This is a genomic window from Paenibacillus medicaginis (assembly GCF_042138635.1).
GTDB lineage: Bacteria > Bacillota > Bacilli > Paenibacillales > Paenibacillaceae > Paenibacillus > Paenibacillus medicaginis.
In genome coordinates this window covers 57,672-115,342 of sequence record NZ_JBHIRY010000003.1, presented here as the reverse complement: position 1 = coordinate 115,342, position 57,671 = coordinate 57,672, and the positions used below count along the sequence as shown (strand labels likewise).

50 protein-coding genes, 1 pseudogene, 4 CRISPR repeat arrays and 1 other annotated feature (2 of these 56 cut by a window edge) are annotated in these 57,671 nt (G+C 50.1%); of the genes and pseudogenes, 49 read left to right on the top strand and 2 right to left on the bottom strand.

Features of this window, described 5'->3' with window-relative positions:
* From dpsA to ACE5LO_RS04485, 31 genes are all read left to right on the top strand, one after another.
* Positions 1-639, top strand: partial view of a dipicolinate synthase subunit DpsA gene (gene dpsA, locus ACE5LO_RS04635; RefSeq protein ID WP_375518881.1) — the 3' portion only. The gene continues 261 nt to the left of window position 1, outside the view; the window shows 639 of its 900 coding nt (coding positions 262-900); its start codon lies beyond the left edge, outside the window; the stop codon is at positions 637-639.
* On the top strand, positions 636-1,232 hold the full coding sequence (locus tag ACE5LO_RS04630; RefSeq protein ID WP_375354443.1) for a dipicolinate synthase subunit B: 597 nt from the start codon (positions 636-638) through the stop codon (positions 1,230-1,232). Before dpsA ends, ACE5LO_RS04630 begins: the two co-directional genes overlap by 4 nt.
* Before the next feature lie 186 nt (positions 1,233-1,418).
* Positions 1,419-2,636: an aspartate kinase gene (gene dapG / locus ACE5LO_RS04625; RefSeq protein ID WP_375518880.1), complete on the top strand. Its 1,218-nt coding sequence runs from the start codon at positions 1,419-1,421 to the stop codon at positions 2,634-2,636.
* A 29-nt stretch (positions 2,637-2,665) separates the two neighbouring features.
* Entirely contained in the window at positions 2,666-3,529 is an 864-nt protein-coding gene (dapA, locus tag ACE5LO_RS04620) for a 4-hydroxy-tetrahydrodipicolinate synthase (protein WP_375518879.1), read from the top strand.
* 269 nt (positions 3,530-3,798) lie between these two features.
* Positions 3,799-5,478 (top strand): ribonuclease J, encoded by a 1,680-nt coding sequence (locus tag ACE5LO_RS04615; protein ID WP_375518878.1) that lies wholly within the window; start codon positions 3,799-3,801, stop codon positions 5,476-5,478.
* A gap of 340 nt (positions 5,479-5,818) precedes the next feature.
* The gene (locus ACE5LO_RS04610) at positions 5,819-6,640 is read left to right on the top strand and encodes a ClpP family protease (RefSeq protein WP_375518877.1); all 822 of its coding nucleotides are present in this window, start codon (positions 5,819-5,821) and stop codon (positions 6,638-6,640) included.
* Positions 6,637-6,846: a YlzJ-like family protein gene (locus ACE5LO_RS04605; protein ID WP_375518876.1), complete on the top strand. Its 210-nt coding sequence runs from the start codon at positions 6,637-6,639 to the stop codon at positions 6,844-6,846. Before ACE5LO_RS04610 ends, ACE5LO_RS04605 begins: the two co-directional genes overlap by 4 nt.
* A gap of 99 nt (positions 6,847-6,945) precedes the next feature.
* Positions 6,946-9,582: an FtsK/SpoIIIE family DNA translocase gene (locus ACE5LO_RS04600; protein ID WP_375519033.1), complete on the top strand. Its 2,637-nt coding sequence runs from the start codon at positions 6,946-6,948 to the stop codon at positions 9,580-9,582.
* A gap of 158 nt (positions 9,583-9,740) precedes the next feature.
* Positions 9,741-10,601: a spore cortex-lytic enzyme gene (gene sleB / locus ACE5LO_RS04595; RefSeq protein ID WP_375519032.1), complete on the top strand. Its 861-nt coding sequence runs from the start codon at positions 9,741-9,743 to the stop codon at positions 10,599-10,601.
* 132 nt (positions 10,602-10,733) lie between these two features.
* Positions 10,734-12,014, top strand: coding sequence for an EF-P 5-aminopentanol modification-associated protein YfmF (yfmF, locus tag ACE5LO_RS04590; RefSeq protein ID WP_375518875.1), 1,281 nt, complete (start codon positions 10,734-10,736; stop codon positions 12,012-12,014).
* A gap of 2 nt (positions 12,015-12,016) precedes the next feature.
* A complete protein-coding gene (yfmH, locus tag ACE5LO_RS04585) occupies positions 12,017-13,297 on the top strand; it encodes an EF-P 5-aminopentanol modification-associated protein YfmH (protein ID WP_375518874.1) in 1,281 nt (426 codons plus the stop codon).
* 1 nt (position 13,298) lies between these two features.
* Positions 13,299-14,069, top strand: a complete 771-nt coding sequence (gene ymfI, locus ACE5LO_RS04580) for an elongation factor P 5-aminopentanone reductase (RefSeq protein ID WP_375518873.1) — start codon at positions 13,299-13,301, stop codon at positions 14,067-14,069.
* Between the two features lie 113 nt (positions 14,070-14,182).
* A complete protein-coding gene (locus ACE5LO_RS04575) occupies positions 14,183-14,440 on the top strand; it encodes a DUF3243 domain-containing protein (protein ID WP_375354460.1) in 258 nt (85 codons plus the stop codon).
* 219 nt (positions 14,441-14,659) lie between these two features.
* A complete protein-coding gene (locus tag ACE5LO_RS04570) occupies positions 14,660-15,406 on the top strand; it encodes a DUF3388 domain-containing protein (protein WP_375519031.1) in 747 nt (248 codons plus the stop codon).
* 30 nt (positions 15,407-15,436) lie between these two features.
* Positions 15,437-16,495: a RodZ domain-containing protein gene (locus ACE5LO_RS04565; RefSeq protein ID WP_375518872.1), complete on the top strand. Its 1,059-nt coding sequence runs from the start codon at positions 15,437-15,439 to the stop codon at positions 16,493-16,495.
* 157 nt (positions 16,496-16,652) lie between these two features.
* Positions 16,653-17,144 carry a YajQ family cyclic di-GMP-binding protein gene (locus ACE5LO_RS04560; protein ID WP_375518871.1) on the top strand — a complete coding sequence of 164 codons (492 nt, stop codon included), beginning with the start codon at positions 16,653-16,655 and terminating at the stop codon, positions 17,142-17,144.
* A 186-nt stretch (positions 17,145-17,330) separates the two neighbouring features.
* A complete protein-coding gene (gene pgsA / locus ACE5LO_RS04555) occupies positions 17,331-17,918 on the top strand; it encodes a CDP-diacylglycerol--glycerol-3-phosphate 3-phosphatidyltransferase (RefSeq protein ID WP_375518870.1) in 588 nt (195 codons plus the stop codon).
* A 104-nt stretch (positions 17,919-18,022) separates the two neighbouring features.
* The gene (locus ACE5LO_RS04550; RefSeq protein ID WP_375518869.1) at positions 18,023-19,288 is read left to right on the top strand and encodes a competence/damage-inducible protein A; all 1,266 of its coding nucleotides are present in this window, start codon (positions 18,023-18,025) and stop codon (positions 19,286-19,288) included.
* A 234-nt stretch (positions 19,289-19,522) separates the two neighbouring features.
* Positions 19,523-20,584 (top strand): recombinase RecA, encoded by a 1,062-nt coding sequence (recA, locus tag ACE5LO_RS04545; RefSeq protein ID WP_375518868.1) that lies wholly within the window; start codon positions 19,523-19,525, stop codon positions 20,582-20,584.
* A gap of 98 nt (positions 20,585-20,682) precedes the next feature.
* Positions 20,683-21,420 (top strand): regulatory protein RecX, encoded by a 738-nt coding sequence (locus ACE5LO_RS04540; RefSeq protein WP_375518867.1) that lies wholly within the window; start codon positions 20,683-20,685, stop codon positions 21,418-21,420.
* 290 nt (positions 21,421-21,710) lie between these two features.
* Positions 21,711-23,252, top strand: coding sequence for a ribonuclease Y (rny, locus tag ACE5LO_RS04535; RefSeq protein WP_375354472.1), 1,542 nt, complete (start codon positions 21,711-21,713; stop codon positions 23,250-23,252).
* 89 nt (positions 23,253-23,341) lie between these two features.
* On the top strand, positions 23,342-24,136 hold the full coding sequence (locus tag ACE5LO_RS04530; RefSeq protein ID WP_375519030.1) for a TIGR00282 family metallophosphoesterase: 795 nt from the start codon (positions 23,342-23,344) through the stop codon (positions 24,134-24,136).
* Between the two features lie 120 nt (positions 24,137-24,256).
* On the top strand, positions 24,257-24,517 hold the full coding sequence (locus ACE5LO_RS04525) for a stage V sporulation protein S (protein ID WP_019005392.1): 261 nt from the start codon (positions 24,257-24,259) through the stop codon (positions 24,515-24,517).
* A 101-nt stretch (positions 24,518-24,618) separates the two neighbouring features.
* The gene (locus ACE5LO_RS04520; protein ID WP_375518866.1) at positions 24,619-25,590 is read left to right on the top strand and encodes a dipeptidase; all 972 of its coding nucleotides are present in this window, start codon (positions 24,619-24,621) and stop codon (positions 25,588-25,590) included.
* Positions 25,591-25,729: 139 nt separating this feature from the next.
* Entirely contained in the window at positions 25,730-26,302 is a 573-nt protein-coding gene (pduL, locus tag ACE5LO_RS04515) for a phosphate propanoyltransferase (protein ID WP_375518865.1), read from the top strand.
* Between the two features lie 210 nt (positions 26,303-26,512).
* Positions 26,513-28,066 (top strand): tRNA (N6-isopentenyl adenosine(37)-C2)-methylthiotransferase MiaB, encoded by a 1,554-nt coding sequence (miaB, locus tag ACE5LO_RS04510; RefSeq protein WP_375518864.1) that lies wholly within the window; start codon positions 26,513-26,515, stop codon positions 28,064-28,066.
* Positions 28,067-28,092: 26 nt separating this feature from the next.
* The gene (locus tag ACE5LO_RS04505) at positions 28,093-28,545 is read left to right on the top strand and encodes a YlbF/YmcA family competence regulator (RefSeq protein ID WP_375354479.1); all 453 of its coding nucleotides are present in this window, start codon (positions 28,093-28,095) and stop codon (positions 28,543-28,545) included.
* 76 nt (positions 28,546-28,621) lie between these two features.
* A complete protein-coding gene (locus tag ACE5LO_RS04500; protein ID WP_375518863.1) occupies positions 28,622-29,041 on the top strand; it encodes a PaaI family thioesterase in 420 nt (139 codons plus the stop codon).
* A 58-nt stretch (positions 29,042-29,099) separates the two neighbouring features.
* Entirely contained in the window at positions 29,100-29,891 is a 792-nt protein-coding gene (locus ACE5LO_RS04495) for an NUDIX domain-containing protein (protein ID WP_375518862.1), read from the top strand.
* Positions 29,892-29,915: 24 nt separating this feature from the next.
* Positions 29,916-30,476 carry a cysteine hydrolase family protein gene (locus ACE5LO_RS04490; protein WP_375518861.1) on the top strand — a complete coding sequence of 187 codons (561 nt, stop codon included), beginning with the start codon at positions 29,916-29,918 and terminating at the stop codon, positions 30,474-30,476.
* Between the two features lie 64 nt (positions 30,477-30,540).
* The gene (locus tag ACE5LO_RS04485) at positions 30,541-32,001 is read left to right on the top strand and encodes a nicotinate phosphoribosyltransferase (protein WP_375518860.1); all 1,461 of its coding nucleotides are present in this window, start codon (positions 30,541-30,543) and stop codon (positions 31,999-32,001) included.
* A gap of 372 nt (positions 32,002-32,373) precedes the next feature.
* On the opposite strand, the gene ACE5LO_RS04480 is transcribed toward ACE5LO_RS04485, so the two are convergent.
* Complete coding sequence (locus tag ACE5LO_RS04480) at positions 32,374-32,889, bottom strand: MogA/MoaB family molybdenum cofactor biosynthesis protein (protein ID WP_375518859.1); 516 nt, start codon at positions 32,887-32,889, stop codon at positions 32,374-32,376.
* 194 nt (positions 32,890-33,083) lie between these two features.
* On the opposite strand from ACE5LO_RS04480, the gene ACE5LO_RS04475 reads away from it, so the two are divergent.
* The 4 genes and pseudogenes from ACE5LO_RS04475 to ACE5LO_RS04460 all read left to right on the top strand — a co-directional run bounded on the left by ACE5LO_RS04475 (position 33,084) and on the right by ACE5LO_RS04460 (position 35,720).
* Positions 33,084-34,142, top strand: coding sequence for a CobW family GTP-binding protein (locus ACE5LO_RS04475; RefSeq protein WP_375518858.1), 1,059 nt, complete (start codon positions 33,084-33,086; stop codon positions 34,140-34,142).
* Positions 34,143-34,181: 39 nt separating this feature from the next.
* Positions 34,182-34,250 (top strand): annotated as a pseudogene (locus ACE5LO_RS04470) (four-helix bundle copper-binding protein); the annotation flags it as partial.
* 701 nt (positions 34,251-34,951) lie between these two features.
* Positions 34,952-35,308, top strand: a complete 357-nt coding sequence (locus tag ACE5LO_RS04465; protein WP_375518857.1) for a nucleotidyltransferase domain-containing protein — start codon at positions 34,952-34,954, stop codon at positions 35,306-35,308.
* Positions 35,298-35,720: a HEPN domain-containing protein gene (locus ACE5LO_RS04460; protein ID WP_375518856.1), complete on the top strand. Its 423-nt coding sequence runs from the start codon at positions 35,298-35,300 to the stop codon at positions 35,718-35,720. The genes ACE5LO_RS04465 and ACE5LO_RS04460 overlap by 11 nt, the downstream gene beginning before the upstream one ends.
* Before the next feature lie 469 nt (positions 35,721-36,189).
* Positions 36,190-36,557: direct repeats of the CRISPR family, unit length 32 nt; unit sequence GTTACTCCCCGCTGGGGAGTATGGATTGAAAT.
* A gap of 875 nt (positions 36,558-37,432) precedes the next feature.
* Here the strand turns inward: ACE5LO_RS04460 and ACE5LO_RS04455 are convergent.
* Positions 37,433-38,344 (bottom strand): SDR family oxidoreductase, encoded by a 912-nt coding sequence (locus ACE5LO_RS04455; RefSeq protein ID WP_375519029.1) that lies wholly within the window; start codon positions 38,342-38,344, stop codon positions 37,433-37,435.
* A gap of 183 nt (positions 38,345-38,527) precedes the next feature.
* Between ACE5LO_RS04455 and ACE5LO_RS04450 the strand changes: the two genes are divergently transcribed.
* The 14 genes from ACE5LO_RS04450 to ACE5LO_RS04385 all read left to right on the top strand — a co-directional run.
* Positions 38,528-39,505, top strand: a complete 978-nt coding sequence (locus ACE5LO_RS04450; protein ID WP_375518855.1) for a LacI family DNA-binding transcriptional regulator — start codon at positions 38,528-38,530, stop codon at positions 39,503-39,505.
* A gap of 634 nt (positions 39,506-40,139) precedes the next feature.
* Entirely contained in the window at positions 40,140-41,438 is a 1,299-nt protein-coding gene (locus tag ACE5LO_RS04445; protein ID WP_375519028.1) for an ABC transporter substrate-binding protein, read from the top strand.
* 57 nt (positions 41,439-41,495) lie between these two features.
* On the top strand, positions 41,496-42,380 hold the full coding sequence (locus tag ACE5LO_RS04440; RefSeq protein WP_375518854.1) for a carbohydrate ABC transporter permease: 885 nt from the start codon (positions 41,496-41,498) through the stop codon (positions 42,378-42,380).
* Positions 42,380-43,207 carry a carbohydrate ABC transporter permease gene (locus ACE5LO_RS04435; RefSeq protein ID WP_375518853.1) on the top strand — a complete coding sequence of 276 codons (828 nt, stop codon included), beginning with the start codon at positions 42,380-42,382 and terminating at the stop codon, positions 43,205-43,207. The genes ACE5LO_RS04440 and ACE5LO_RS04435 overlap by 1 nt, the downstream gene beginning before the upstream one ends.
* Before the next feature lie 84 nt (positions 43,208-43,291).
* A complete protein-coding gene (locus tag ACE5LO_RS04430; RefSeq protein WP_375518852.1) occupies positions 43,292-44,707 on the top strand; it encodes a glycoside hydrolase family 32 protein in 1,416 nt (471 codons plus the stop codon).
* A 290-nt stretch (positions 44,708-44,997) separates the two neighbouring features.
* A CRISPR array of direct repeats spans positions 44,998-45,639; the repeat unit is 32 nt; unit sequence GTTACTCCCCTTGCGGGAGTATGGATTGAAAC.
* 83 nt (positions 45,640-45,722) lie between these two features.
* Positions 45,723-45,932 (top strand): hypothetical protein, encoded by a 210-nt coding sequence (locus ACE5LO_RS04425; RefSeq protein ID WP_375518851.1) that lies wholly within the window; start codon positions 45,723-45,725, stop codon positions 45,930-45,932.
* A 152-nt stretch (positions 45,933-46,084) separates the two neighbouring features.
* The gene (locus ACE5LO_RS04420; protein ID WP_375518850.1) at positions 46,085-46,684 is read left to right on the top strand and encodes a TetR/AcrR family transcriptional regulator; all 600 of its coding nucleotides are present in this window, start codon (positions 46,085-46,087) and stop codon (positions 46,682-46,684) included.
* Between the two features lie 133 nt (positions 46,685-46,817).
* A complete protein-coding gene (locus tag ACE5LO_RS04415; RefSeq protein WP_375518849.1) occupies positions 46,818-47,474 on the top strand; it encodes a hypothetical protein in 657 nt (218 codons plus the stop codon).
* A 13-nt stretch (positions 47,475-47,487) separates the two neighbouring features.
* The gene (locus tag ACE5LO_RS04410) at positions 47,488-47,718 is read left to right on the top strand and encodes a TraB/GumN family protein (RefSeq protein WP_375352378.1); all 231 of its coding nucleotides are present in this window, start codon (positions 47,488-47,490) and stop codon (positions 47,716-47,718) included.
* Positions 47,719-47,809: 91 nt separating this feature from the next.
* On the top strand, positions 47,810-48,754 hold the full coding sequence (locus ACE5LO_RS04405) for a DUF4097 family beta strand repeat-containing protein (RefSeq protein WP_375518848.1): 945 nt from the start codon (positions 47,810-47,812) through the stop codon (positions 48,752-48,754).
* Between the two features lie 467 nt (positions 48,755-49,221).
* A CRISPR array of direct repeats spans positions 49,222-49,794; the repeat unit is 32 nt; unit sequence GTTACTCCCCTTGCGGGAGTATGGATTGAAAC.
* Between the two features lie 531 nt (positions 49,795-50,325).
* Positions 50,326-51,351, top strand: coding sequence for an ABC transporter substrate-binding protein (locus ACE5LO_RS04400; RefSeq protein ID WP_375518847.1), 1,026 nt, complete (start codon positions 50,326-50,328; stop codon positions 51,349-51,351).
* A gap of 24 nt (positions 51,352-51,375) precedes the next feature.
* On the top strand, positions 51,376-53,427 hold the full coding sequence (locus ACE5LO_RS04395) for an iron ABC transporter permease (RefSeq protein WP_375519027.1): 2,052 nt from the start codon (positions 51,376-51,378) through the stop codon (positions 53,425-53,427).
* A gap of 267 nt (positions 53,428-53,694) precedes the next feature.
* Positions 53,695-54,393: a CRISPR direct-repeat array (repeat unit 32 nt; unit sequence GTTACTCCCCTTGCGGGAGTATGGATTGAAAC).
* A gap of 109 nt (positions 54,394-54,502) precedes the next feature.
* Positions 54,503-54,734 (top strand) — a binding site (T-box leader).
* Between the two features lie 180 nt (positions 54,735-54,914).
* Entirely contained in the window at positions 54,915-56,636 is a 1,722-nt protein-coding gene (gene argS / locus ACE5LO_RS04390) for an arginine--tRNA ligase (RefSeq protein WP_375518846.1), read from the top strand.
* A 114-nt stretch (positions 56,637-56,750) separates the two neighbouring features.
* On the top strand, positions 56,751-57,671 hold the 5' portion of the coding sequence (locus ACE5LO_RS04385; protein ID WP_375518845.1) for a protease complex subunit PrcB family protein. 84 nt of this gene lie beyond the right edge of the window; 921 of the gene's 1,005 nt are visible here — the first part of the coding sequence; the start codon lies at positions 56,751-56,753; its stop codon lies off the right edge, out of view.

The following is a 57,671-nucleotide window of genomic DNA, read 5'->3' as shown; positions in this document are numbered from 1 at the left end:
GAGCACGTTTCCGTGCTACCGGGGCACTGTACAATTTACACCGGAATGGCTAAGCCGTATTTGCACAATTTGAGCGAGAAATATGGTCTGAAGCTGGTTGAGCTCCTGAATCGGGACGATATTGCCATTCATAACTCGATTCCTACGGCCGAGGGGGCCGTCATGATGGCGATCCAGCATACGGAAATTACAATTCATAGGTCCAAATGCATCGTGCTCGGTATGGGACGTACCGGGTTTACATTGGCTAAAACTCTGCAGGGGCTTGGGGCTGACGTAAAGATCGGAATTCGCTGGAAGGATGAAGGGGCACGTGCTGCCGTGATGGGCTGGAAGCCTTTTGAGACAAGGGATTTGGCGGATGAGGTGAGCGATATTGACTTGCTTTTTAATACGATACCCACTATGATTATCACAGCGCAAATCCTGTCCCGAATGCCTCGGAGTGCCGTCATTATTGACCTGGCCTCCGCTCCCGGTGGATGTGATTTCTCAAGTGCGGAGAAGATTGGAATCAAGGCTGTTCTTGCCCCTTCACTTCCCGGCATCGTAGCTCCCAAAACCGCAGGTATGATTATGGCGGACGCATTGGTTCAGCAGCTTTTGCAAGATAATCCGAACCGGGAGGAAGGCATATGAACTGGAGGGGCAAGACAGTAGGTTATGCGATAACGGGCTCACATTGTACCTTTGAGGAAGTGATGCCCGTCGTTCAGCGTTTTGTAGATGAAGGCGCGCGGGTTGTTCCGATTATTTCAGGTTCGGTGTTGACGACGGATACACGTTTCGGCAGCTCGCAAAATTGGCAAAAACAGTTGAAAGATATAACAGGGAATGATATCATTTCTACAATTGTCGAGGCTGAACCGCTTGGACCATCACGTATGCTGGATGTCCTTGTTATTGCGCCATGCACGGGCAATACGACCAGCAAGCTGGCCAACGCCATGACGGACAGTCCCGTGCTGATGGCTGCCAAAGCACAGCTTCGGAACGGCCGTCCGCTGGTGCTTGCCATTTCAACCAATGACGGTCTTGGACTGAATGCGGCGAATATCGCTAAGCTGCTTGTGGCCAAATCCGTTTATTTTGTGCCATTCGGGCAGGACAATCCGGAACAGAAACCCAACTCGCTAGTGGCTCAGATGGAGCTGATTCCCGAGGCATGTTATGCAGCCCTGGAGGGCAGACAGCTCCAGCCCATGATCATTCAGCGACATCATACCATGTAATTGTCTGGCGGGCCTCCGGCTGCTGATGCAGCCGGAGGCTTTCAGAATATATGGTAATTCGCTGCAGCGGCAAAGGGAAAAAGAAGTAGATTGAGCAAGCAACGGAAAAAATACAGCATGAGATTGTTTGACAGGAACGGATATTGATAAGCCCGTTCCTGAGGTGCACATGGTGGAGGAGAAATTATGGGGATTTTAGTACAGAAATACGGGGGAACTTCGCTTTCCACACCAGAAGCCAGAAGTCTGGTCATCGGTCACATCAAGAGGGAGCTGAAGAATAACTTTCAGCTTGTAGTGGTTGTATCGGCCATGGGCCGCAAGGGTGAACCGTATGCAACGGATACGCTGCTCGATTGGGCGGCAAGTAACGGAGACGGTCTGCCTGACCGTGAGCGGGATCTGCTGATGTGTTGCGGAGAGATTATTTCTGCAGCCACGCTCTGCGGCCTGCTTGAGCGGGAAGGAATTTCCGCTACGGTATTGACTGGAGCACAGGCAGGCTTTATAACCGACAGCCAGTTCGGGAATGCAAGAATTTTGGACATCAAGCCTGCACGTATTCTGGAGGAACTCGGGCGGGACCGTGTTGTGATCGTAACCGGCTTTCAGGGCCAGACGGAAAACGGAGATTTCACGACACTTGGCAGGGGCGGGAGCGATACATCAGCTACTGCGTTAGGGGCCGCCCTCCATGCGGAAATGGTCGATATTTATACGGACGTTAACGGAATTTTAACCGCAGATCCAAGAATTGTGGAAGATGCCAAACCGCTCACTTATGTCAGCTACACGGAAATTTGCAATATGGCGCACCACGGAGCGAAAGTAATCCACCCACGAGCCGTGGAAATTGCCATGCAGGCGACCATTCCTGTGCGGGTACGTTCGACCTTTTCCGAGAATGAAGGTACATTGGTGACGCATCCGGAAGGCTTTAAGGATGTTCAGTCAGGTGTGGTCGACCGGTACGTGACAGGCATCGCCTACGTTGGAAATGTGACCCAGATAACTGTTGAGTCAGAGGAAGCGAATCATCATCCGCAGTTAAAGGTATTCAAGGCGATGGCCGCAAGCGGGATCAGCGTTGATTTTATTAATGTGACTCCAACAGGCGCGGTATACACGGTCAGTGACAGTGAAGCCCCCAAAGCGGCTAAAATATTGCGGGAAATGGGCCTGAGCCCAAAGATGATCTCTGGCTGCGCGAAGGTATCGGTGATCGGGGGCGGCATCAACGGTGTGCCCGGCATTATGGCGACGATTGTCGAGGCTTTGGCGGAGGCCAACATTCAGATTCTGCAGTCTGCCGACTCCAACACAACCATTTGGGTTTTGGTCAAAAAAGAGGATATGGTGCAGGCGCTGCGCGCGCTTCATGCCAAATTCGAACTACACCGTTAACCGGGCATGGGGCTATGAAAGGAGGCAGCATGATGGGTTTTGGAAGATTGATCACAGCAATGATTACACCATTCGACGAGCAAGGCGAGATCAATTGGGATGCGACATCTGATTTGATTGATTATTTAATCGAGGAGCAAAAATCCGACTCTCTCGTTGTATCGGGGACGACCGGCGAATCCCCGACACTTAGCGATGAGGAAAAAATCAATTTGTTTTCTTTTGTAGTGGAGAAGGTGGCGGGGCGCTGCAAAATTATCGCAGGCACGGGCAGCAACAACACGCGCCATTCCATTCATTTAACCAAGGAGGCCGAGCGTGTGGGCGCGGACGGCGTTCTGCTTGTAGTTCCTTATTACAACAAGCCGAACCAGGAGGGCATGTACAGACACTTCGAGGCGATTGCCCGCTCTTCTTCCCTGCCTGTTATGCTTTATAATGTGCCGGGAAGAACGGCAGCAAGCCTGACGGCAGAGACTACGCTGCGTTTGGCCCAAATCAGGAATATTGTGGCAACCAAGGAATGCGCTTCACTGGAGCAGGTCACACAGATAGCAGCTGCCGCACCTGGCGGCTTCAAGGTATATTCCGGTGACGATGCCTCGGGCCTTCCAGCCATGGCTGTAGGCGCTTATGGGATCGTCAGTGTAGCCAGCCATGTGGTTGGCTCGGAAATGAAGCGGATGATTGAAGCCTTTACGGGCGGGCACCCTGATCGGGCAGCAGCTCTGCATCAATCGCTTTTTCCCGTGTTTAAAGGCCTGTTCACATGCCCGAATCCAGTGGCTGTCAAATATGCATTGGAACTGAAGGGAATTGCCGCCGGTTCTGTCCGTCTTCCGCTTGTGGCGCCAACGGAACAGGAAGCAGACTTCATTCGCTCCCTGTTTTGAAAAATAATTTGATTAGGGCAAGGCAGAAGCGTTTCCGATGAGGAACGCTTTTTTTGTTTTGCTCGAACGAGCACGGTTAAAGGGAGTAAACGGCCTGCGTTCATGGTTTTTTGCAAAACGGGAAACCTAACTGCAAAGAAGAGGGTGACTTGTGTTTTCGCTTTTTGATCATGTATAATGGGGTCAAGTGACTGGGTGCGGTATTTTTTTGAAAAATAAATAACAAATTAAGGTACGACGTCCAACTACCATAGGAGGTTTAGATTCATTTGTCTAAAAAAGCCAACAACGATAAATTGATGATTTTCGCTTTGGGCGGCGTCGGAGAAATCGGGAAAAACATGTATGTCATCCAATATGCCAACGACATTGTTGTCGTGGATTCGGGACTGAAATTTCCTGAGGAAGATATGCTCGGAATCGATATCGTCATTCCTGATATTTCCTACCTTACGGAGAACCGTGACAAAGTGAGAGGCATTGTGCTGACACATGGCCATGAAGACCATATCGGCGGTCTGCCGTATGTGCTCAAGCACCTGAACGTTCCCGTTTACGGGACGAAGCTGACCTTGGGGCTTGTGGAGAACAAGCTGAAGGAGGCGAATTTGCTCGGGGAGACGAAGCGGATCATCATCAACGCCGACTCTGAGATCAAACTGGGTTCGACCCTGAAAGCATCATTTTTCAGCACAAATCACAGTATTCCGGATTCGGTTGGTGTTTGCATCGATACACCGGAAGGTGCTGTTGTTCATACGGGCGACTTCAAGTTTGACCATACTCCAGTCAATGGTCAATACGCGGATTTGCAGCGGATGGCCGAGATTGGAAGCAGGGGGGTGTTAGCGCTTTTATCAGATAGCACCAATGCCGAGAAGCCTGGCTTCACACCTTCGGAGAAAAGTGTAGGCATCGTGCTTGAGGATATTTGCCGTAAATCCCGCCAGCGGGTTGTAGTTGCAACCTTTGCTTCCAACGTGCACCGGATTCAGCAAGTGGTGAACGCCGCCGAGAAGACTGGCCGCAAGGTGGCTGTGATCGGACGCAGCATGGTGAATGTCGTTGGTATCGCCCATGATCTCGGATATTTGCAAATCCCGGACGGCATGCTGATTGAGCCTGAGGAAGTCGGCAAAATGGCCGCCGATCGGGTCGTTATACTGTGCACCGGCAGCCAAGGGGAGCCGATGTCAGCGCTGACACGCATGGCCCGCTCCACCCACCGCAAGGTGGATATTCTGCCTGGAGATACGGTTATCATTGCCGCAACTCCTGTACCGGGCAACGAGAAATATGTCGGTCGTACAATCGACGAGCTGTTCCGTTTAGGTGCGGAGGTTTATTATAGCGGAGCGAATTCAGGCGTGCACGTGTCCGGTCATGGCAGTCAGGAAGAGCTCAAGCTGATGCTCAACCTGATGAAGCCGCAATTTTTCATTCCAATTCACGGTGAATACAGAATGCAGCGCAGACATGCTCTGCTGGCTGAGTCGGTTGGCGTGGATCATGACAACATTTTTATTACGGATATCGGCGATGTTGTCGAAATTCAGAACGGTGCCGCGCGCAAAGCAGGAAAAGTGACGGCAGGCAATGTGCTGATTGACGGATTGGGAGTCGGCGACGTAGGCAATATTGTGCTGCGTGACCGGAAACTCCTGTCACAGGACGGAATTCTCGTCGTTGTCGTTACGCTCAGCAAGCAGGATGGCACCATTGTGTCCGGTCCTGATATCATCTCCCGCGGTTTCGTGTATGTCCGCGAATCTGAAGGGTTGCTGGATGAGGCCAACCGCATCGTTTCCAGTACTTTACAGAAACTGATGAGTGAGAATGTAAATGAATGGGCTTCGCTTAAAACCAATGTCAAAGATGCGCTGGGCCGTTTCCTGTATGAGCAGACCCGACGCAGACCGATGATTTTGCCGATTATTATGGAAGTGTAATTCTATAGTCGCATAAGGCACACAGTCGCCTCTCTCTGCTGAAATATTGGACGGTTTCCGCAGAGGGAGGCTTTTTTTGTTTTGATAGTATAAAATCTTCCATTTCAATACCATACTATTCGTTATAAGTGTGTGTTCAAAAAGTCAGGTTTTCAGCACCGAGAAGGTTGGATGAAGCAAGGGACTGAGGAGCGGAGCGTACTTGGGGTACGTGAGCACCGGAAGGCCCGGCTGAATTCAAGATTCGATGTCGAGTCCGCTTCCTGACTTACTTCGTGATCAAAAGATGACTTTTTGAACTACTTCTATAGCGCATTTATTAATGAAGGGATGGGTTAATATGGTATCTTATGGCGGTAATACGGAAGGGGAAGCGGAAGAGCACCCCCCCCAAACCGGAGATAAAAAAATGTCCCAGGTTGTAGAAAGTATACAGCAACTCGGACAGACTGGAGTACCTGCTGCGGAATCCAATATTTTTTGCATGACCATTATCGGACAAATTGAAGGGCATTTTATCCTGCCTCCACAAAACAAGACGACCAAGTATGAGCATATCATCCCCCAGTTGGTAGCCGCGGAGCAAAATCCCCGTATAGAAGGACTGCTGCTGGTGCTGAACACGGTTGGAGGCGATGTGGAAGCAGGCTTGGCCATAGCGGAGATGATCGCTTCCCTGACCAAACCGACCGTAACGGTAGTCATCGGCGGCGGTCACAGCATCGGTGTGCCCATCGCAGTATCGGCGTCTTACTCGCTCATTGCGGAAAGCGCCACAATGACCATCCATCCGATCCGGATGAGTGGTCTGGTGATCGGGGTACCGCAGACCTTCGAATATATGGAGAAAATGCAGGAACGGGTTGTGCGGTTTGTGACCAGTCATTCCCGCATCTCGGAGCAGCATTTCAAAGAACTGATGTTCAAGACAGGAGAGCTAAACCGTGATATCGGTACTGCTGTGGGAGGTCATGATGCTGTCAAATACGGGCTCATGGATGCGGTTGGCGGCATCGGAGATGCGTTGACCTATCTGAATAAAACCATCATCGAAAGACGGCGCAAGGCGCCGCAGGAAGTGATGCCTTCCCTGCATGGCGGCGCAGTGCAAGGGCATTCCGGAGCGGCGGCTCCTGCACAGCAAGGAGGACTGACCCAATGACGCACTATTCTATTGTGCCGATGGAAATGGTGCTTGAGGGCTTGTGGAAAGAAGCAGCCCCGCTGCAGGAAGTCAGGGCGGAGGGGTGCCTGATCCAGGTAAGAGCCGAGGGGGAGAGAAAAGGGACCATCGTAAGGCTGCTGGATTGTTCTCTCGATGCTTACTTGAACCCGAAACTGGCTCCTGGTACCGAGATTGAGTGGTAATCCATCTATCCAAGCAGGCAGGAAAGCAAGATGCTTGTCGAAAAAGAACATATGTGCGGATACGAGTGGACGTGGTATAATATTCTTCTGGGGGTGACCATGATGGCCAGAAGACGCAAGAAGAAGAAAACGACACTGGGGAGCGTCCTGAAATACGAAATATACGGCATTGTTCTGATTACACTTTCAGTTATCGCCCTGTCCGGTGAAGCGGCGGTCGGCCGCTCATTATCCAAGATGTTCGGTCTTGTGCTGGGCAAGTTTTACTTTGTCATACCCCTGATCGGCATTTTTTACGGTTTGATGGTAATGATACACCGGAAGTGGCCGAACAAATGGAATGGCCGCAAGAGCGGGTTGCTTTTATTCGTGCTTACATTAACACTAATGAGCACCATTTCCTCCATGGAACAGCGGCTTGGCCCGATCGGAGCGCTGCAGCCGGGGAATGTGATGAATCAAATACATATTGATTTGCGGGACGAGCTGTTTGCTGCGGATGAAGATCAGCATTCCATGCTGAATAAGGAGATCAGCGGCGGATATGTTGGAGCTATGGAGCTGATGATCCTGCTCTGGCTGTTCGGGCTGATGGGAGCCAAGCTCATTATGCTTGTCATGTTTGTGATCAGCTTTATGCTTGTTACGCAGCTTTCTTATGTGGATTTGGGACGTATTCTGCGCACCAAGGTGCTGAAAACAGGCAGCAGCCTGCAGCGCAAGTGGGAGGCAAGAAAGTCCCCGATCCCGGTTGCGGAAAGCGGCAGAAGCAGAAAGGGTAAGCCTGTGCCTCTTCCGGAAGACGAGGAGGAGCTGGACGACGATTATGAAGAGCTGCCATCACTGCCCAAGCGGAAGCAGCCATTGTTCTTTCAGTTATTCGGTTCCAGCAAAGCTCCGGCGGATGCTCATATGACGGAAGACAAAACGGAAGGAGAAACGGCGTTTAATTCATTGGCGTATGAAGACCGGTACGATGACGTGGAAGGAGATGGACATTCATCCCCTTTTATTGCTGCTGAACCTGCAGTGACGGAGATGAGAAGCTCGCCGATCATCAGGGATTTCCTTGAGCATGTCCGCACGGAAGAAAGCGTGGAGCCATACGACAGGGAAGAGGAGAACAGCCTCCCGCCGCTTGCGGATGCTGAAGCGGACACGTCCCTTTTTGCCGGAGTGGGAGCAGGAGAAGAGAAGGACGAAACAATAGAGGCACAGGCGAACAGTACGCCAGCAACCGAAGCCGGCGAAGGTCTGTCGGACGGCGGATCGGCCCCTCAGACATCGGCTTCGCCGCCTCTGCCGCCTCCGAAGCCTTACAAGCTGCCTCCATTCAAGCTCCTTTCCAAACCGCAAGGCGCAGGCAAGGGAGGCGGACAGAAGGACTACATGCAGACAGCGCGCAAGCTTGAGGCTACATTGGAAAGCTTCGGTGTACGGGCCAAGGTGCTTGAAGTTGTTCGTGGCCCTGCCGTAACCCGTTACGAGATCCAGCCGGACATCGGGGTTAAGGTAAGCCGCATTGTAAGCCTGACTGATGACATTGCGTTGGCCCTGGCAGCCAAGGATATTCGGATGGAGGCGCCGATTCCGGGAAAGTCCGCTATCGGCATAGAGGTTCCGAACAGTGAGGTATCGGTGGTGACCATGCGCGAGGTGATGGAAACTCCGGTGTTTCAGGAGTCGGAGGCCAAGCTGTCCATTGCGTTTGGCAGAGATATCGCGGGGCAGACCATTATCGGCAATCTGGCCAAAATGCCCCATTTGCTTGTAGCAGGGGCAACCGGTTCAGGTAAATCGGTATGCATCAACGGTATTATTACCAGTATTTTGTATAAAGCCAAACCTGATGAAGTTAAATTTTTGATGGTCGATCCCAAAATGGTGGAGCTGAATGTCTATAATGGCATTCCTCATCTGCTGGCACCTGTCGTGACCGATCCGAAGCGGGCTTCGCTGGCTTTGAAGAAAATTGTCGTGGAGATGGAGAAGCGTTATGAGCTCTTCTCCAAATCGGGAACGAGGAACGTAGAAGGCTACAACCTTCTGATGAAAGACAATCCGGCGGCTGTACTTCCGTATATTGTAGTTATTGTGGACGAGCTTGCCGACCTGATGATGGTGGCCGCCGGCGATGTGGAAGATGCCATAGCCCGTTTGGCTCAAATGGCCCGCGCCGCCGGCATCCATCTGATCATTGCCACACAGCGCCCGTCGGTTGACGTCATTACAGGTGTGATCAAGGCCAATATTCCATCGCGAATCGCGTTTGGTGTTTCGTCTCAGGTCGACTCCCGTACCATTCTGGATATGGGCGGAGCAGAGAAGCTGCTGGGACGCGGGGATATGCTGTTCATGCCGATGGGGGCTTCCAAGCCGGTTCGTGTACAGGGGGCATTTTTGAGCGACCAGGAAGTCGAGAACATCGTGACCTATGTCCGCAATCAGGCGGAAGCCCAGTATGATGACACACTAGTGCCGGAAGTCGAGGAGAACGCAGCCGAATCGGATGATACACTAGATGAGCTGTACGACCAGGCTGTGAGCATCATTCTTGAGGCGAAACAGGCGTCTGTATCCCTGCTCCAGCGCCGCATGCGCATCGGATACACCAGGGCCGCCCGCCTGATCGATTCTATGGAAGCACGCGGTGTGATCGGCCCTTATGAGGGAAGCAAGCCGCGGGAGGTTCTGATGTCCCTTGAGCAGTATCAGCAAAATAAAATCAGTTCCTGAGGGGAACGTGGCCGGCCGTTCAAGCGATTAGCTTGAACGGCTCTTTTGTCACTCAAAACCTTGCAGTGGGTCCAGGGCGGTGTGAATAGTCAGGCTTCTCCCTTGTCATAATAAGCGTAGCCATCCTGTTCATCCCACAAAGAAAGGTAGAGCGAATGATGAAAAAGACAGCCCTATGGATATGTACGGGTGTACTGGCAGTTACGGCCGTAATATATGCAGCCTTTCTTGAGTCCGGTGAAAAACGGAGCGGCAACCAGCCCCCGCAGCAAACTGAGACTCATGAAGCGGAACCTGCTGAAGCGGTCTTCAGCAGTAAGCCGATTGCCTCCGGCTCTTACGGTCAGGATGTCTATGAACTGCAAAGCCGTTTGAAATTGCTTGGCTTTTATTATGGAAAGGTAGACAGTCAATTTGGAAGTAAAACTTTAAGGTCGGTAAAATGGTTTCAAGGCGAATTCGGCATAAAACCCGACGGCGTCGTCGGCCCTAAAACAAAATTGAAGCTGGTGAATGCCACCGGGCATTGGAAGCCGACTGAAACGCCTCTGCACAAGCAAGGCACCAAACGGCAGGCGTCGAGCAATGGCGGGGCAAGGGATGGGGTAAAGGCAACCTCAACAGCCGAAGTTGTTTCTCTCAGCCCTGGCAGAGCGAACGGCCTGTCCGAAAACGAGCTGAAAATGATGGCGAACGCCGTTTACGGGGAGGCGCGCGGCGAGCCGTTTGAAGGGCAGGTTGCTGTTGCAGCGGTTATTCTGAACCGTGTGAAATCACCCAGTTTTCCTAATACACCGTCAGGTGTAATCTTTCAGCCGGGGGCGTTTACAGCAGTGGCTGACGGTCAAATCTGGCTGACGCCGAATCCGCAGGCCCGTAAGGCAGTCCAGCAGGCATTGAACGGCTGGGACCCATCAGGCGGATGCCTCTATTATTTCAATCCAAAGACGGCAACCTCCAAATGGATATGGACACGTCCACAGGTGAAGACGATTGGGGAGCACATTTTCTGTATGTAGCCTTGCCAATGAAAACCGGCAACCGGAGCTTGTCTCCGGTTGCTTCTTGCCTTTTTGATCGTTTACAATAAAAATTGGCACAGATTGCCGTTCGTGAAGGAATTAAAATGACGTCGCAAAGGAGTTTTGGACTTGATAAAAACAGGATTTGAGCGCGGCAGCCGGCGGCAGCTGCGTATTCACGTGATGCCGACCAAACGCTTTAAGACGTATGCAATATCGCTCTACGCTGGAATTCCTTTGCAGGAGACCACCGTTTCAAGTGTGGCTTTGACCCCGTTTGTACTGAGACGCGGAACGGCTTCCTATCCGGAAACCATCCAATTCAGGGAGCAGCTTGAGCAAATGTATGGAGCCGGCTTCGGGTTCGATATATATAAAAGAGGAGATTACCAAATCGTCCAGTTCCGGATGGATACCATTAATGACAGCTTCGTAAGCAGCACGGACAGCTTGCTCGACAGATCTTTTTCGTTTCTCGGGGAAGTGCTGACGCGTCCGGTCATGGAGAATGGCGCTTTCCGCGGGACTTATGTACAGCAGGAAAGGGAAAATGTGCGCAAAAAGCTGGAGGCGATCGTTAACGACAAAATCCGCTATGCAGGTGAACGCTGTGTAGAGGAAATGTTCAAAAATGAGCCTTTCCGCCTTCATCCGCTCGGACAGCGCTCCGATCTGGATGCGATCGGTCCGGACAGCCTCTACAAGGCTTACGAAGATTGGCTTGCAAACACCAGCATGGATCTGTATGTGGTAGGGGACACGTCTCTGGAAGAGGTAGAAGGGCTTGTAGACCGTTATTTCAACCTTGATCGCTCTTCTGCGGCACAGTACAGAAGGGCTGATGTCTCTGCACAGCCTCGTGATGTTCAGACCGTTGTTGAGCGCCTTGATGTAAATCAGGGGAAGCTGAATATGGGCTTCAGAACCTCGATTACCTACAGCGACGATCAATATGCCTCTGCGCTGATGTATAACGGCATCCTTGGCGGTTACCCGCATTCCAAGCTGTTTGTGAACGTAAGGGAGAAGGCGAGCCTTGCTTATTATGCTTCTTCCCGTTACGACGGACATAAAGGTCTTGCCACCATTCAGTCCGGAATTGAAATTCCCAATTACGAACAGGCCGTAAGCATTATCCGTCAGCAGCTTGACGATATGCGCAAGGGCAGCATCAGTGAGCTGGAAATGAGCCAGACGAAAGCCATGATCCGCAATCTGCTTAAAGAGATGCAGGATTCCGCGTTCGAAATGATTGCGTTTGACTTTAACAGAGAGCTTTCCGGCAAAGAAAGAACAGCTGAGCAATTGCTTGAGCAGGTAGAGGCGGTATCCATCAAGGACGTTCAGGAAGCGGCACAGACTTTTAACCTGGATACCATTTATTTCTTGAGAGATCAGAAGGAGGAGTAGTCGTGCAGAGCATAGCATATGATCATTTACAGGAGACACTGTATTTCGAGGTAATGGATAATGGCCTGCACGTATACGTGCTTCCCAAACCGGGATTTCAGAAAACGTTCGCCACGTTTGCCACGAAATATGGCTCCATTGATAACCACTTCAAGGTTGAAGGGGAGGAAGAGATTAAGGTTCCGGACGGAATCGCCCACTTTCTTGAACATAAAATGTTTGAAAAAGAGGATGGAGACGTATTTACGAAGTTCTCCTCGCACGGGGCATCTGCCAACGCGTTTACCAGCTTTGAGCAGACCGTATATCTCTTTTCGGCAACCGAGCATATTTACGACAACCTGGAGACGCTGATCGATTTTGTGCAGGCGCCATACTTTACGGATCAGAGTGTGGATAAGGAAAAAGGCATCATCGGTCAGGAAATTAATATGTACCAGGATAACCCTGATTGGAGAAGCTATTTTGGCCTTATTGAGGCTTTGTACTCCAAGCATCCTGTACATATTGATATCGCGGGTACCGTGGAGTCGATAAGCACGATTACAAAGGAAACGCTCTATACCTGTTACAATGCTTTTTATCATCCCAGCAACATGCTGCTTTTCGTGGTAGGAGGGGTGGAGCCGCAAAAGGTATTCGACCTTGTCCGTAAAAACCAAAGCGACAAGGATTATAAGCCGCAGGGCAATATTGAGAGAATCTTTGAGCAGGAGCCGGCTGGTGTAGCCCAGGAAAGACGTGAAGCAAGGCTGGCGGTATCTCTCCCCAAATTCCTCTTCGGTTTTAAGGAGAAAAAGACCGGTCTTACTGGGCCAGAATTGCTCCGTCATGATCTGGAAAGCAAGCTGATGCTTGATCTGCTGCTCGGTTCCAGCACACAGCTTTATCAAAAGCTATACGATGAGGAGCTCATTTCAGACAGCTTCGGCCATGAATACAACAGCTCGCATGGTTATGCCTTCTCGGCGATCGGCGGAGACACCAAGGACCCGGACCGTCTGTTGTCCCGCATCCGTGAGGAAATTGAGGCGGTCAAAGCAAGCGGATTTGCAGAGGAGCATTTCGAACGGGCACGCAAGAAAAAAATCGGCGGTTATTTGCGCATGCTCAACTCCCCGGAAAACATTGCCCATGAATTTACCCGCCATCGCTTCAGAGGAAGCGATTTGTTTGAGGTGCTGCCGGTCTATGAAAGCATCACGCTTGAGGATGTGAACCGCCGCCTGCGAGAGCACACAGACTGGGGGCAAATGGCCGTTTCGCTGGTGGTGAGTCCGTAACATGGAGAAAGAAACCGGAGCGGTTAACAAGGCATTAGGGGAAATGACGGTGCTGGTGACCGGCGGAAGCCGTGGCATCGGTGCGGCTATTGCGGAGCGCTTCGCTTCAGTTGGCATGAATGTAGTGATTCATTACATGAAATCCCACGAAGAGGCCAACGAAGTGGCCCGGCGTTGCATGAAGGATGCCGGCTCCGTGATGACGGTCACTGCGGATCTTCGCAGCAAGGAGCAAATTATGCGCATGCGGGAAAAGCTGGAGAACCACGGACTAAAGCCTGATATTTTGGTTAACAATGCCGGAATATCCCACTACGGACTGTTATCGGACGTGAGCGAGGAAGAATGGGATGATGTCATGGCCGTCAATGTAAAAGGCACATTTCTGTGTACACAGGCTTTTCTGCCACATATGATTTCACAGCGATACGGCCGGATTATCAACGTATCTTCCGTATGGGGGTTGTCCGGTGCATCGTGCGAGGTGCTTTATTCCTCAACCAAAGGGGCAGTAAATGCCTTCACGAAAGCATTAGCCAAAGAGGCGGCACTTTCGGGGGTAACGGTTAATGCGGTCGCCCCGGGCGCCGTGGATACGGCCATGCTGGAGCATCTTGATCCCGGCGAGCTGGCAGAGCTTCAGGAAGAAATTCCAGCCGGAAGACTGGCAAAGCCGGATGAAATCTCTTCGCTTGTGTATTTCCTGGCGCTGCCTGAATCCGGGTATATCAATGGCCAGATTATTAGCCCGAACGGCGGTTGGGTAACCTGATTGGCTGAAGAGGCAGCTTTGGCGGAAACCTCCAGCATAGCCGGGATTGGCACGGCGCATATTACATCTGTAGATTTTTTAAAATCTCAATCCTTACTGAGGAGGATGTAATCATGGCGTCGACAGTACTCAAAGATTTTGATACCTGGAAGAAATTTCTTGGCGATCGTGTAGCCAAAGCGGAAAAAATGGGTTTTAGCGAGGAAACCATTGCGAATCTGGCTTACGAAATCGGGGAATTCCTGGATGAAAAGGTCGATCCGGCAAATCATTCCAATCGCGCTCTGAAAGAGCTGTGGGATGTAGCCGATAAGGATGAGCGTCACGTCATTGCCAAATGTATGGTGAAGCTCGCCAAAACCAGTGTTTAACCTGTAAATGAACGGAAAAGCCCCCAAGAGGGGGCTTTTCTGCAATAGTTACAGACCTGTTCTTGTAATTCATAACTATTTTATATATCATAAACGTGGTTGCAAAAACGGATGTCAATTAAATGCGCTTGTACGGAAGTTTCATAGAAATATGTCGAATGTACTTGAATAATGGCTTGAAGAGGTGGCAAAGTGACGGCTGAAACCAAACAATGGTACATGGAATACAAAATACATAACAACCGTCCCGGGCTGCTCGGTGATATTGCTTCCATGCTGGGGATGCTGGGAGTTAATATCCTGACGATTAACGGGGTAGAGGGACAGCGGAGAGGCATGCTGCTTGAAACGGATGATGATGATAAAATTCGCATTCTCGGCGAGATGCTGCAAAAAGCCAGCAACATTACCATCACCGCGTTCCGTCCCCCCAAGCTGGTTGATATTCTCGCTGTCCGCCATGGTCGTTATATTGACCGTGATTCAGATGACCGCAAGACATTCCGTTTTACACGGGATGAACTTGGGTTGCTTGTTGATTTTTTGGGTGAAGTATTTAAGAGGGAAGGAAATCAAGTCATCGGTCTGAGGGGAATGCCCCGGGTCGGAAAGACGGAGTCTATTATAGCCAGCAGTGTGTGTGCTGCGAAAAGATGGACGTTTGTCTCCTCCACACTGCTGCGCCAAACGGTTCGCAGCCAGCTTTCTGAAGAGGAAATGAATCCAAACAATGTTTTTATCATTGACGGTATTGTGAGTACAATCCGCTCCAATGAGAAACACTATAATTTGCTGCAGGACATTATGAATATGCCAAGCACGAAGGTGATTGAGCATCCGGATATTTTTGTCCGCGAATCGGGGTACAGTTTTGATGATTTCCATATTATCATTGAGCTGCGCAACAATCCGAACGAGGAAATTATATATGATACATTCACTACCAGTTACACGGACGACATTTAAAACAGTGGAAAGAAATGAGGAGATGATGGCATGTCTGAACTGGGTCAGCAGTTAAGAGAGGCCCGGCTGCAAAAAGGGTTGAGCCTGGACGATGTCCAAGATATGACGAAAATTCGCAAACGTTACCTGGAGGCGATTGAAGCAGGCGACTACAAAGTGCTGCCAGGAACCTTTTACGTTAGAGCGTTTATCAAAACCTACGCCGAGACGGTAGGATTAAATGCGGACGAAATTCTTGAAGGCCATAAAAAGGATGTTCCTGCACAGGAGCAGGAAGCGACGATGGAACCGGTTATTCAGAAACGGGCAGCCCGCGCATCCGGGGAACGGAATATGAAATGGATGTCGAGCGCGTTGATGTGGCTGTTCCCGATTTTGATACTCGGTTTGATTTATGTTTATATCGCAAACAGAGGCAATGACAGCATTCCTCCAAACGATGTAGCCCAAAATAATAATCAAAGCCAGACAACACCACCCGCCACCGGCGGCGGCAAGGAAACCGGGGGCCAGGAGACAGGAAATCAAGGAGAGACTCCTCCGGCGGATGGAGCAGACAACAACGATACTTCCGCTCCACCGCAGGCTGAGACCGGCACGACGAATGGCGAGACCGGCGGGGGCGGCCTGACTGACGGGCAGGGAGAGACTCCACCGGATAATACGGGGACGGAACAATCGGGAACGGACGAAGGGACAGGAACTACTGAAGGGGTTACGGTAACCGAAGATGGCAAGGCTGGAAAAACGACCATTTTCGGTGTTTCCAGCGCAAACGGCGGTCCTGTCAAAGTGGAGATTCAAGCAACCGGAACGAGCTGGCTTGAGGTATACAGGGGAGAAAATTCAAGCGGTGAGAAGCTGCAGTACGGGATGACCGAAGCGGGACAAAATTATTCTTTCGACTTTGATGAACGGGGATTGTATATTAAATCGGGCGCTGCTTCCGCAACCTCGATTACGGTTGGCGGGCAACCCGTTTCCGACGGCAAGGCGACGACACGAATCCGGCTCGTTCCAGGCTCGACCGGCACAGCAGGTGCGAATTCAACGGCTAACGATTCGGAAACGAACTCGGCCGGGGAGTAACGCTGGCTGCGAGCTGTTTCTTAACTGTATTGTTTTATGAGGTGTTTTTTTCGGGTAGACCGTGAAAAGCACCTTTTTCCATGTGGAATATTAGACATCCGGATAGCTTTTCCATATAATTATAGTTTGAACTTTCTTCCGAAAGGAATGTGACGATATGGCTTCAGAAAATTCATTCGACATTGTTTCCAAGATGGACATGCAGGAGCTTGTGAATGCCGTGGATCAGGCGGAACGTGAAATTGAGACACGCTTTGATTTCAAGGACAGCAAGAGCAGTCTCAAGCTGGATAAGGATGCTCTGACAATTACGTCGGACGACGAATACAAGCTGAACGCGGTCATTGACATTTTGAAATCCAAAATGATCAAACGCGGGCTTGCTGTCAAAAATATCGATTATGGCAAGCTGGAGCCTGCTTCGATGGGCACGGTCCGGCAAAAGCTGAGCTTCAAGCAGGGAATTGATCAGGAAAATGCGAAAAAGATCAACATTCTGATTCGCGATTCGAAGCTGAAGGTGAAGAGTCAGATTCAAGGGGATCAAATCCGCGTAACAGGCAAAAGCAAAAACGATCTTCAGGAGATCATCCAGATACTGCGTAAAGCGGATCTTTCCATCGACCTGCAATTCACAAACTTCAAGTAAAGGTTTTCCTCTGGTGTATCGTGCAGCTGCGCCAGAGTTTTTTTGCTTTTGGCATCGGCGGATACAGGCATAGCCCTGTTTTGACACGTCTTTCAGCCGTATATTATACTTGAAGTCGATAAGCCATCGGCGATGACGCTGTTCGAATTACATAAGCATTTAAGAATGGTCAGGGGAGAGTGAACTGTGAATTTACCCAACAAAATTACACTGGCGCGGATTTGTCTTATTCCGCTTATGATGATCTGCCTGCTGGTGGAGTTTAGCTTCTATCCTGAGCCGCTGCAATGGGGAACCTTCAGTCTGCCTTTCAACCAGCTGCTTGCCGCGCTTATTTTCATCGTGGCCGCAAGCACGGACGGTATCGACGGATACCTGGCCCGCAAGCACAACCTGGTGACCAATTTGGGCAAGCTGCTTGATCCCCTGGCGGACAAGCTGCTTGTCACCGCAGTGCTCATCTCGCTTGTGGAGATGGGGAAGCTGGATTCCTGGGTGGCTGTAGTTATCGTAAGCCGGGAGTTTGCCGTGACCGGACTACGGCAGATTGCGCTGCTTGACGGCTCCGTGGTGGCTGCGAGCAATTGGGGCAAGCTGAAAACGGTCATACAGATCGTGGCGATCATAGCTTTGCTGATCAACAATTTCCCGTTTGTTTTTATGGGGATTCCGTTTGATCAAATTGCGATTTGGGCGGCCGCTGTCATTACCATTTATTCGGGGTATGATTATTTTGTAAAGAATAAGCATTTGCTCCGTTCCTCCAAAGCTTGAGCACAGGCTTTCCTGTGCTTGAAGACGAATGCAATAGGGTTGCCTATTGCTTTTTCTTTTGGGGCAGCGGAGATGCGATATTAATTGATATGGGGGACACCGATATGAAAGCAGAAATCATCGCAGTAGGCACCGAATTGTTGCTGGGACAAATTGTGAACACAAACGCCCAGTATCTATCCCAGGAGCTGGCGGCGATCGGGGTTGATGTCTACTTTCAAACCGTGGTAGGAGATAATATGGCACGCCTTGAAAGCGCGGTGACAGCGGCGCAGAGCCGGGCGGACATTATTCTGTTTTCCGGCGGGCTGGGGCCGACCCAGGATGATCTGACCAAGGATGCGATCGCCTCCGTGCTGGGACGCGAGCTGCATATCGACAGATTATCGATGGATAAAATCGAGGGCTTCTTTCGGGATCGTGGTGTTGAAATGACGGAGAACAACCGTCGTCAGGCCTTGACGATTGCTGGAGCCACACCGCTGAAAAATGAAACCGGGCTGGCTGTCGGCAACGCGCTTGTACAAGAGGGGAAATACTACGTTATTCTGCCCGGTCCTCCGAAGGAATTAAAGCCGATGTTTGAGCAGGAGGCAAAGCCATGGATTCTGCAGCACGCATTAGGTGGAAGCGTAAAGGCGATTTACTCCAAAATGCTGAAGTTTGCCGGTATCGGCGAATCTGCGCTTGAAACGAAGCTGATCGACCTGATCGAGGGGCAGAGCGATCCGACGATCGCCCCTTACGCCAAGGAAGGGGAAGTGACGATCAGGGTGTCTACGAAGGCGGCAAGCGAAGCGGAAGCGCTTGTCAAGCTGAATGCGGCGGAGGTACAGATCCAGCAGCGTCTGCCTGAGCACCTGTATGCCAGTGAAGATGTGCCCCTGGAAAAAGTCATTGTGGAATGGATGGGCCGACTGGGGCTGACAGTTGGGGCGGCGGAAAGCTGCACCGGCGGTCTCGTTATGGAAATGCTTACGTCCATTCCAGGCAGCGCTACGATTTTCAAAGGCGGAATCGTCTGTTACTCCAACGAGATCAAGAAGAAGCTGCTGAATGTACCCCATGATTACCTTGAGGGAGAGAATTGTCCGGGAGCGGTGAGCCCGGAAGTGGCGCAGGTGCTCGCAGAGCAGGTCAGAATGATCATGGACAGCGATTTCGGGCTGTCGGTTACAGGTGTGGCGGGTCCGGGTTATTCCGAGTTTAAGCCTGCAGGGCTTGTCTATATTGCGATCGCGGAGCGGGGCAAGGAGACGGAGATTCATGAGTTGCGCCTGAACGGCAACCGGGAGACCATTCGCATTCGCTCGGCCAAGGCTATTTTATACAGACTGTGGCGCCGGCTTGTAGAAAATGAAAAAGAATGATATAATCCAGTTACACGGAAGGACCGTGGCAACCAATTTGCCAACGGTTCTTTTTTTGTTTGAGGAAGTGGATGCTTCTTTACTATCATTAAAGAATCCCCCTTGTGCTGATCCACAGTTGTCGGATGTTATCGGACAGCGCAAAAAAAAACGAATGTATGTTCGAAAAAATGCTTGGCAAACGTGTCCAAACAAGGTATTATAACATTATAAACAATGAAGGATGTGAGCTAATTGTCAGATCGTCGTGCTGCGCTGGATATGGCGCTTCGTCAAATAGAAAAGCAATTTGGTAAAGGTTCGATCATGAAGCTGGGGGAATCGACTCATATGCAGGTGGAGACAATTCCCAGTGGATCGATTGCTCTGGATATTGCGCTAGGAACCGGCGGTTTTCCAAGAGGCCGCATTATTGAAATATACGGACCGGAATCTTCGGGTAAAACGACGGTAGCGTTACATGCGATTGCCGAAGTACAGAAGTCTGGCGGACAGGCTGCCTTCATTGATGCGGAGCATGCTCTGGATCCTTCCTATGCAAAAAAACTGGGTGTCAACATTGACGAACTGCTGCTTTCCCAGCCGGACACGGGTGAGCAGGCGTTGGAGATTGCCGAAGCGCTTGTGCGCAGTGGCGCAGTAGATATTATTGTTATTGACTCGGTAGCGGCTCTCGTACCGAAGGCTGAAATCGAAGGTGAAATGGGAGATTCGCATGTGGGTCTGCAGGCGCGCCTGATGTCCCAGGCTCTGCGCAAGCTCTCCGGTGCTATCAACAAATCGAAGACCATTGCCATCTTCATCAACCAGTTGCGCGAGAAAGTCGGAGTTATGTTTGGCAATCCGGAGACGACGCCGGGCGGCCGTGCTCTGAAGTTCTACTCCACAGTCCGGCTGGATGTACGCCGTATTGAAAGTTTGAAAATGGGCAACGACGTTGTAGGCAACCGCACCCGGATTAAAGTTGTTAAAAATAAAGTGGCCCCTCCTTTCAAACAAGCCGAAGTGGATATTATGTACGGAGAAGGCATTTCCAGGGAAGGCAGCCTGCTCGATATGGGTACCGATCTTGACATCGTTGATAAGAGCGGCGCTTGGTATTCCTATGAAGGGGAGCGCCTCGGTCAAGGCCGTGAGAATGCTAAGCAGTTCCTGAAAGAAAATCAGCACCTGACGAATGCCATTGAACAGAAAATCCGCGTTGCAAGCAATCTCATTACGACGGTTGAGGCTCCGAGCGCTGAGGATCTTGCGAAGGAAGCCAAAGAAGAGCAAGAGCTGCTTGAGCTTGAATAATCATTATATTGGATTACAATGGCGCCCTGCTTGTGATGAGCAGGGCGTTTTCATTTATATGTCTTAAAAAAGGAAAGCTAAGAGAGGGCCTTTCAGGAATGAAGCATGAGCCGATGGAAGAGAAGCATACAATTCAGCAGGGCATAGAACATTTCCCGGGTGATGAAGAACTTGAAATTACCAGGGTAGAGCAGGGAAAGCGCGGCATGCGGGGCAGATACATTATACACTTCGGACCGTATTCGCTATCTGTTCTTGAGGATGTCATGATCAAATACCGCATGACCAAAGGTTCGTTTTTCAATAAAAGTGAGCTGTCGGACATTGTTATGGCAGATGAGAGGCAGCAGGCATATGTCATGTCATTGCAATATTTGGCGCGCAAACCGCGAACACGTCAGGAGCTCTCAAGGCGCTTGCTGGAGAGAGAACTGGAACCGGCAGTCGTAGAGGAAACATTGGCCCGTCTAGAGAAAGAGAGGCTGGTGGATGACGAGCTGTATGCCAGGCAGTGGGCACGGCAGAGAGTATCCGGCCGGGGAAAAGGGAAGTTATGGATCAGGCAGGAGCTTCAGCAAAAAGGTGTGGACAGATCGATCATTGCCTATGCGCTCGGCGATATCAGCGAGGCGGAGGAATGGGAGAGCGCATTGCAGGCAGGTCAGAAAAAATGGGATCAGACTCGTGGTGAAGCAAGCGAAAAAAAGCGAAAAACCTATTCATTTTTAATGAGGCGTGGTTATTCCAGCGAGCTTACAAGAAGAGTTCTTCAGTCATTGCTGCGCAGGGACCAGACAGGTCCGAAAGCAGAGGAGGATGAACTGCTTTGGGATTAGGCCTGTAAGCCTTCCCGGAGCTGGCGGCAGAGAGACGTATGTATGTTTGCCTTCTCTTGACAATGCTGATTGTCGAGTAATAAAATGGACATGAATCCGTGTTCACACGATCCTCTTTTTCCTTCCCCAGAAGAGGACGTCTGGAACTGATTCTCATCGCCCATAACAAGTGAAGCCGCCCTTCGGGCGGTATTGTACATGTGGAAGCATGTTCACATTGATGAAGCGTAATGAACAACTGAACAAGTCCCAAGGAATGCCTTGGAGGAACCAACGAGGAGGTGAACAGTATGAGTCCTGGAATCTCGATCATTCTCGTTGTAGCCGCATTATTCTTTGGGTTCGGGATTGGTTATTTTATTCGCAGATCTATTGCAGAAGCTAAAATTTCCAGTGCGGAGCAAGCTGCCGTACAAATTGTGGAGAACGCAAAGAAAGAGGCAGAAGCACTGAAGAAAGAAACGGTACTGGAGGCGAAGGACGAAGTCCATCGCATCCGTAACGAAGCTGAAAAAGAAACTCGTGAACGTCGGAATGAAATTCAACGGCAGGAACGAAGACTGCTGCAAAAGGAAGAGTCGCTGGATAAAAAAATAGAATCGCTGGAACGAAAAGAAGAACAAGTGGCTAACAAAGAGAAAAGAATTGATGAAACCCAGCAGCAAATTGAGCTGATTTACAAAAGTCAGGTGACAGAACTGGAACGGATATCCAACCTTACGATGGAGGATGCGAGGAGCATCATATTGTCTAACGTAGAGCAGGAAGTTCGTCATGAGACGGCTCAAATGATCAAGGAAATCGAGCAGCAGGCCAAAGAGGAAGCGGATAAGAAATCCCGCGAAATCATTACATTGGCCATTCAACGCTGTGCCGCAGATCATGTGGCCGAGACGACGGTGTCTGTTGTAACTTTGCCGAATGAAGAAATGAAAGGGCGCATCATCGGACGTGAAGGACGTAACATCCGTGCGCTAGAGACCCTTACGGGCATTGATCTCATTATCGATGATACGCCTGAGGCTGTAATCTTGTCCGGATTTGATCCCATCCGCCGTGAAATTGCACGGACCGCTCTGGAGAAACTCGTCGCAGACGGGCGGATTCATCCGGCCCGTATCGAAGAAATGGTGGAGAAATCCCGTCGGGAAGTTGATGAACGAATCAGAGAATATGGTGAACAGGCCACATTTGAAGTGGGAGTGCACAGCCTGCATCCGGATTTGATCAAAATTCTCGGACGTCTCAAGTTCCGTACAAGCTATGGCCAGAATGTGCTTAAGCACTCCATGGAAGTGGCGTACCTGGCAGGCTTGATGGCTGGAGAATTAGGTGAGGATGTCGTGCTGGCGAGACGTGCAGGTCTTCTGCATGACATCGGCAAAGCGCTTGATCACGAAGTGGAAGGGTCTCATGTCGAAATTGGCGTAGAACTGGCGAAGAAGTACAAGGAGCATCCAGTTGTCATCAACAGCATCGCCTCCCACCACGGTGATGCGGAAGCAACTTCCGTCATTGCCATGCTGGTAGGAGCGGCAGACGCCTTGTCTGCTGCAAGACCGGGAGCCAGAAGAGAAACACTGGAAACGTATATCCGACGTCTGGAGAAGCTGGAGGCGATCTCCGAATCTTTTGAAGGTGTTGAGAAATCCTATGCCATTCAGGCCGGACGTGAAGTCCGTGTCATGGTGCAACCGGAAAAAGTGGATGATGCCGAAGCCTTCCGTCTGGCGCGTGATATTACCAAAACGATCGAAAATGAGCTTGACTATCCTGGGCATATTAAAGTAACCGTCATTCGGGAAACCCGTGCGGTTGAGTATGCCAAATAGATACACTTATGAAAGTGGCCCCGTGTGGGCCACTTTTCATTCTGTTAAAATAGAAGTATCGGCTGCAATTCAGGTTAGGAGGAATTAAAATCAACGTATTATTTATCGGAGATGTTGTAGGAAACGTCGGCAGAAAAGCCTTGAGGGAGAACCTTCCCTTCCTGAAGGAGAAGTTCAAGCCCCACTTTATTATTGTGAATGGGGAAAATGCAGCTGCCGGACGGGGAATCACCGGGGCCATTGCCAGGGAATTTTTCGACTGGGGCGTTCATGGCATTACGATGGGAAATCACACCTGGGACAACAAAGAGATCTTTGAGTTCATTGATGATGAACCGAGAATGATCAGGCCGGCGAACTTTCCGCCGGGAACCCCTGGACAGGGATATACGGTTGTACGATCAGGTGGGAAAGAGCTGGCTATTGTCAACCTGCAGGGGCGGACCTTTTTGCCGGCCATTGATTGTCCGTTCCGTGCCGCAGATGAGATTGTAGATGAATTGCGGCGGAAGTACAAACATATTCTTGTTGATTTCCATGCGGAAGCGACCTCGGAAAAAATCGCTATGGGCTGGCATCTCGATGGACGGGCCTCAATCGTGGTAGGCACGCATACGCATGTGCAGAGCAATGATGATACGATTTTGCCGCAGGGGACCGCCTATCAGACTGATGTTGGGATGGTCGGGCCATGGGAAGGCATTCTTGGCATGGAGAGAGAGGCTGTTTTGCGTAAGTTCCAAACCCAGCTCCCTGTTCGTTTTCAGGTCGACAATGGCAAATGGCATTTCCATGCAGTGTGTGTGGAACTGAATGATGAAGACGGCAAAGCCCGTAAAATTGAAAAGATACGCCTAAAGGAAGGCGAGTGGCGTATGAACTGATCCGAACACGCTCTACTGTTAAAATATAATTCCAAAAAGCAGGAATTTTTTTGCAGCCCCTCGAATATCATCTACTAGTGGAATCAAACCATCACCATATTCCCAGGGGAGGTACTTACTATGGAAGTATTAAAAGTATCAGCAAAGTCCAATCCCAATTCCGTTGCCGGCGCATTGGCGGGTGTCTTGCGTGAGCGCGGAAATGCTGAGTTGCAGGCGATTGGAGCGGGTGCACTCAATCAAGCAATTAAAGCAGTAGCCATTGCCCGGGGATTTGTAGCGCCTAGCGGGGTGGATTTGATTTGTATTCCGGCATTTACAGATATTGTGATCGATGGAGAAGACCGTACCGCAATCAAGCTTATTGTGGAACCAAGATAATCGAGGGTTTGCTTATAAAGCCTGTTTACGATCTTTGATCTGTAAACAGGCTTTTTTATTTGTTTATCACTTGCTGCTCAGGGAAAGGAGTTTTTTTGAAAATGCCAACGACTCATCAACCGTGGCCTGTTGCCGATTTTCATTGTGATGTATTGTGTAAAATGATGCTGAACTCCGGGCTCGATTTTAATCATCCGGAACTGGATGTGACACGTAAAAGGTTGGAGGCGGGGGGAGTAAAGCTGCAGACGTTTGCGATCTACATACCTGTCGAGGCGGGAAACCCGGGGATGGACCATGTCGCCAGACAGATCCAGATCTTCCAGGAAAAAATAGCCGGTCCGGAGGGAGGGCTGAAAACGCTGCTTTGGCGTGAGGAAGCGGAACAAATTGCGATGTCTGATCACCGGGAGATATGGGGAATGCTCTCTTTGGAAGGAGTGGACGGACTCGAAGGCAATCCATTTTATGCTGATCTGTGCTTTGCGCTGGGAGTCCGGCTCATCGGATTGACCTGGAACTTTGCCAACTGGGCTGCGGACGGTGTGATGGAGCGGAGAAACGCGGCGCTGACCAACAAGGGAAGAGAACTGGTGCAGCGCTGTAATGAGCTGGGTATGCTGCTGGATGTGTCACATTTGAGCGAGCGGGGTTTTTGGGAGGTCATGGAGCAGAGTGCACGGCCGCCGGTTGCATCCCACTCCAACGCCGCCGCTATTTTTCCGCATCCAAGAAATTTAAATGATGAGCAAATCAAAGCGCTGATTATACGGAACGGACGGATCGGAGTGACCTTTGTGCCGATGTTTTTGCAGGAGAAAGGCAGTCCGCCTATGGACCGTTTACTTAACCACCTGGAGCACATATGTGCTTTAGGAGGGGCGGAGCATATGATGTTCGGTTCGGACTTTGACGGGATTCAGGAGCATGTCATTGGATTGGAGCATCCCGGCTGCTATCCTGCTTTGACAGAGCTTCTGCTGAAATACTATCCGGAAGAGCTCGTCAAAAGATGGCTGTTCGGGAGTGCAATATCCTACTTACAGGCAAATCTCCCGAAAAAACAGAATTAGCAGGCATTGAGTCCGGACGGCAGAATGAAAAGCGACAGTTTAGGGAACATTGTGCAATCCGCTTTTCTTTCTTTTGCAAAAAGGAGTATAATGGCATAGGTTCGCATGGATTGTTATAGAGAAAAAGGAGTGACACACGATGAGTAAAATCGTACCTGTAGGCGTATCCGGACGCCACATTCACCTGACAGAGGAACACATTGAAGCTCTGTTCGGAGCCGGCTATCAATTGACTGAATTTAAGCCCCTGTCCCAGCCTGGACAGTTCGCTGCCAATGAAACCGTTGCGGTCATCGGTCCTAAAGGCACGTTTGAAACTGTTCGTATTCTGGGCCCTGCACGTCCTGAATCACAGCTTGAAATTTCCCGGACCGATTCTTTCGCCCTGGGTGTCAAAGCGCCTGTACGCGAATCCGGCAAAATAGACGGTACGCCTGGTATTACGGTCAAAGGACCGGCAGGCGAGATTGAACTGGACAAGGGTGTGATCGTGGCTGCCCGTCATATTCACTTCCATACGTCGGTTGCCGAGAATTGGGGCATTCAGGACAAGCAGCTGCTGAAAGTCCGTGTAGGCGGCGAACGCGGCATTGTGTTCGAAAACGTGCTTGCCCGGGTTTCCCCTTCTTTTGCACTGGATATGCACATTGATACGGATGAAGCGAACGCAGCCGGCGTGAACAACGGCGACTCTGCGGAAATTGTTGAATAGATAGCTTGTTTTCGATGAGATTCAGCCTGCGGGCTGGATCTTTTTTAGATGTTTTTGAGGCTTGTGAGCTCTGGCCAGATTGGCCGAAACTGCTGTTCCTGCACGCCATGGCTAAGCCGGTCAACTCATGTTATAATATAGCGTAATGCCTATTTGTATAATATCAGCGCGGCTAGCGTGGAATAGATCGGATTAGGAGTGATCCGCCGTATGGCTAAAGAAACAAAAGACTATGCGAAGTATTTTGATTTTTCAGACGCGAAAGTCATCTCTGAGGATGAAAACGGCAAAAAAATACGCATCCGCGGCCGGGAAATCAATATCATATCAGAGCCGAACCACCGTCAGGAAAAGCAGCGTGGCAAGGAAAGCATCAACGTGCTTTATGAAAATGCCGTGCCTGAGGAGCTCAAGCACCTTGGGCAAGGGAAAAAATATATCGTCTACACCTACGGCTGCCAGATGAATGAGCATGACACGGAGACGATCAAGGGCCTGCTTGAACAGATGGGCTACTCTTCGACAGAAGACCGGAAAGAGGCGGACCTGATTTTACTGAATACCTGCGCCATCCGCGAAAATGCGGAGGATAAAGTGTTCGGCGAGCTGGGCCATCTGAAGCATCTCAAAACCGAGAAGCCCGATATGCTGCTTGGTGTCTGTGGCTGCATGTCACAGGAAGAGGGAGTCGTTAACCGTATTCTGCAAAAGCACGGCTTTGTGGATATGATTTTCGGCACCCATAACATCCACCGTCTGCCGCATTTGATCAAGGAGGCGCTGTTCAGCAAAGAGATGGTTGTGGAGGTATGGTCCAAGGAAGGCGACATTATCGAGAACCTGCCCAAGAAGCGTGAAGGCATGCGGGCATGGGTCAACATCATGTATGGCTGTGACAAGTTCTGTACCTATTGCATCGTGCCGTTTACACGTGGCAAAGAGCGGAGCCGCCGTCCGGAGGACGTCATTGCCGAGGTGCGGGAGCTGGCCCGTCAAGGCTTTAAAGAAATTACGCTGCTGGGGCAGAATGTCAACGCGTACGGTAAAGATTTTACCGATATCCAATACGGTTTCGGGGATCTGATGGATGATATCAACAAGATCGATATTCCCCGCATCCGTTTCACCACTTCGCATCCGCGCGATTTTGACGACCGTCTGATTGAAGTGCTGGCGAAAAGAGGCAACCTGGCGGAGCATATCCATCTGCCGGTGCAGTCCGGGAACAGTGCGGTGCTGAAGAAAATGAGCCGTAAATACACCCGTGAGCAGTATCTTGAACTGGTGGCGAAAATCAAGAAAGCGATCCCGGATGTGGTGCTGACAACAGACATTATTGTTGGTTTCCCGGGTGAGACGGATGAGCAGTTTGAAGATACATTGTCGCTTGTGCGGGAGGTTGGCTTTGATTTCGCCTATACGTTCATTTACTCTCCGCGCGAGGGAACGCCTGCGGCCGTGATGGAAGACAATGTGCCAATGGAGGTTAAAAAACAGCGCCTGCAGCGTCTAAACGATGCTATTTCCGAATATAGCCGCGGCGGCAACGAGAAGCTGCGCGGCCAGATCGTGGAAGTGCTCGTCGAAGGCGAAAGCAAGAACAATGACAAGGTGCTTGCAGGGCGTACGCGTACCAACAAGCTGGTCCATTTTACCGGCTCTCCGGATCTCATCGGCACTTTCGTGCATGCTAAAATCACGGATGTGATGACCTGGTATATCAAAGGCGAGCTGGTTGCCGAACCAGTAGCTGTGGAATCTTAAAGATCAACAGATTGGAGCGATAGACTGTGAAGGAAGATCGAGTGCAGGAAGATGTGCTGAATCCGGCGAAGAACGATCAGAAATATCCGGTCTTTCGTCAGGATATTTTGCACAAAACGCAAGAACTGGCCGAATTGCTTCAGAACAGTGAGGAAGTGCAGATTTTCCGGAAGGCGGAGGATAAGATCAAGAACCATCAGCGCATACAGCAGCTGATTGCCGCCATGAAGAAAAAGCAGAAGGAAATCGTTGCTTTCGAATCACTTAAAAATACAGCGATGGTGGCGAAAATTGAACAGGAAATTGAACAGCTGCAGGGTGAGCTTGACGGCATTCCGGTCGTGAACGAATTTCAGCAGAGCCAGGTGGAAATCAACGAGCTGCTGCAAATGATCATGGGGGCCATCCGTGATACCGTATCGGAAAAAGTGAGTGTGGAGACAGGCAAGGATTCACCTTCCTCCAGCTGCAGCGAATAACATGATCTCAGGTGCGGAAGCATAGGCTTCCGTGCCTTTTTTGCCATCCACATCTATATACGAGGAGAGAAACAGCATGGAAGTACTGCGTAAGATGATTGAAGAAGGAGAAACTAAATTTTGGGGTTTTCTCGGCTGCAGCTTTATTGGTGCCGATAATGGCGAAATCCGGATCGGCCTCGAGGCGGGTGAACAGCATACGAATTCCATGGATATCATTCATGGCGGTGTGCTGACTTCCCTCATGGATCAGGCGATGGGAATGGCCGCTACTTCAATACGCGCGCAGGCTGCATGTGTAACGACGAATTTGAATGTGCATTTTCTGTCCGCCATGCATAAAGGAAAGCTGGAGGTAAGAGCCCGAGTGATACACGAAGCAGGGCGCACCATTACGACAGAAGCGGATATCCGTGACGAAAAAGGCACGCTTGGCTGTATGGCTACAGCCACTTTCCGGGCACTGTACAGCAGTCCTTCCAAAGAACAGGCTTGACATTTCATATTATGACTTCATAATGAAAATATCAAAATGATATAATATGGTGATGACAATGAGTGCAAATAACGATCAGGAACTGGGGCAAAATGCCGGCTATGATGCAACAAAATACAGAACTCCGGACGGAGCCCCCGCAGATATCGTTATGTTTACTCTGACGAAGCGGGAACGGAAAACTGTAACCAAAACGCTGCCGCTCCGCGAGCTGAAGGTTATGCTGATCAAGCGCCGCCGCTGGCCGTTCGAGGGCCGCTGGGCGCTGCCGGGCGGGTTTTGCCAGGAAAATGAGTCCATAGAAGGTGCTGCCAAACGCGAGCTGATGGAGGAAACGGGTGTCGACGGCGGGCATCTGGAATATTTGGGCGTATACAGCAAGCCTGGCCGTGATCCGCGCGGCTGGATTATATCCCATGCGTTCTTTGCGCTGGTGGAGGAATGGATGCTGGAGGAGCGGCAGGCGGCGGACGATGCTGCCGAGGTCGGTCTGTTCACCATTCAGGAGGCGCTTGAGGAACTGGAGCTGGCTTTTGATCATAAAGAAATTATTGAAGATGCTTATCGCCAGATTCAGCTGCAGATGCTGCAAACGACGATAGCGAAGCAGTTTTTGCCGCCCCATTTTACACTGGGAGAACTGTACCAGGTCATTCAGAGTGTGGTGCCGGATTTTGAGGAGCCTAACTTTATCCGTAAAATCACGTCCACCCGCAGCAGACAGGGCATTCTGGAAGAGGTGCGGGATGAGCAGGGCAATCCGCTCAGCTCCAACCAGTATTCACAGCGGCCTGCGCAGCTGTACAGATTCAGCGACAGAACGATTCCACGATTATCCATATACACATGAAATCAATCATGGGGAGTGGGAGCTATGAAAGCATTGATTGTTATTGATTATACGAATGATTTTGTAGATGGCAGCCTGCCCGTAGGCCAGCCTGCGGCAGATTTGGATGATCGGATCGCAGACATTACACAACGCTTTCTTGATCAGGGTGATCTCGTGGTAATGGCGGTAGACCTTCACGAGGAAGGCGACCCGTACCATCCCGAAACGAAGCTGTTTCCGCCCCATAATATCCGGGGCACGTCCGGCCGTCTGCTGTACGGCAAGCTGCAGCAGGTATATGAACGCAATCAGGAAGCGGTTTTCTGGATGGACAAAACTCGTTACAGCGCGTTCTGTGGTACGCCACTGGAGCAAAAGCTGCGGGAGCGGGGCATAACCGAGGTTCATCTGATCGGAGTATGCACCGATATATGCGTGCTGCATACGGCAGTGGATGCTTATAATAAAGGCTTTGCTATTACGGTCTATAAAGATGCGGTGGCCAGCTTTAACGAGGCAGGCCATGAATGGGCTTTGGGACATTTCAGCGGCAGCCTTGGCGCGCGCGTCGTAGCGGCGGAAGAAGAGCTTCTGAGGCGCTGAGCGGGGATTTACTACACAGCGAATGAATACAGCAGCCGGGGATCGTGAGAAAGGATGAATAACGATGCAGACCAGTCTTGCTTTACATACGGACAAATATCAGATTAACATGATGTACGCCCATTGGGCCAATGGCACACACCAGCGCCACGCCGTGTTTGAGGCTTATTTCCGCAAGCTTCCTTTCGGAAATGGCTACGCGGTATTCGCCGGTCTGGAACGGATTGTACACTACGTTTCCAGCCTGAAGTTTACCGAGGAGGATATCCGCTACCTGGCGAAGCAGGAAGAGCAGTATGACGAACGCTTCCTGGAGGAGCTGCGCCGGTTCGAATTCCGCGGAACGATCCATTCCATGAAGGAAGGGGCTCTTGTATTTCCGAATGAGCCGCTGGTCAGAGTGGAAGGCACGATTATGGAAGCGCAGCTGGTCGAAACAGCGTTGCTTAATTTTATGAACTATCAGACGCTGATCGCCACCAAAGCCTCACGGATCAAACAGGTCGCCGACGGGGACACGCTGCTCGAGTTTGGCACCCGGCGCGCTCAGGAAGCAGATGCCGCCGTATGGGGCGCCCGTGCCGCATATGTGGCCGGATTCCACGCCACCTCCAATATGCTGGCCGGAGAGCGGTTCGGGATACCGACAGCGGGTACGCATGCCCACTCCTGGGTGCAGAGTTTTATGTCCGAGCAGGAGGCGTTTGACGCCTATGCGAAGGTGCTTCCGGATCAGGTTACACTGCTGGTGGATACGTTTGATACATTGGAAAGCGGTTTGCCCCATGCCATTAAAACGGCCAAAATGCTGGAGGCGCAGGGGAAACGCATGAGAGCCATTCGTCTGGATAGCGGAGACCTGGCTTATCTGTCCATTCAGGCGCGGCAGATGCTGGATGAGGCGGGACTGGATTATGTGCAGATTGTTGCTTCCAACGATCTGGACGAGAATACGATCTTCAACCTGAAAGCAGAGGGAGCGCGTATCAACACCTGGGGAGTAGGAACCCAACTGATCACCGCTTCGGACCAGCCCTCCCTCGGCGGTGTTTACAAGCTGGTGGAGCGGGAGCAGGACGGGGAGATGGTGCCAACGATCAAAATTTCCGCCAATCCGGAAAAGGTATCCACCCCTGGTAAAAAGGATGTCTACCGGATCGTCGATCAGAAGACCAAAAAAGCGGTGGCCGACTATATTTCATTCCCGGATGAAGATCGTCCGCGCAATGGCAAGAAGCTGAAGCTGTTCAATCCTGTGCATCCTTATCTGAAAAAGTATGTCGCCAATTACGACGCTATCCCGATGCTGGAGCCAATCTTCGTGGATGGGAAGCAGGTCTACGATCTGCCGTCGCTTGATGATATCCGCAGCTACCACCGCGAGCAGCTCGCTCTGTTCTGGCCGCAATATTTGCGCAAGCTGAATCCGGAGATTTACCGTGTGAATATCAGCCAGAAGGCATGGGAGCTGAAGCAAAAGATGATTGACAGCTATATGGCTCCTGAACCAGAGCATGACGAATAATACGCGATTATGTTTAAAGGCATCTGACCGATAGGGGACAGATGCCTTTTACGTTACCGGACAGGAGCGCCCTTATTTGCCCCAAAAGACGGGATTTTACTTTCTATCGGACAGAGGGAACCTTATTTGCCCGAAAATAGTCTAAAACGCACGTTGAAATGCTCAATAACGGATCTGGTGTCCGTTCGCAGCCCATAAAGGTTTGATTTCGCGGAAATAGCGGCACTCCTGTCCGTTTAAATGATGGCATAAGCCGTATTGTCAGACTCCGACTTTAGTTTGCGTCTTAATATTTTGTATAATATCGGGTGTATATTCAAGGTGTCGTATTCATGATAAACACCCCCGCCTCATACAGCAAGTGGATGAGAATCAGGGTTTATAGATTTCCCGCATGACATGACGGAGTTCAGGAATAATAATGCGCTCCATGGCAAGCTTGACGGCCTTGGGAGATCCCGGCATGGAGAAGACGGCAGTTCGTCCAACCGTGCCTGCAATCGCTCTGCTCAAAATAGCCGCCGCACCGATATCCTCTGTGAAACTTAAATAACGAAAAATCTCCCCGAAGCCCGGAAGCTCCTTATTCAGCAGCGAAACAACAGCCTCGTAGGTGGTGTCCCGCGGCGAAATTCCTGTACCTCCTGTGAGCAAAATCGCTTCAATCTCCCGGGATGCTGCTGCTTCAAAGACGAGCTGGCGGATCCCTTCATAATCATCCTGGACAATGACATATTTCGCTACACTGTACCCGTTATCTTGCAGCAGCTGCTTCAGGAGCTGCCCCCCTGTATCCGTCGCTTCTGTACGAGTATCCGACACGGTAATGACCATACACGTCACTTGCTGCGGTGATTCACGGCGATGTTCTTCAACGGTTGAATTCATAAAATTCCTCCTTAATAAACTCAAATGCCCTAAACGCTAATTACAATCATAGGAAAAGTCTTCATCGTTATCAACTTGCAGCAGAGACAGAAAGCCGCTTGTTCCTCGTCTCCGCTTATAGTACACTCGTTATGTTAACTTCAGTCAGATTCCTGCAAAATCTGTATACAGATTTTGCTTCACAGGAGGTTGTTATGGAACAGGCAGTACCTGTTTACATATTATCAGGTTTTTTAGGCAGCGGTAAAACGACATTGCTGCAAAAAATGCTGTCCGCTTTTCGCGCTCAAGGCAAACGCCCCGCAGTTGTGATGAACGAGCTGGGGGATGTGAACCTGGACGGTCAACTGATTGACGCCCAGGTGCCGACAGCGGAGCTGCTCGGAGGCTGTATCTGCTGCTCCATCCGGGGAGACCTCAGTCTGCAGCTGGTGGAGCTAGTACAGCAGGAGGCTCCGGACGTCATCATCATCGAAGCAACCGGCGCGGCCAATCCGCTGGATATTTTGGAGGGAGTGTCCGAGACCTCGCTTTATGTCCGACTTGAACTTCGGCAGCTGATTACGATTGTGGATGCGGCTCATTTATATGATCTGTATCAGGAGCAGCGGGGCAAGAGCTATCGGCTAATGCAGGAGCAAATCCGCTGTGCATCGATTTTGATTTTAAACAAAACAGACCGGGTAAACAGTGAAGCTCGCGATCTGCTCAACGAACTGCTGCGCAAATGGAACGCTTACGCTCCCGTGCTGCCGGCTGTTCAATGTGATGTTCCTATAGAGACTTTGTTAGACACGGATATCGCCGGGGCCCAGCAAAAAAGGCAGCAGGATAGCCTTGCGGGGAGCATACCGCATTCCGGCAGCCATGCCAATGCCTGTAGCCATGACCATGGGGAGTTCTGTGGCTGCAGTGATAGCAGTGGCAGTCACGAACATGCAGCCCATGAGCCGCATGATTCACATTCGCATGTGATGGCGTATACCCATTATTTTGCAGGACCTGTCAACAGTGTGGATTTTGAAAAGCTGTTGCAGGAGCTGCCCCGTGATATTTACCGGGCCAAAGGAATTTTGACGTTTCATGATACGAGCGGAAGGTTCTTGTTTCAGTATGCTTACCGGGAATCGGATTTTATGAAAATTGACCCGCAGGGCGAAGTGCAGGATGTAGCCGTATTCATTGGTGAGCATTTTGAGAAGGAAGAGATCCAACGGAGATTGTCCGCCCTAGGGGATTCGTCCGTAAGCTGATCTGCGGCATGCCGCCTGATGCAGCAGGCATAAGCCGACCACTGCCAGCAGTGTGTGGAAGCGTGCCGCCGCTGCGTCGAGGCTTGTCGTTTTATGGCGGCTGCATAGTTGGGGACATGTGGCTGCAAGCAGAGAATGTTGCTATCGTCGAGGCCCTGGGCCGGGTTTGAAAGAGGCAAATATACGTTTGCGGCTGCTTATTTTCAGGATGGATTTATGCTACTATAGGGTGGTGGAAAGGCAACTTGGGCTGTAGGCAGCCGTGAGTGCGAACCCCAAGCGCACATGAAATCCCCGGGAGATTCGCACCACCAGATTTCATGCGGCTTTTCACGGTTTTAGCCTAAAATTGGCCTGTGTAAAATCATACGAAATTCGGGATTCGCACTTTTTGGCCCCGGAGCCTTTACGGGACAAGGGCTGAAAACGCCCGCTGTTACTCCCCCTGCGGGAGTATGGATTGAAACTCACTGCTTGGGGAAGATTTGACGAGAAATGAAGTTACTCCCCCCTGCGGGAGTAAGGATTGAAACGACCCACTGACCAATCAGAAGGCCAACGCCTGGAAGTTACTCCCCCTGCGGGAGTATGGATTGAAACAACGATTTCGTGAGATAATAGGTTCCCAAGAATCGTTACTCCCCCTGCGGGAGTATGGATTGAAACACGGATTGGACTTCTGTAAAAACACTGAGCAGCTCGTTACTCTCCTTGTGGGGGTATGGATTGAAACGCATCCCAGAACATGGCTTCCATAACCCGTTTTATATTACTCCCTATATGGGACATGTTAAGGTGGTATGAGGTTTATGCGCAGCTCAGAAATATCTAACCTGAATTTCCTTGTAGAGAAAGAGAAGCTAGCTTTGGCAGAGGTATTACACAGAATCGAAGGTCCTTTTAAAGTAAGAGAGGCAATCCTTTTTGGGTCAAAAGCACGGGGGGACTTTGAACAGGAAAGTGACATAGACTTGCTTGTTTTGACAGAATTGGAGGATCATCCTGAAAATAGACACTATTTGTCGGATATGCTTTTTGATGTAAATCCATGCTACGAGCCGCCTATAAGCGTAACGTATTTTAACAAAGACGATTGGGACTCAGGGAAAGTATTACCTACTTTTAAAAGCAATATTTTGAAGGATGGTGTTCAGGTTGTCTTTTAAAGATGAGGCAGTCAAGTCGTTCCTAAAAAGAGCTAAGGGGAAATATTCAGCTGCTGTGTATTCTTTTGAGAATGAAGATTATCCGGCAGCCATAGCTTCCCTTTATTATTCTGCTTTCCAGTCCGTCTCAGCTTTAATGGTACATAGAGAGGTCTCGGAAAATAAACACACTCAAGTTAGAGCGTGGGTAGGCAAGGAGCTGTTTAAGCAAGGGTTGATTGGCTCTGATTTAGCTAAGATGTACAATCGTTTGATGGATGACAGGCAGGATGCTGACTATAAACCTACGGTTAACATAACTAGGGAGGCAGTGGAATCCTACTTTGAACCAGTAAAGGAGTTTAATGCAATAATATTAAAAATGATACAGCAGGAGGGATTGCAGGGTCTCGACACGTTTTATATCAATTGACCTTGTAATAGTACCGCCGATTGCTGGTTTTATCGCAAAATTCAATTGGACGCTGCAACTTACGGCGTGCTACATTGGGTATGTAAATACTCCTTACGTGACGTTCCCAAGCTCATGGAACATGTGGAAAAGAGCTATATGTAGCCCTGATGATCCGGCTAAGCATTGTCATGATGTGAAGTAAAAGGGGGGCCGGGCGTTGTCCAATCTTTGTTTGTTCCTTCTCGATCTGAGCCATTAGAATCTGAGTCTGATCAGGGCTCGAGATAGAAAGGTAACTTGGGCTGTGGGTAGCCGTGAGTGCGAACCCCAAGCGCACATGAAATTCCCGGGGGATTCGCACCACCAGATTTCATGCGGTTTTTCACGGTTTTTTTTGAAAAATGGCCTGCTTTAAATGATACCTGATTCGGGGGTTCGCACTTTTAGGCCTGCGAGCCCTTACAGGACAAGGGCCGAAACAGCCCGCTGTTACTCCCCGCTGGGGAGTATGGATTGAAATGTTGAGAAAATATTACCACGAATCTATTTGAGCGGCGTTACTCCCCGCTGGGGAGTATGGATTGAAATGAGAAACTGATTGCATCCGAACAAGCAGCCCACCGTTACTCCCCGCTGGGGAGTATGGATTGAAATACATGATCCTTGGCAATATCCCCTACCGCACGCAGCAGGTTACTCCCCGCTGGGGAGTATGGATTGAAATCTGCGGCAGAGGCTACTTCAGGGACGGCAACCACGTTACTCCCCGCTGGGGAGTATGGATTGAAATTAAGAGCGCCACCTTGCGCATTTGTAGGTCATAGTTACTCCCCGCTGGGGAGTATGGATTGAAATGAAGCGTATGGCCGCAAATTTGGATCGTATGATTGGGTGGACTCCCCCCATTTCGGCTAGTGCTTCGCTCTGGAAATGAGCCGACAGTTAGAGGTGACTGCACGAGCGTAATTACACAACGTGGCGTTGTCCACTAACGGTTGCGTTATTTCCAAGAAGATGCACTAGGAGATAGGTGTGAGTGCGTGTAAAAGCGCGAACACGCTAACGGTTGTATGCGACGCTATTTGGATAAAAACGGGGCATGACAAGCTACAACGGTTGCCATCGAGCCTATTTCCTATTTTTCCGCAGGTAGAGGGGGCTGTTTCCCTAAATAGGCGCGCATACAACCGTAAAAAAAGAAACCCTGCTCTTCTCTGCCGGATAAGCGCGGTGGCAACCGTTAGCAAAGCAATGTGCCGGGCAAATCGATCCTTCGAGGCTAAGGTTCACACTGGATTCCCTCACTCGGGGAGCTTATACCCTAGCGCTTCGTTCTGGAAATGAGCCGACGGTTAGAGATGACTGCATGAGCGTAATTACACAACGTGGCGTTGTCCACTAACGGTTGCGTTATTTCCGGGAAGATGCACTAGGTTACGGTACTCCAGCTTGTTACTTCCTACACGGGAGTATGGATTGAAACATTCTTGAACCTTGTTAGGCGGAGTACGTCTAAGGTTACTCCCTATCCATGAGTGCGGCTGAAACACAAGGACCGTCCGACGACGTGGTGTTCGAGTATTTCCCCCTACACAGAAGTAAAATCGAAATCTTAAACGAGTGAAATAAATTAAAGGCTCCAATCACTACCTCCCCAAAAAAATTCTCTTCCACCTTCTTGCAGGTGAAAAATGACGGCCATTTGGCCGCCATTAGCATTTATATAGAACTTAGCGGTAACCCGCAGCATTCGCTGGTTTGCCCGCCTCCTGCACCTCTACAAGATAACGCCAGCAGTCCGGCTGGGAGCCATCGAGATCATAAAAACCATATACCTGTGCGAGCTGACCACTTGAAACCGAATGACCGTTCCAGCGTGCTGCTTCCGGATCTGCAGCTAGAGCGGCCACAGCACGTCCGACAAAGTGGGGTGTTTCCGAGATGATAAAATGAGGTTCCTTTGCCGTAGCATCACGCCAGTTTTCTTCTGTAACGCCAAAGTGATCAAGCATAATTTCAGACCGCATCCAGCCCGGAGTCAAAGCTACCGCGGTGCAGTTAAATGGCGCAAGCTCATGGGCTAAAGCCTTAGCCATTCGAATAACAGAGGACTTGGCCAGATCGTAGAACAGTGATGAACGGTAGTTTTGATCATTGTACTCTGCCGTGCCGTCAGTCATTTCAACGACCAGTCCGTTTTTGTTGCGGATTAACAGCGGCAGGGCAAAATGGCTTGTTATAATATGCGTGTCAACCGCAAGCCGCAGCATGCGCAAACCCCGTTCCAGCGAATGCTCCCATACAGGCACGTCCCATTCTGCCAAATATTCGGCTCCCCACACATCGTTGACCAGAATGTCCAGTTTTCCCTGTTCATTTTCAATTCGTGCCATTAGAGCTTGAACCTGGTCAGGATTCAGATGGTCCACTTGAACTGCTATTCCCTGGCCGCCTGCGCTGCACACCAGTTCGGCGGTTTCTTCAATCGTTTCGGGGCGATTATACTCGGAGCGCTGCGTTCTTGTCGTGCGTCCTGTCACATATACCGTGGCACCGGCTGCTCCTAATTCGATGGCGATTCCGCGGCCTGCGCCGCGTGTTGCACCTGCCACCAAAGCTACTTTTCCCTCTAGAGGTTTCATCATTTGTTGCTCCTTTCGTGTTCTGTCTCCTACATTATGGGCTTTAAATATGTCATCTAGTGTCATAATAAAATTGCCTGTCATCGATTCACTCTGGAACCCATCCAGTACAGCAAAGTTGTATAAGCTGAGGAGAGAGGGTATAGTTTTGTATGTATTTTATTTTGTGTGAAAGAGGTTCATATGGCGACAATTCACGATGTGGCTTTAAAAGCGGGGGTATCTGTCACGACCGTATCCCGTGTTATGAATAACCGGGGATATATCAGCGAAACGACCCGCAAAAAAGTGTTCGACGCAATGGATGAGCTTAATTACCAACCGAATGAAATCGCACGTTCCCTGCTCCGCAAGCAGTCCAATATTATCGGCCTGATTATTCCGAATGTTGCGCATCCTTTTTTCAGCGAGCTTGCCAATCAGGTGGAGTATTATGCCTATCAGCATGATTGCAAGGTGCTGCTGTGCAATTCACATATGGACCCTGTTAAGGAAAAAGTATATATCGACATGCTGAAACGCAACCGGGTCGATGGCATCATTATGGGCAGCCATACGCTGGAAGTGGACGAGTATCGTCACCTGAATTCACCGATTGTGACATTTGACAGACAAATTGATCCGCATATTCCTTACATTTCTTCGGACAATTACCGTGGCGGCGAGTTGGCCACGGAGCTGCTCATTCGCAAGGGCTGCCGGAAAATTGCGCATATATGTGGAAATCTGGAGCTCAACATGTTGTCCAATCAGCGGACAGACGCATTCCGGGATGTTGTGAACAAGCATGGTGCAGAGCATGTGATCGTGCAAACGGATTTGAACGTGTTCGCGCAAAAAGATTACGAACGCATCATCCGTCAGCTTGTTCAAGAACATCCGGATGTCGACGGAGTCTTCGCAACGAGTGATATCATCGCTGCAGTTGCGATGAAAGAATGTATGCGCACAGGTAGACGTGTGCCGCAAGATGTGCGCATTGTAGGCTTCGACGATGTAAGCGTTGCATCCTGGCTGACGCCGGAGCTGACATCGATAAGACAGCCGATCGCGGATATCGGCAGACTGGCGGTTGAGTTGATTCGTAAACAGGCGGAGGGAGAGAGGGTAGAGCCCATGAATCTGCTGCCGGTTGAGCTTATTGAGCGGGCTACCACCTAATTGCCTAATGAGATGGGAAAATCCCGGGAGGTTCATTGATTGGAGAGTTCCTTGTTGGTGTTCTGAGGCACTACGAGAACGAAGCATTCCTGCAATCGCTGTTGACCCTTCGGGCCAAAGGCGAACGCTCCGCTTTTCCGGAATTGCTGCGTGTATATCCATACTTGAAATTCGAAAGAAGCAGCCGTCAATCAAAGGAACCACTCGCGATTTCTGAAGAAACCTACCTCTCAGGCTTTTGTACGAAAAAACGTACAACTGAGGTCCTGAGGGTCCTCGGTCCCAGGCTTTTGTACGAAAAAACGTACAACTGAGGTCCTGGGGGGCCTCGGTCCCAGGTTTTTGTACGAAAAAACGTACAACTGAAAGCCCGAGCGGTCTCCATCCTACGCTATTATACGAAAAAACGTACAAACGAGAACCTGAGCGAGCCCCGTCTAAACGTGGTCTGGTTTCTGTGAACATACGTCGATAGACGTCTTCCTAAAGAGTGTCAAAGGTTTGATATGTCAAACGATTGACATAGGTTAAACCTTTGACATATAATTCGATTGTAAGCGCTTCACAATATGCTCAGATCATTATGAAAATAGGGGGATAACAAGTGACGGCGAAATTCAAAAGGGTTCAATGGATGGTCATGCTGCTTCTTTTGGTAATGGTGATGTCTGCTTGCGGCGGCTCTGCAGGAGAAAGTAATTCGGCGTCCGGAGGAGCAACAGGGGATTCGGGAAATGTGAAAATTACGCTGCTGAACTCCAAAGGTGAAATTCTATCACAGCTCGAGGATGCCGCCAAAGCATTTCAGGAGGACAATCTGGGCATTACAGTGGAAATCCAGCCGGTTGCGGCCGGTACATCTCCATTTGAGCGTGCTTCGGCATTATATGCGTCAGGCAACCCGCCAACGATGATGATGCTGGATACAAGTGATGTCGAGAAATTCAAGGACCGCATCCTCGATCTGAGCGGGGAGAAATGGAATGCGGATACGCTTGAGAACGCTACCAATGAAACTACGTTTGACGGTAAAAACTACGCTTTTCCGCTAGCTATAGAGGGCTACGGATTCATCTACAACAAGGCTGTTGTTGATAAAGCGGTGGGCGGAAGCTTTGATCCGGCCACAATCAAAACCAGAAATGATCTCGAAAAGCTGTTCCAGCAAATTGAGGCATCCGGGAAAAAAGCACTGGTGATCTCGCCGATGGACTGGTCGCTGGGCGCTCATTACTTGCCTTTGGCCTATGCCGGACAGAACAAAGACATGGTGGAAGTGGACAAATTCATAACTTCACTGAAGGCAGGCCAGGCCAACTTGGCCAACAATCCGGTATTCAACGGTCTGATGGATACCTTCGACGTGATGATGAAATATAACATTGACCAAGCTTCTCCGCTGGCAGGAACGTATGAACGGGGACCGGAGCTGCTCGGCAAAGGGGAAGTCGGCATCTGGTTCATGGGCAACTGGGCATGGCCGCAAATTAGCAGTTTTGATACCGCAAACCAAGAATACGGCTTTCTGCCTGTACCGATCAGCAATAATGCCGATGATTACGGCAATCAGGAAATTTCGTCCGCCGTATCCAAACGTATTGTCATTGACAAGGAGAAAGCTACCCCGCAACAGCAGGAGGCGGCGAAGAAGTTCCTGAACTGGATCGTTTATGATGAAAAAGGTCAGGATTTCCTTGTGAATCAAGCGAACATTATCCCGGCGTTCAAAAATATTACACTGCCTGCGGCCGATCCGCTCGGCAAGTCCATTCAGGATTACATGGCAAGAGGCAAGTCAGAACCTTCGATGAGTATGCTGCCTGCCGACCATTGGGCAAAGACGGGATCGTCCATGCAAAAATATTTGGCGAAACAGGGCGACCGCGCAACGCTGGCCAAAGAGATCGAAGACTACTGGAAAACCGTAAAATAAGATCTTTTCCAACCGCCTCAAATGGGAGAGAAAACCGGAATAAAGAGAGGGATCATCATGATTGCGGAAAAAGGAGTGTGGAACCGGCTGCGTTTACGGCTGCTGTTTACCGGACCTACCTTGTTTGCCTTCACTACGGTAATGATCATTCCGTTTTTATATGGCATTTACCTGACGTTTACGAACTGGGATGGTATTTCGACAACACAATCATTGGTAGGTATGCAAAACTACCTGGCTGTTTTCCGGGATGCTGACTTTTGGAAATCGTTTGGTTTGACGCTGAAATATGTGTTTTATACCGTCGTGCTTATCAATGTCATCGCTTTTATGCTGGCATACGTACTCACCAAAGGGTTGAAGGGGCAGAGCATTTTCAGGGTAGGATTTTTCCTGCCCAACCTGGTCGGCGGTATTGTGCTCGGTTTTATCTGGCAGTTTATTTTCAACTTTGTGCTTGTTTATTTGGGTCAAAATGCCGGCATCCAGTCCCTTAGCGCAACTTGGCTGGCTGATCCTGATAAAGCGTTCTGGGCGCTCGTCATGGTAACGGTGTGGCAAAACGCTGGTTACATGATGGTCATTTACATCGCAGGCTTGACTGGTGTGCCGGATGATATTATGGAGGCTGCAAGCATAGATGGGGCGAGCGGCTGGATCAAACTACGGAAAATGGTGCTGCCCCTGATGGTCCCTTCATTCATCGTATGTATATTTTTGTCCCTGCAGCGGGGATTTATGGTCTATGATGTGAACCTCGCGCTCACGAAAGGCGGGCCGTTCGGCAGTACAAAAATGGTGTCGATGCATGTGTATGAAAAGGCATTCCTTTCCCGTGATTATGGTGTGGGCCAAGCCGAAGCATTCGTGCTTTTCCTGATGGTTGCCCTCATTACGCTGCTGCAGGTTTATTTTAGCAAGAAGCTGGAGGTGGAAGCGTAATGGCAAGCCAAAAAGCTGCCTTCAGTGTGCTTAAATTCATGGTGCTGACCGTCATGCTTATATTGTTTATCGTGCCGTTCGTTTTCCTGCTGATCAATTCGTTCAAGGAGAACACGGCCATCACCGCTAATCCGTTATCGCTTCCTGACAGCTTCAAAATGGCCAACTATACGTATGCGCTCGAGAAAATGAATTATATCGACGCTTTTACCAACTCATTGATGATAACGGTGTTAAGTGTCCTGTTGATCTCGCTGTTCGCGGCGATGACAGCTCATTATTTTGTCAGAAACAACAACAAAGTAAACCAATATACGTTTCTGCTGATGGTGGCTTCCATGATCATTCCGTTTCAGGCCATCATGATTCCGTTGGTGAAAATTTATGGATCACTTGGTCTGCTGAACAGCAAGTGGTCGCTGATTTACATGTACATCGGTTTTGGCAGCTCGCTGGCCGTTTTCATTTATCATGGATTCGTGAAAGGGGTTCCCAAGGAACTGGAAGAAGCGGCGCTGATTGACGGCTGTACGCGGGTTCAGACCTTCTTCCGCATCGTGTTCCCGGTACTGATGCCGACGACGGCGACCATCTCCATTCTGAATGTGCTGTGGATTTGGAATGACTTTCTGCTGCCTTCACTTATTCTTGTCGATCCGGAGCAAAGGACGCTGCCGCTGTCCACATATAACTTTTACGGAACCTACACGGTGGATTACGGTCCGCTGATGGCCAGCCTGGTATTGACGATTTTTCCGGTCATTATCATCTATCTGTTCGCCCAGAAGTATATAATTCGGGGTGTGATGCAAGGTTCGATTAAATAAACGAAAAGGGTAGGATGCCTTATCAAACAGACTAGAAGGTATACGAGAGAGCAAGCTGATCAATTTATCGCCCAATCGGAGCATTTGCTTCGTCCAGATTACAGGCTGAACTACCATCTGATGGCCGAGTATGGCTGGATGAACGATCCGAACGGATTTATCCACTATAAAGAGCAGTATCACTTGTTCTACCAGCATTACCCGTATGAGCCGGTATGGGGACCGATGCACTGGGGGCATGCCGTCAGCCACGATCTTATGAAATGGGATTACCTGCCGGTTGCCTTGGCTCCCGACGGTGTGTTCGACCGGGACGGCTGCTTCTCCGGCAGCGCCATCGAGCAGGACGGCAAGCTTGTCCTCATGTATACGGGGCATGTCGTGACCGGACCGGACAAAGATCAGGATTACAAGCAGTCACAGGGCATTGCCCTGTCGGAGGACGGGGTGACGTTCGAAAAATGGGAAGGCAACCCGGTTATCGGTTATGATGCTGTTCCGTCGATGGTCAGCCGTAAAGATTTTCGTGACCCTAAAGTGTTCAGGCATAGCGATCAATATTACGCTGTTCTTGGGTCGAATGATGCCAAAGGAAACGGATTGGTATTGCTATACCGCTCAAATGACCTGCGCAGCTGGACATATGTCAATGTGCTTGCTAGGAGTGACGGGCGTTTCGGCGACAATTGGGAATGCCCGGACTTGTTTCCGCTTGGGGGCCGGCACGTATTTATGCTCTCCCCGCAGCGCATGCCAGCCCAGGGAGAAGCTTACCGCAACCTGCATTCGACCATGTACGGTATCGGTGATTTTGATCCGGTTGCCGGGACCTTTACGGCAGAGCGGTATGCGCCGGTAGACCACGGGTTTGATTTCTACGCCCCGCAGTCAACGGTGGATGACAAGGGACGGTGTATCATCATCGGTTGGATGGATATGTGGGAGTCGGACATGCCGACCCAGCAGGGGCATCATTGGGCTGGTGCGATGAGCCTGCCGCGTGAGGTGGTCATCGACGGCGGCCGGTTGCTGTTCCGCCCACTGGAAGAGACAGAGAAATACCGTTCCAATCTGTTCGAGCAGCCTGTTACGGTGCTGACAGGCGAGCAGACTCTGGAGACGGGGGGCGACAGTTATGAACTGCAGGCCGTATTTGAATTTGAAGCCGGAAAAACCGAGGAATTCGGTTTAAAGCTGCGGGTGGGCGGCGGCGAGGAGACGGTGCTGTCGTACCGTCCCGGCGACGGCCTGTTCCGTTTCAACCGTGACCGTTCTGGGATCGGGCCTGGGGGCGAGCGGAGAGTGTACCTCGGACAGGATGATGGCCGTTTGGAGCTGCGCATTTTCGTCGATAAAAGCTCAGTGGAGGTATTTATCGGCGATGGCGAATATGTCCTTACCGGCCGGATTTATCCTGGCCCGAAATCGCTGGGCATTTGCGCTTTTGCCGAAGGAGCTTGTTCACTCGTCTTATTCCGCAAGTGGGATATCGTCACATAATGTTATGGCGGCAGGAGCCTAGCGGAAAAGCCGTTGAAAATACGTATCTTACCCTTACGTTGCAAAAGGAATTGACACGTAAAACGTATTATGTAAAATGAGGATATGTTGAAGACGGCAGGTGCGAACCCCAAGCGCACATGAATTCCCTGGGAGATTCGCACCACCAGGTTTTACGCGGCTTTTCACGGTTTTAGCCTAAAATTGACCTGTGTAAAATCATATGAAATTCGGGATTCGCACTTTTGGGCCTCGGAGCCCTTATGGGACAAGGGCTGAAAACGCCCGCTGTTACTCCCCTTGCGGGAGTATGGATTGAAACCATACCCTGTTGGCCCTCGCTCGTGTGCCAAATGGTTACTCCCCTTGCGGGAGTATGGATTGAAACTAGTTTATTAGCGTATTTTTGACAATGGTAAAAAGGTTACTCCCCTTGCGGGAGTATGGATTGAAACAATTGAATCGATAAGAGCTTGTATTAGTTCGTCGTTACTCCCCTTGCGGGAGTATGGATTGAAACTGTCCCCAAATTGTCCCCTTCAATATAAAAGCGCCGGTTACTCCCCGTGCGGGAGTATGGATTGAAACGGGCAGGCGCTGGGGACATTTGTTAAATGGCATGTGGTTACTCCCCGTGCGGGAGTATGGATTGAAACTGGGAGGAAATTACCGAATTGCATCCAGGCCGTTTCGTGTTACTCCCCGTGCGGGAGTATGGATTGAAACCATTGTTCAGGAGATTTTCAAGTGTATATGCCGTATAGTTACTCCCCCTGCGGGAGTATGGATTGAAACTTAGTGATTAATTTCCTACCTCTTATCATAAGCAATATGGTTACTCCCCCTGCGGGAGTATGGATTGAAACATGATGGCCCAGCAAATATCGAGCTCATCAAAGAGTTACTCCCCCTGCGGGAGTATGGATTGAAATGTCACCCCAATCCTTTTTCATGTGATCCACACTGTGGTTACTCCCCTTGCGGAAGGAACCTATCCAGTAAAGAGGGCTGCTTCTTGAGTGTCCGATGGATGCACGAGCCAGAAAGTGTATTTGGGCCATCAAACATAACCGGGATTCCGGCGCTTCCTGTTTTAACGCTTACAAAAAGTAAGTTCGGAGGTTGGGTATCTTTTATTTGCTCACCATCTGACGAAGAAACAGAAGTGGATGAAAAAATAAACGGATCGGCAATGATGAGTTCTTTGCCTGGTCCGTTTTTTTGATTTTGATTCCGCAGGCCGTCCTTTGACTTTTTTTCAACAGTAGAGCTCCCTACAGAACATTGACAGGGGACAGAAAAGTATTTAGAATAAAAATTGATTGATCGACCAAAATAAAAAATGAACAATCAAATAACAAAAAGGGAGATGAATAAATGGAAAACAAACAATCTTTGATAGCTGATGCACGGAGAGAACAAATCATTAAAGCTGCTATAGAGGTTTTGATAGAAATTGGATATAACAGCACAAGTCTTTCCAAAATAGCAAATAAAGCAAACATAAGTACAGGGCTTATATCTTATCATTTCTCTGGTAAGGAAGATTTGATGAGAAATACTTTGATGTATTTGGTTGAGCAAGAGCGAGCCTTTATTAAGGGAAAAGTGGAACAGAAACAACCGTATATGGAGAAATTAATGACTTTTATAGAAGCAAGCTTGGCATATCAGGGTACAAACCGTGGATATAACAATGCGTTACTTGAAATTATTTTTAATGGTCGTACACCAGACAACGTCCCTTATTATCGGGCAGAAGTTCATGAGGAAGATGAATTAAATGTTTTGTTGAGAGAGATTCTTTATAAAGGACAAGAAGCTAAAGAATTTGGTGACTTCGACCCTCAAGTGATAGCAATTGTCATTCGAGGTGCCATATCAGGATCGATGTCATTGCCTCAATATGAAAATAAGCTAAACCTTGAAGATTACAGTGAAAAGATGATTAAGAGCGTTTTAAAAATGATCAAATAAAAAAACGAGAGTGAGATATATAACGGCGTTGTGAACCCAACGTTGGGGAGTGAGCAGCTGCAGTTAACCAAAGTTTTTGCGGCAGGCCTTTGTCACTGTTCTTCAGAATATTCCAGTTGAAAAGGAGCCTAAAATGATCAAGAACCATAAGTGGCGCAAAGCTGCGCAACGAGTCAAGGCAGGGAACGGGCGTTCACTAAAGCCTTTTCGATGGTGGCAACCGCTCAACCGTGCCCTGTTTTACCTCACGTTGACCAACGATGATGGCCGACAAACGGTCTTCGCCGTTGACGTCCCGTATTGGCAACAGTTTCAGACGGACGACGGTAAGGGCAAGGCCCACCTGTACCTCGATGGCAAGCATCACGCCGAGTCCAAACTCCCCGCGGCCTTCCCCGTGCCGGGAGGAATGATTATCGTAGAGGGCTCCGCTTTCGGCTTTAAGCGTTGCGACTATGTTACCACCGAGGGAAGCAAGCAGCAGCTCTCCCCGGACGAGCGTTCCGCCGAAGGACGGCGCGCCCGTCTTGAACGCGAGCACCCGGCGTTGAGCCGCTGGATCGGATTTTTGTCGCTGATCATGTTGATTATCCCTATTCTTCTTGCTATCCCTCAGGTCATTGATGCAGTCTCTCAGGTGCCCCCGATAGCTGAGCGCTTCGGGAACTTCAACTCGCCCATTGCTCTGCCGATCTGGCTCAACATCACGTTCGGGCTCTGCGCCGTTGCAGCCAGTATGGAGCGCGCAACACGATTGCGATGGAACGCGTTGCTAGACGGTAGCTCTTAGTATGTAGCTGCCTATGCAATTCAATTTATCTGTACACCCCGGCATGTTTCATGGCTCAATTGAATTGGAGCGCCACGAGGTGCTGCATAGAAAGATTGATATGGCAAACAAACTTGATGAATTTTTTCAGAATGACGGTGGACAGACTTATTTTGTTATGGTCGGTTCTGCACATGTTGTGATTGATCCGAGTGTCCCAGGTGAACTCGAGAAAAAAGGATACAAAATCGAACGCATATATTAAGGCATGTGAGCCGGTATATGTTTACGGATTCGATTCGGCTAACAACGTTTATATGTGCTATTATATCCGAACATTGAGGAGAGAATTAATCATGAACAATAAAAAGTGGTATTTTATAGGAATCGCACTGATCGTCTTGAGCTTCGCCGGAACGGCTTGTCAGTCGCTCGATGTTGTCGACAAGTTGCCCGCTCACGAGCAGAAATGGACGTTTGCGCAGGACGAGCTGAGTACGCTCGTCGTCGATAGCGAGTATGACGTGGACATGGAGTTCATCGCCAGCCCCGACGGCTCCAACTACGTGGAAGTCAGCGGCAATATGCAGCAAAACACGATCGATCAGTTGAAAGCGACAGAGATCACGGGCAATGGGCTGGAGCTGCCACTGCAGAGGGATGTGAAATTAGTCTCTCCCAACTACAAGTCCATTAAGCTGCGGATGATTGTAGCGCTGGCGGATGACGCCCGGCTGCAGCAGATCAGCTATACATCGGGCTCCGGCAAGACCAGCTTTACCGGCTTGAAGGCGGAAAATATCGACTTGTCCGTTTCTTCCGGCAATCTGCGCGCGGAAGCGATCACCGCCGGACGGTTGAGTCTAACTTCCAAATCCGGGGATATCACGGCGGAGCGGGTCCAGGGGGATACGGAAATCCAACTGCACTCCGGCGATATCAAGGTGGAAGGCCTGAAGGGCGCCCTGAAGATGCAATCGACTTCCGGTAGCATTACCGCCGTTGATGTCGACGGCTCGGCCGATACCACGCTGCATTCGGGCAATATCAGGTTTGACCGGTTTACCGGAAAAGGTGTGTTTAAATCGACCTCCGGCAACATTACCTTGACAGGGCAACGTTCGGACAGCCTGGATATCTCCGTCCGTACGGGTGATGTGACTTTGTCGCCCGATCCGGAGTTCAAGGGATTCTTCGACTTGAAGACCACTTCCGGACATATCAAGGCACCGGATTCCCGGCAAGAGACGACGGATGTAATCAAAGTACGGGCAACTTCAGGTGATATTCGAATCCAGTGACGGGGGCTGCAGTGAAGACCCGGGTAAAAATTCTTCATGATGAGTGGTGCTGCAGAGCGTAGCCTTCGCCTTTTGTATGAGGTGAGGGCTCTTTTTGTGTTCATTTGCTTGAATGAGGTCCTGTTACGAATAACAGGAAATCGGTTTGCTTACCTTTACGTTTTAGCTCAATCAGTTGCTGATGCTGATCAATAAGCCGATCCTGTTCCCACATTTAGCTTACGTGAAGATGTTTAATTCAAATGGAATTGACACGTAAAACGTATTATGTAAAATAAGGATATGCTGAAGACGGCAGGTGCGAACCCCAAGCGCACATGATTTCCCTGGGAGATTCGCACCACCAGGTTTGACGCGGCTTTTAGCGGTTTTACCCTAAAATTGACCCATGTAAAATCATACGGAATTCGAGGTTCGCACTTTTGGGCCTCGGAGCCCTTATGGGATAAGGGCTGAAAACGCCTGCTGTTACTCCCCTTGCGGGAGTATGGATTGAAACCAGTAATCGAAGAGAAGCCAGAGCCAGAAATTCCGTTACTCCCCTTGCGGGAGTATGGATTGAAACAATGATGGCGGCTTACATCCCCATATCTAAACCACCCGTTACTCCCCTTGCGGGAGTATGGATTGAAACGACCCTAAAGCTCGCCCCCAATTCGTCCCCAAAGGCGAAGTTACTCCCCTTGCGGGAGTATGGATTGAAACTCACGGTCCTGGAGCGTTATCTGCAAGTCGTCCAGGTTACTCCCCTTGCGGGAGTATGGATTGAAACTCGAAAGCTTGATATCCTTGCCGTCGATGGATATGTTACTCCCCTTGCGGGAGTATGGATTGAAACCAAAAAGAAATTACAGATGTACTGCGCCGCACCTCTAGTGTTACTCCCCTTGCGGGAGTATGGATTGAAACGCCTTTGCTCTCATGGTAAGAATATCAGGAACCGTTACTCCCCTTGCGGGAGTATGGATTGAAACCTTTATTTGTCGAAATTTATGTTGTACAATTAAGGTTACTCCCCTTGCGGGAGTATGGATTGAAACCTCCAGCCGACTGATGTGGGCCTTGGCACTAGGCGTTACTCCCCGTGCGGAGAGTTAGCAGTTGTGCGACAAGTCAGGCTATGTAGAGCTATTCCTCGCATGGGCTGGCCGACTACTGTTATCAGTTACGAAGCGAAGAGTCCAGACAGGAATTCCTGTGGAGGGGTACTGCAGAAGCAAGGCTTTCATCTCTTTATGAGGCGAAAGCTTTTTTGTCTTGATTTGTCCATTTGTAATATCCTCGTTTGCGAATTCAATAGATCATTTTCTAGTTGAAAGATTTCAGTTGATTTTGACAATCATTATCAATTAATATATAGGGAAGTGATAACCATTATCAGTAGGCAGGTGAGATCATAGGACGTTAATCCTAATCTGTCAGCAGTGGATTTCAAGTCGTTTAGTTCCTCTGCCTAAGATCTGGTTTCGTCAGATGGGTTGATGGTCGCAGTCGGCCCGCAGTTAATGCGAAGACATAAAGAAAAGTACAAAAAAGGCGATTACTTAATGAAATTGGGGGAAATGACAGAGATGAAAAAACAGCTTAGCGTAGTAATGCTCACTCTAGTAGTCATGCTAATTATGGCCGCATGTGGCAATTCAAGTGCCGGAAATACGAGCACAGCAAAAGATGCAAATAGTACAACATCATCTGAAAATACAGCATCGGCTGGAGATACTTCATCAACAGGGCCTATTACGATTAAACATAACAAAGGCGAGACAGTATTGGAAAAACCGGCACAACGTGTTGTTGTGCTGGAATGGATTTTTACGGAGAACCTTATTGCGTTAGGCGTGCAACCTGTTGGAAATGCCGATAATGCAGAATATACGAAATGGGTCACTGCGGATGCGGCATTAGCTCCTGATGTTCAGGATGTTGGCTTGCGCTGGGAGCCCAATTTGGAGACGATTGCAGCTTTAAAGCCTGACTTAATTATTTCGAATACGGACAATAATGCTGCGATTTATGACCAGTTAAATGCGATCGCTCCAACGATTGAATTTGACCCTTATCCGAATGAGGGCGATGCTTATACCGAGATGGAAAATATTTTTAACAAGACCGCACTTGCCGTAGGCAAGACTGCCGAAGCGGAAAAGGTGTGGGCAGACCTTGATCAGTATTATGCCGAAGCTAAGGAAATGCTTGCTGCTGCAGGCAAAGCAGACTTGAATTATGTCATTGCCCAAGCATTCAGCAGTCAGGAGGCCGCAACTGTGCGTTTGTTTACCGACACATCTACGGTGTCTCAAACCTTAGATCGCATTGGACTTAAAAACGATTGGAAATCGGAAAAATTCGAAAAATACGGATTTACGGATTCAACGATTGAAGCGCTGCCTTCAGTTACAGACTCGAATTTTATTTATATCGTGCAGGACGATGATAATGTGTTTGGTGAACCGGTCAAAGATAACGCGGTTTGGAACGGGCTGAATTTCGTAAAAGAGAAACGGACTTACCAGATTGATGGAAGCACCTGGACTTTTGGCGGACCCCTCTCATCCAAAGCACTTGTAGAACGTGTTGTTGATTCTTTAACGAAATAATGGTGCACATGGATGAATGAGATGATGAATGAGAAAAAAATATTTCACGACCACATCGCCTGGAAAATCATCGGCGTATTCGGGGGCGGCATCGCCGCCCTTTTTATTCTATTTTTTGTTAGCTTATGTTTTGGAGAAGCAGAAATTGCTGTAAAATCTGTCGTTGACGCGTTACTCCATCGACAAGATGTGCCTAATCACAACATGATCTGGGATTTGCGAATCCCTAGAACTGTACTTGGTTTTTTGACCGGGGCAGGGCTGGCTGTGGCAGGTACGCTGCTGCAGACGATTACAAAGAACCCGCTTGCATCTACAGATACGCTTGGCATTAATTCCGGAGCTTATTTTGTAGTTGTGCTGGGAACGGCATTTTTTCCTTCCGTACTTTCGACTTCACCTCTTCTGTTTGCGGCGGCAGGCGGCATGTTAGCTGCCTCCATCGCTTATGTTCTCGGAGGAGGCAGAAAAGCGACTCCGATCCGTCTAGTGTTGGCAGGCATGATTGTATCATTGGTCATTGAGTCGGTTACAAGAGCCATACATATTTTCAAAGCAACGGAAACACAGAATTTGTTCTTGTGGGGCGCGGGCAGCTTAGTGCAGATGGATATGGATGGCGTTTATTATGTATGGCCATGGGTAGCAGGTATTTTGCTTGTGGCATCCGTGTTTGGCAGATTTTTCGATGTGCTTGATTTGGATGAAGCGACAGCGCGTTCGTTAGGCCATAAGGTGGATCTGACGAGATTTATAGGTCTTGCCCTGGCAGTGCTTGTTGCCGCTGTTGTTGTAAGTGTGGTCGGCCCGATTGGTTTTGTTGGTTTGGTTGCTCCGCATTTGGTTCGATTGGTCGGATTTCGAAAACATAGCTGGCTGCTTCCAGGCGCGGCTTTGTGGGGAGCGGTTTTAATTACAACAGCGGATGTATTATCCCGGGTTGTCAAAAGCAGCGTCGGGGAGATGCCTATTGGAGCGGTAATGGCGCTGATCGGAGCCCCGTGCTTAGTCTGGCTTGTGTTAAAAAAGATGAAAGGGGTAAGCGGTTCCGGAGGGCAGCATTCACTAGGGGCAGGCGTAAGGCCGATAAAAATAGGGTTCCCACCTCTGGTTGCTCTATCGTTCGTTCTTGTCGTGGGTTTGATTTTAATCAGCATGACGATGGGAGGCACAACGATTCCGCTCGGACAATTGTTCCGCGGCCTCTTTGGAGCAGATGATGCGTCTTCTTACTCTGTGCTCTTGAATTTACGATTGCCTCGGACGTTCGTGGCTGCCGGAGCAGGCATAGCTTTGGCTGTAAGTGGAGTGCTTATCCAGGCTGCGGTACGAAATCCGCTGGCTGATACATCGATTGTTGGCATCACCTCGGGGGCAGGCTTCGGAGCCATGCTTATTTTAATTGCTTGGCCGCAAGTACCTATCCACTTCATGCCTGTAGCCGCTATAGCGGGGGGATTGGCTGCTGCTGCGATTGTTTTCATTTTCGCCTGGCATAAAGGACTGAATCCTTCGGTGCTGATTTTACTCGGCATCGCGGTATCTGCTTTTGGATCTGCGGGCATTCAGGCTTTGATTATCCGGGGTTCGTTATGGGGCAGCTCAGGTTACATATGGTTAACGGGTTCTACGTATGCCCGCACATGGGAGCATTTCAAGCTGATCTCTGTGTTTTTAATTATATTGCTGCCCATTGCGTGGTACCTCGGCCGTAGATTTGATCTGCTTGCGTTTGGTGATGAGAGTGCTACCGGGATGGGCTTGTCGGTTCGCAACACGAGGTTGGCCTCTATGGTTGTTGGCGTTCTGCTGGCGGCCGGGGCTGTAGCAGTGGTCGGAACGGTCGGTTTCCTTGGCTTGATTGTTCCGCATGCGGTGCGAATGATTGTAGGTCATAATACGCGGAAGTCCATCATCCTGTCCAGTTTGTTCGGGGCTTTGTTGTTAGTCTTGACGGATACGATCGGACGAACGGTGCTCGCTCCAGTTGAATTGCCATCTGGTATGTTAATAGCCTTGATCGGGGCACCTTATTTCTTGTTTTTAATGTTCAGATCCTTTAATCTGAAATCATGATGGATGGAAACTTGGGTCTATGCAAAAGGAATTGACACGTAATACTTATGATGTAAAATGAGGACATATGAGGGCATGTTCCGAGGTGAGGATGGCTGGTGCGAACCCCAAGCGCACATGAAATTCCCGGGAGATTCGCACCACCAGGTTTGACGCGGCTTTTCACGGTTTTGGCCTAAAATGACCCTATGTAAAATCATACGAAATTCGGGATTCGCACTTTTTGGCCCCGGAGGCCTTGTGGGACAAGGGCTGAAAACGCCCGCTGTTACTCCCCTTGCGGGAGTATGGATTGAAACAGAGGGTAAGGAGCTGGATGGCTACGAAGAATTCATCAAAGTTACTCCCCTTGCGGGAGTATGGATTGAAACGATCGCTTCCAGCCGCCAGCCCCGCGCGACGAACCGTTACTCCCCTTGCGGGAGTATGGATTGAAACATCAACCTGGCGCTTCCCGGCTGGCATCGGGAAGTTACTCCCCTTGCGGGAGTATGGATTGAAACAGCGGAGAGGACGTTACCGACTCAACCAATCCGGTTACTCCCCTTGCGGGAGTATGGATTGAAACATGCCGAGGAAGAATTCACGGGCGAACTTACGGTGTTACTCCCCTTGCGGGAGTATGGATTGAAACACGACACTCTCCTTTACATACCAGTATCCGTCTGGTTACTCCCCTTGCGGGAGTATGGATTGAAACTTCGCGGCCTCGGCAGCGGCTTTTTGTTGATCGTTACTCCCCTTGCGGGAGTATGGATTGAAACCCGGCAGTCATTGAGCAATCGGAAAGCGGCGGCGTTGGTTACTCCCCCTGCGGGAGTATGGATTGAAACTCTCTTCCCCGAATAATTCCCGTTCTTTTTTCAAGTTACTCCCCCTGCGGGAGTATAGATTGAAACGGCATTGACCCGGCTGCATTGGCGGCCATCAGTATGTTACTCCCCGTGTGGGAGTATGGATTGAAATACCGAGGCCCTTAGAGTGCACAACGGCGCGTCCGTGTAACTTCCCACACAAGACGCAGAAAAAAAATACGCTTGTGCTGCAAGCACAGAGTAAGTATAATAATGTAAATTTAACGTCCGTGAACGGGAGAGTAGTCGTATAAGTCTCATTGCAGCGAACCGGGGTGGTGGGAGCCGGTATGAGGCATATGGTGAAGCGCACCCTGGAGACGGCAGGTCCAATACGGGAGACCGTAGGCAGGCCTGTCCGGCCGACTGCCGTTATCAGTTGCGAGGGGGAGAGCCGTAATAACGGTTCTGCACGAAGAGTGGTACCGCGGAAGCGCAGCTTTCGTCTCTTTATGAGGCGAAGGCTTTTTGTTTTTCTTAGATATACTAGGCAAGAAAACAACCTCCAGGTTGTTGTACGAAAAAACGTACAAATGAGAGTCCGAGCGAGCCCGTCTAAACACCGTCCGGGTTCTGTGAATGTACGTCGATAGACATTTTCCCTAACTCCAGAAAAAAAGGATGTGTACGCCCATGATTATGAACATTGCCGCCCGCGTCCTGAGCGGGCCTACAGGCTTATCCGAGCATGAGCTGCTGCAACTGCTGGAGCAGCCCCCGAATCCCGAGTGGGGGGATGCCGCTCTGCCTTGTTTTGTGTTCGCCAAATCACGCCGGATGGCGCCACAAAATGCAGCGGTCGAGATTGCCGAGGCACTTGCTCAGGTGCACGGTGTACAGGCGGAAACAGCCGGACCTTATGTGAACCTGAAGCTTGATCCGGCTGTGTACGCCCCCGCGCTGCTGGAACAGATCGGTGCCGAAGATTTTGGCAGACTCAACCTCGGACAGGGCAAGCGGTTAGTCATCGATATGTCTTCCCCTAACATCGCCAAGCCCTTTGGAATCGGCCATCTGCGCTCCACTGTGATTGGCGCTGCCTTATACCGCCTGCTGGCCGAAACGGGTTATGAGACGGTAAGTGTCAATCATTTGGGCGATTGGGGGACACAGTTTGGCAAACAAATCACCGCCTACAAGCGGTGGGGCAAGGATGAGGAGCTGGCCGGTGACCCGATCGGCGAATCGCTGAAGTTATATGTCCGCTTCCACGAGGAAGCGGAGCAGGATGCTTCGCTTGAGACGGAGGCGCGTGACTGGTTCCGCAGGCTGGAGGAGGGAGATCCCGAGGCGCAGCGGCTGTGGCGTTATTTTGTGGACATTAGCATGCAGGAATTCAACCGGATGTACAAGCGGCTGGGCGTCACCTTTGACCATGTGCTGGGTGAAAGCTTTTATAACGATAAAATGAAGCCAGTCGTCGAAGAGCTGCGTGGCCTGGGTTTGCTGGAAGAAAGCGACGGAGCGATGGTGGTAAGGCTGGATGATCTGGACTTGCCGCCATGCCTTATTCTGAAAACGGACGGCACGACCATCTACCCGACACGGGATTTGGCTACAGCGATTTACCGCAAAAAGGAGATGGACGCCGAACGTCTGTTGTATGTCGTAGGGGCTGAGCAGAAATTGCATTTCCGGCAGGTATTTGCTGTGCTTCGCAAAATGGGAGCCGACTGGGCGACGCAATGCGAGCATGTACCTTTTGGGCTGATGCGGTTTGAAGGCAAAAAGATGTCCACCCGGCGGGGCAAGGTCGTTATGCTGAATGAAGTGTTGGACGAAGCGGTGTCCCGGGCTTTGGCGGTCATCCAGGACAAGAATCCTGATCTGCCTGACCAACAAAAGGTCGCTGAGCAGGTCGGCATTGGAGCGGTCATTTTTGGTGATTTGAAAAACAACCGCAGTAACGAGGTGGATTTTTCGCTTGAGGATGCGCTGCGCTTTGACGGGGAGACCGGACCCTACGTTCAATACACGCACGCCCGGATAAAAAGTGTACTGAACCGGTTGCAGGGGCAGCAGACAGAAGGTGAAACTGATCGGAACACAGAATCAAATGCCGGGCCGCAGCAGCAAATAACAGAAGGAGACACAAACCTGCTGGGAGACGCTGGCTGGTCACTGCTCAAACAGCTCAGCCGTTATCCGGAGGCGCTGGAACGTGCGGTGGACCGGCTGGAGCCATCGGTCATGGCCCGTTTTGCCCTGGATACGGCCCAGTCCTTTAACCGGTTTTATCATCATGAAAGAATCGAGGACGGTGGACCTTTGCGGTTGCGGATCACCGAGCTGACGGCAGAGCTGCTGGCACGCTCGCTGTATCTGTTGGGTCTTCATGCCCCCAATCAAATGTAAGAACGAGGGGTGGCGATTCATGCAAAAAAGATGTTTTTTTCCAACTGGTGAAACATTTTCACATCATGGCCCGTCTGGGAATACAGAAGTTGATTAATTTTGGAGGTGTCGGTTATGAAAAAACATAAAAACAAAGTGATCGGATTTATTGCCGTTGCTTGCTCGCTCGCGGCAGCGTCTTCCGCATTTGCTTTCAGCGACTTATCTGGTACACAGCAGCAGCAGGTGGATGCTCTCAAGTCTAAAGGTATCGTGAATGGAGTAACGAAGGATAAATTTGTCCCATCCCGCACACTGACCGTTGCAGAAGGAGTACAACTCGCTGTAAAAGCGATGGGATTAGAGGCAAAAGCGGGCGCTGTGGAAGCAACTTACGCCAACATTCCGGCTAATGCATGGTATGCGCAGGCCTTCCGCATCGCTGCCCAGAACGGGCTGCCAGTTTCCGGGGATGTGAACCCTGCCTCGTCCATGACAAGGGAGCAATTTGCGGACATGCTTTATGAAGCGATTAGTGCAACCGGACAGTATCCGGTCATCAAAATGTACATTGAAGTTGCGGATGAGAAGGACTTCGATACAACCTCTCTTGAGGCTATCCAGTTTCTGCTGCTGACAAAGATCACGAGTCTGGATGAGCAGAGAAATTTCTATCCGGACCGGGAAATTACCCGGATCGAGGCGGCGGAAATGGTGTATAATGCCGTAAAATATGTAGAAGAAATGAAGGCAATTGAACCGGCAGAACCACTGCCACTGCCTATACCGGAGCAACCAGAGCAGCCGAACCAACCTGAACAACCTGACCAGTCGGATAACGTACAGGATCAGGTGACGATGTCCACCGAACCAGTCAGCAGCACCAAGAACAAAGTCACCTTGACCCGTCATGAAGCCCCGAATCCGGGCTATGGCATCGCTGTAGACCGTGTGGATTATGTCAGCGATTCGGAAGCTGTCATCTATTACAAGCTGACGAGTCCGAAGCCAGGGGAAATGAACATCCAGGTGATTACGGATACGCAGACAAGCGTA

Excerpts from the sequence above, each read along its gene's own strand:
- ACE5LO_RS04575 (WP_375354460.1), top strand. The coding sequence starts at position 14,183 with ATGGCGTCGACAGTACTCAAAGATTTTGATACCTGGAAGAAATTTCTT.
- ACE5LO_RS04600 (WP_375519033.1), top strand. The coding sequence starts at position 6,946 with ATGATGGCCAGAAGACGCAAGAAGAAGAAAACGACACTGGGGAGCGTC.
- ACE5LO_RS04495 (WP_375518862.1), top strand. The coding sequence starts at position 29,100 with ATGAGTGCAAATAACGATCAGGAACTGGGGCAAAATGCCGGCTATGAT.
- ACE5LO_RS04455 (WP_375519029.1), bottom strand. The coding sequence starts at position 38,344 with ATGAAACCTCTAGAGGGAAAAGTAGCTTTGGTGGCAGGTGCAACACGC.
- ACE5LO_RS04500 (WP_375518863.1), top strand. The coding sequence starts at position 28,622 with ATGGAAGTACTGCGTAAGATGATTGAAGAAGGAGAAACTAAATTTTGG.
- ACE5LO_RS04450 (WP_375518855.1), top strand. The coding sequence starts at position 38,528 with ATGGCGACAATTCACGATGTGGCTTTAAAAGCGGGGGTATCTGTCACG.
- ACE5LO_RS04610 (WP_375518877.1), top strand. The coding sequence starts at position 5,819 with ATGGTATCTTATGGCGGTAATACGGAAGGGGAAGCGGAAGAGCACCCC.
- ACE5LO_RS04565 (WP_375518872.1), top strand. The coding sequence starts at position 15,437 with ATGTCTGAACTGGGTCAGCAGTTAAGAGAGGCCCGGCTGCAAAAAGGG.
- ACE5LO_RS04415 (WP_375518849.1), top strand. The coding sequence starts at position 46,818 with ATGATCAAGAACCATAAGTGGCGCAAAGCTGCGCAACGAGTCAAGGCA.
- dapG (WP_375518880.1), top strand. The coding sequence starts at position 1,419 with ATGGGGATTTTAGTACAGAAATACGGGGGAACTTCGCTTTCCACACCA.
- ACE5LO_RS04520 (WP_375518866.1), top strand. The coding sequence starts at position 24,619 with ATGCCAACGACTCATCAACCGTGGCCTGTTGCCGATTTTCATTGTGAT.
- ACE5LO_RS04525 (WP_019005392.1), top strand. The coding sequence starts at position 24,257 with ATGGAAGTATTAAAAGTATCAGCAAAGTCCAATCCCAATTCCGTTGCC.
- ACE5LO_RS04480 (WP_375518859.1), bottom strand. The coding sequence starts at position 32,889 with ATGAATTCAACCGTTGAAGAACATCGCCGTGAATCACCGCAGCAAGTG.
- ACE5LO_RS04475 (WP_375518858.1), top strand. The coding sequence starts at position 33,084 with ATGGAACAGGCAGTACCTGTTTACATATTATCAGGTTTTTTAGGCAGC.
- ACE5LO_RS04560 (WP_375518871.1), top strand. The coding sequence starts at position 16,653 with ATGGCTTCAGAAAATTCATTCGACATTGTTTCCAAGATGGACATGCAG.
- dapA (WP_375518879.1), top strand. The coding sequence starts at position 2,666 with ATGATGGGTTTTGGAAGATTGATCACAGCAATGATTACACCATTCGAC.
- ACE5LO_RS04570 (WP_375519031.1), top strand. The coding sequence starts at position 14,660 with ATGGAATACAAAATACATAACAACCGTCCCGGGCTGCTCGGTGATATT.
- ACE5LO_RS04630 (WP_375354443.1), top strand. The coding sequence starts at position 636 with ATGAACTGGAGGGGCAAGACAGTAGGTTATGCGATAACGGGCTCACAT.
- ACE5LO_RS04605 (WP_375518876.1), top strand. The coding sequence starts at position 6,637 with ATGACGCACTATTCTATTGTGCCGATGGAAATGGTGCTTGAGGGCTTG.
- ACE5LO_RS04490 (WP_375518861.1), top strand. The coding sequence starts at position 29,916 with ATGAAAGCATTGATTGTTATTGATTATACGAATGATTTTGTAGATGGC.
- ACE5LO_RS04540 (WP_375518867.1), top strand. The coding sequence starts at position 20,683 with ATGAAGCATGAGCCGATGGAAGAGAAGCATACAATTCAGCAGGGCATA.
- ACE5LO_RS04435 (WP_375518853.1), top strand. The coding sequence starts at position 42,380 with ATGGCAAGCCAAAAAGCTGCCTTCAGTGTGCTTAAATTCATGGTGCTG.
- ACE5LO_RS04420 (WP_375518850.1), top strand. The coding sequence starts at position 46,085 with ATGGAAAACAAACAATCTTTGATAGCTGATGCACGGAGAGAACAAATC.
- ACE5LO_RS04410 (WP_375352378.1), top strand. The coding sequence starts at position 47,488 with ATGCAATTCAATTTATCTGTACACCCCGGCATGTTTCATGGCTCAATT.
- ACE5LO_RS04465 (WP_375518857.1), top strand. The coding sequence starts at position 34,952 with ATGCGCAGCTCAGAAATATCTAACCTGAATTTCCTTGTAGAGAAAGAG.
- ACE5LO_RS04485 (WP_375518860.1), top strand. The coding sequence starts at position 30,541 with ATGCAGACCAGTCTTGCTTTACATACGGACAAATATCAGATTAACATG.
- miaB (WP_375518864.1), top strand. The coding sequence starts at position 26,513 with ATGGCTAAAGAAACAAAAGACTATGCGAAGTATTTTGATTTTTCAGAC.
- ACE5LO_RS04395 (WP_375519027.1), top strand. The coding sequence starts at position 51,376 with ATGAATGAGAAAAAAATATTTCACGACCACATCGCCTGGAAAATCATC.
- ACE5LO_RS04440 (WP_375518854.1), top strand. The coding sequence starts at position 41,496 with ATGATTGCGGAAAAAGGAGTGTGGAACCGGCTGCGTTTACGGCTGCTG.
- ACE5LO_RS04550 (WP_375518869.1), top strand. The coding sequence starts at position 18,023 with ATGAAAGCAGAAATCATCGCAGTAGGCACCGAATTGTTGCTGGGACAA.
- pduL (WP_375518865.1), top strand. The coding sequence starts at position 25,730 with ATGAGTAAAATCGTACCTGTAGGCGTATCCGGACGCCACATTCACCTG.
- ACE5LO_RS04405 (WP_375518848.1), top strand. The coding sequence starts at position 47,810 with ATGAACAATAAAAAGTGGTATTTTATAGGAATCGCACTGATCGTCTTG.
- ymfI (WP_375518873.1), top strand. The coding sequence starts at position 13,299 with ATGGAGAAAGAAACCGGAGCGGTTAACAAGGCATTAGGGGAAATGACG.
- rny (WP_375354472.1), top strand. The coding sequence starts at position 21,711 with ATGAGTCCTGGAATCTCGATCATTCTCGTTGTAGCCGCATTATTCTTT.
- ACE5LO_RS04445 (WP_375519028.1), top strand. The coding sequence starts at position 40,140 with ATGGTCATGCTGCTTCTTTTGGTAATGGTGATGTCTGCTTGCGGCGGC.
- sleB (WP_375519032.1), top strand. The coding sequence starts at position 9,741 with ATGAAAAAGACAGCCCTATGGATATGTACGGGTGTACTGGCAGTTACG.
- argS (WP_375518846.1), top strand. The coding sequence starts at position 54,915 with ATGATTATGAACATTGCCGCCCGCGTCCTGAGCGGGCCTACAGGCTTA.
- ACE5LO_RS04400 (WP_375518847.1), top strand. The coding sequence starts at position 50,326 with ATGAAAAAACAGCTTAGCGTAGTAATGCTCACTCTAGTAGTCATGCTA.